Consider the following 47,195-nt stretch of genomic DNA (forward strand, 5'->3'; position numbering starts at 1 on the left):
CGAACAGCCCCGGCCAACCACCGCCGAGACCACACACCTCCGGCCCCACACCACGACAACGACCCGTCGCCGTACACATCACCGTCCCGTTCGGCGCGGTGGCCGGGCTGAGCGACGAACCCGGCGAGCTCGAGGGCTACGGGCCCATTCCCGCCCACGTCGCAAGAACGCTCGCCGCCGAGGGCGTCTGGACCTGGCTGCGCACCGACCCCGGCACCGGACAAACTCCTCGACCTCGGCCGCACGCGCTACCGGCCCACCAAGGCGCTGGCCGAGTTCATCATTGCCCGCGACCGGACCTGCCGGATGCCCGGCTGCCACCGACCGGCCCGCGCCGCCGACCTCGACCACATCGTTCCGTTCACCGCCGGCGGGTCGACGTCACCGGGCAACCTGCACGTCCTCTGCACCACCCACCACAAGCTCAAACACCACGCCCACTGGACCGTCCAACGACCACCCGACGGCACCACCCGCTGGACCAGCCCCACCGGGCATCGATATCTGAAACCACCCGATGGGGCCGGGCCGTGAGGGCGGCCGAGTTCATTCCGCCGCGAGCGCCAACACCGGAGACGTCCGGGCCGCACGCTGGCCGGGCGCGATCGACGCCAGCACACCGAGCAGGGTCGCGACCGCGCCGCTGAGCGCCAGCAGCCCCCACGGCACCACGAACTCCAGCTCATCGACGCTGACGACGGCGGCCCAGGCGAACAGCGCACCGGCTGCCGAGCCGACGACGGCCGCCACGGCGCCCATGAGCGCCGCCTCGACGCCGAGCATCAGCCGGGTCTGCCGGCGGGTCAGGCCGAGTGCCCGCAGCAGGCCGATCTCCCGGGTCCGCTCGTGCACCGACAGCGACAGCGTGTTGGCGATCCCGATGAACGCGATCACCAGCGCCAGTGCCAGGATCGCCAGCACCAGGTTGACCGCCTCGTTGAGGTCCTGCTCGAAGTCGGCCCGGCGCTGGGCGAAGCTCTGCACGGACAGCTCGGGGTGGTCGTCCGTCGCCGCGACGATGGCCGCGCGCGCGTCGTCGCCGTCGACGCCGTCGGCCGCGTTCACTGCGAGCAGGTCGTCGCCATCGACGACGACGGAGCCGATCTCCGGCAACTCCTCGATCGCCCGCGCCACGTCGTCCGGGATCGGCGCGGCCGCGGCCGTCCGGACGGCGAAGTCGGCCGGCACCCGCCCGTCGACGACGACGCGCACGCTCTCGCGGGCGGATTCGACGACGGTGAGGAAGCCGGCCACCGTCGTGACGCCGATCAGCAGCGCCGCCGTCGTGGCCGCCACCCGGCGCGGGTTGCGGACCGCGTTCGCTGTGGCCAGCTCCGCCGTCGACCGGGAAGCACCGGTCAGCCGGGCAGCCACCGCCCCGAGCACCCGGACCAGCGGCGGCACCACCTTCGGGCCCAGGATCAGCAGACCGAGGAAACAGACCGCCGCACCGAACACGACCAGGATCAACCCGGCCCCACCGCCCGACGTCCCGGCGGCCGCACCCCCGACCAGCACCAGCGCACCGGCCACCATCGCCAGCAGCCCGAGCACGATCCGCGCCCGCCCGGTGGTCCTGCTGTCCGCGCCGTCCGGCACTGCCTGCAGCGCGGCCAGTGGCGACACCTGGGTCGCCGCCCGCGCCGGCAGCAGCGCCGACCCGACGGTCATCAGCATGCCGATCACGACCGACCACGCCACCGTCGTCCCGGTCACCGTGAGCGCCAGTGACTCACCCAGCAACGAACCAGCCACCAGCGCCGTCACCGCGCCGATCCCGACGCCGGCAAGGCTGCCGGCCAACCCGATCGCGGCCGACTCCGCCAGCACACCGCGCAGCACCTGCCGGCGGGTGGCGCCGACGGTGCGCAGCAGCGCCAGCTCGCGCGTGCGCTGGGCGACCAGGATCCGGAACGTGTTGGCGATGACGAACGCCGCCACGATCAGCGACACCGCACCGAGCATCAGCAGCGGGATCCGCAACGCCTCCTGCTTCGACGACTGGCCGATCAGCCGCTGCGCCAGCTCCACCCCGGTGACCACCTCGTGGTCACCAGGGATCGCGGCCCGGACGGCGGCCGCGTCGGCCCCACCGGTCAGCCGTAGGTCCACCCGCGACGCGCCGAGCGGGTCGGCGAACTCGCGCATGACGTCCCAGCCGGCGGTGAGCTCCGGGTCGTCACCGGCCTCCGACGACGGATCGACCAGCCCGGCGATCGGCAGCGCGACCAGGACGTCCGCGTCCGCCGTCGCCACCGTGATCTCGTCGCCTGCCGCCAGCCCGAGCCGGTCGGCCGACCGCCGGTCCAGCAGCACGCCGTCGTCCGGCACCTCGGCGTCCAGCGGGGCCGCGAGCAGCCGGGCGAAGTCGAACGGGTCGATCCGGCCGTCGGGGTCGACGGTGTGGACGTCGAGCTCGCGCTGGGGCGCGGCCGCGGCGACTCCGTCGACGCCGGCGATCGCGGACACCTCGACCGGGGACAGCGTCCCGTCCGGCGCGGCGAGCACCGCGAGGTCGACTCCGTCGGCGTCGGCGGCCAACTCGCGCCGGCTACCCTCGTCCAGCGAGTCGGTGAGGATCAACGTCGCCGCGGTGAACCCCACCGACAGCACGACGACCAGGCCGGTCAGCACGAGCCGCAACAGGTGGGTGCGCAGCCCCGCCAGCACGATCGACCGCATCGCTCAGCCACCCAGCCGGCGCAGGCCGTCGATGACGGCGTCGGGTGTCGGGTCGGCGATCTCCCCGGCGACGTGGCCGTCGGCGAGCATGACGACACGGTCCGCCGACGACGCCGCGACGGGGTCGTGCGTCACCATGACGACGGTCCGGCCCAGTTCGCGCACACTGGTGCGCAGGATCGCCAGCACCTCCCCGCCGGAGCGCGAGTCCAGGTTGCCGGTCGGCTCGTCGGCGAAGATGACCTCGGGCCGGTTGATCAGCGCCCGGGCCACGGCGACCCGCTGCTGCTGCCCGCCGGACAGCTCACTCGGCCGGTGCCGCAGGCGGTCGCCGATGCCCAGCACGTCGACCACCTCGGCGAACCAGCGCCGGTCGACGCGGCGGCCCGCCAGCTTCAACGGCAGCAGCACGTTCGCCTCCGCATCCAGCGTCGGCAGCAGGTTGAACGCCTGGAAGACGAAGCCCAGCCGGTCGCGCCGCAGCAGCGTCAGCTCGGTGTCGTTCAGTGCGGTGAGGTCGGTGTCGCCCAGCAGCACGCGACCAGACGTCGCGGTGTCCAGCCCGGCCAGGCAGTGCACGAGCGTCGACTTACCGGACCCGGACGGGCCCATGATCGCCGTGAACCGCCCCGCCGCGAATCCGACGTCGACGGCGTCGAGAGCACGGACGGCGGTGTCACCGGTGCCGTGCAGCTTGGTCAGGCCGACGGCGCGGACCGCCGGCGCGAGAACGGCGCTCCTGGCGCCTGGAACGTCAGATGTCTGAAGGCTCACGGTCCCAGCGTCGCGAGAACGGCGCCGCGAATCGTCGGACCTGCGAGTGGACCCGGCGTACGACCAAGGTCGCACTCCCGCCCTGGGTATGGTCGCCTCGTGCCGATCCGCCCCGTCGAGACGCTGCCGAAGGTCCAGTCGCACCTGCATCTCACCGGAGCGATGCGCCCGGCCACGCTGGACGAGCTGGCGACGCGGCACGGAATCGCGGTACCGCCGCTGGCGGCGCTCACCGGCGGCCCGTACGAGTGGGCGGTCTTCCAGGGCCGCTACGACGCCGCCCGCGCCGCCATTCGCACGGCGGACGACGTTGCCCGGGTGGTCCGCGAGGCGGCCGAGGACGACGCCGCGGATGGTTGCGGCTGGTCCGAGCTGCAGATGGACCCGACGTCGTTCGCACCGGCGCTCGGCGGCCTGGAGGCGGCCCTCGAGGCGGTGCTGACGGCGGCCGCCGCGGCGACGCTGCCGATGGGCGTCGTCGTCGCGTCCAGCTGGGCGCGGTCTGGCGAGCACGCGACGACGCTGGCCCGGCTCGCCGCCCGGTACGCCGGCGACGGTGTGGTCGGGTTCGGCCTCTCCAACGACGAGCGGCTGGGCCGGGTCGAGGACTACGCGCCGGCGTTCCGCGTCGCCGCCGGCGCCGGCCTGCTGCGCACCCCGCACGGCGGCTTCTTCACCGGGCCGGCGCACGTGCGCGACTGCGTCGAGCTGCTCGGCGCCACCCGGGTCGGGCACGGCACCTCGGCAGCGGCCGACCCGGCGGTGCTGGCGCTGCTGGCCGAGCGCCGGGTGGCGCTGGAGCTGTGCCCGACGTCCTACCCGCCGTTCGGGGTGCATGCGCTGAACGAGCTACCGGTGCGGGCGCTGCTGGCGGCCGGCGTGCCCGTGGCGATCGGCAGCGACGACCCGCTGCTGTTCGCCGTCGGGCTGGCCGGTCAGTACGCGCTGTGCCGCGACGTGCTCGGGTTGTCCGACGCGGAGCTGGCGGCGTTGGCCTGCGGCTCGATCACCTCGTCGGCGGCGCCGGAGCCGCTCAAGCGGACGATGCTGGCCGGCGTCGACGCGTGGCTGGCCGGCTGAGCCGTCAGCGCGATGGCGGCGGCGCGGACGTCGTGCCGACCCGCAGCCGGACCGGCAGGTGCACGTTGGCCGGCCGCTGCCCGGCCAGCAGCTCGGTGACCATGCGCCCGGTCAGCCGGCCCTTCTCCGCGATCGGTTGCACGACCGTGGTGAGTAACCGCTCGCCCAGCCATGGGGTGTCGATGCCGTCGTAGCCGACGACGGTGAGGTCCTGCGGTACGCGCAGGCCCAGCGCCTCGGCGGCTCGGATGACGCCGACGGCGAGCAGGTCGCTCTGCGCGACGATGGCGGTCGGCCGGTCCGGCCCGGCGAGCAGCAGCCGCCCGGCCCGCTCGCCCTCTTCGACGACGTTACTGGGCGCCTCGGCGACCGGGACCGGCCCGAAGACGTCCTCGGTGGCGGCGAGCCGGGCCCGGCAGTCGGCGAACCCGACGATGGCCCGGCGGGCGTCGTCGACCCGCCCGCTGCGGCCGTCCAGGCGCAGCGGCAGCGCGGCGACAGCGACCCGGTGGTGACCCAGTGACGCGACGTGCCGGGCCAGCTCGGCCGCGCCGCCGTAGTCGTCGATGTCGACCACCGTGACATCGGGCCGGTCGGGTCCGTCGACGGCGACCACCGGCACGCCGCGGCGCAGGAACAGGTCGAGCAGCGGGTCGTCGTCGCGGCCGCAGGTGGCGAACACGGCCACGTCGACCGGCATCCGCGACACCTGCTCCGTCGTCGGGCTGCCGTGCTGGGCGTCGCCGGAGAGCAGCAGCAGGCCGGTGCCGGACGGGCTCAGCGCCTCGGCGATGCCGTCGAGCAGCGCGACCGCGACCGGGTCGCGGAACGCGTAGAGCAGCCGTTCACCGATGACGGCGCCGACGATGCCGGACCGGCCTCGGCGCAGCGACCGGGCCAGCGGATCGGGGCCGGCGTAGCCGAGGTCGCGGGCGGCGGCGAGCACGCGTTCGCGGGTGGCGTCGGCCACCGGGCCCGAACCGCTGAACGCCAGCGATGCGGTCGACGGCGACACTCCAGCGCGGGCAGCCACGGCCGCCAGTGTTGCCCGATGCTCGCCCACGTCACTCCCTCGCCGGAATTCCCGGTTGCATCCGATCCTCGTCCATAGCAGAATATCGAATCGATTCGATCGAATCGATTCGACCCGAGGAATCCACGTGAACCACACCGCCGCCATCCAGTCCCCCGACTTCGCCAGGGTCGTCCGGGCACGCAACGCCGTCGCCACGGTGTTCGCACTCAACGGCTTCGCGTACGCGTCGTGGATGGCGCGGATCCCCGAGGTCCGCGACCTGCTCGGCCTCACACCCGGCGAGATCGGCCGGCTGCTGCTGGCGATGGCCGCGGGCTCCATCCTGGCGCTGCCGACGTCCGGCGTGGTGGTCGGCCGCATCGGCGCGGCCCGCACCGTGGCCGGCGGGTCGCTGCTGGTCGCCCTCGGGCTGACACTGGCCGGGCTGGGCAGCGACACGCTCGCGTCAGCCGCGGTCGCCGCCGTCGGGCTGGTGTTCATCGGCTACGGCTCGGGCTCTTGGGACGTGGCGATGAACGTCGAGGGCGCGGCGGTCGAGCGGCTGCTCGGCCGGACGATCATGCCGCGGTTCCACGCCGCGTTCAGCCTCGGTACGGTGGCGGGCGCGGGCCTGGGCGCCGGCGCGACCGCCGTGGGCATCCCCGTCGTCGCCCATCTGAGCGTGATCAGCGTGAGCGTGGCGGTCGTCACCGTCGCGGCCGCGCGGAGCTTCCTGCCGCGCACGGCCGAGGTCGACGACGACGGCGAGCCGGTGCCGGGCATCTCGGTCTTGACCGCCTGGCGCGAGCCGCGCACTCTGCTCATCGGGCTCATGGTCCTGTGCGCCGCGCTGATCGAGGGCATCGCCAACGACTGGCTGGCGCTCGGCCTGGTCGACGGCTACGAGGTCAGCAACGCCGTCGGCGCGGTCGGCTTCGCGGTCTTCCTCGCGGCCATGACCGCCGGCCGGACCGTCGGCACCCAGCTGGTCGACCGGTTCGGCCGGCTGCCGGTGCTACGGATCAGCGCGGTCCTGGCCACCGTCGGCGTGCTCCTGGTGGTGTTCGGCGGGTCGCTCGCGGTCGCGCTGATCGGCACGGTCGTGTGGGGCCTCGGCGCCGCGCTGGGCTTCCCGCTCGGCATGAGCGCCGCCTCCGACGACCCGCGCCGGGCCGCCGCCCGGGTCAGCGTCGTCGCGTCGATCGGCTACACCGCGTTCCTCGCCGGCCCGCCGATCCTCGGCTGGCTGGGTGATCACGAGGGCGTGCTGAACGCCCTGCTCGTCGTCGCCGGCGCCGCCGTCGTGGCCGGGCTGGTCTCATCTGCCGCCCGCGAACAGCAGCCGGCCCGCGTTGAAGCCGCTGCCCAAGACTGACCGACCCTAGGACGCGCCCGGCCGCACCAGCCCGGTCTCGTAGGCCAGCACCACCAGTTGCACGCGGTCGCGCAGCCCGACCTTGGCCAGCACCCGGCCGATGTGCGTCTTGACCGTCGCCTCGGTGACGAAGAGGGTCTCGGCGATCTCGGCGTTGGACCGGCCGCGGACCACCTCGCGGACGATCTCGTGCTCGCGCTGCGTGAGCTCCGCCCAGACCGCGTCCGGCGGAGTGGCGTCCTCCGGCAGGTGGCCGGCGAACCGCTCCAGCAGCCGCTTCGTGGTGCTCGGCGCGACCACGGCGTCGCCGGAGTGCACCGCGCGGACGGCGTCGAGCAGCGTCGGCGGCGGCGCGTCCTTGAGCAGGAACCCGCTCGCGCCGGCCTTGATCGCGGCGAACGCGTACTCGTCCAGGTCGAACGTGGTCAGGACGATCACCTTCGGCGCGTCCTCGCGCGAGCGCAGCCGGCGGGTCGCCTCGACGCCGTCGAGGACGGGCATCCGGACGTCCATGAGCACGACGTCGGCCGCGGTCACCGAGAGCGCGTGCAGCGCGGCGTCACCGTCACCGGCCTCGCCGACCACCTCGAGATCCGGCTGCGAGTCGATGACCATCCGGAACCCGGCCCGGACCAGCTGCTGGTCGTCCACGAGGAAGACCTTGACCGGCTGCACGCTCACTTCCCTTCGCCGTACGGCAGGTCGAGGTCGACCCGCCAGCCACCGGCGGCCGCCGGTCCCGCCGTCACCGTGCCGCCGTACATCGTCATCCGTTCCCGCATGCCCGCCAGCCCCTGACCGAGCCCGTCGCTCGGCGCGGCCGCGCCCCGCCCGTCGTCGCTGACGCGGGCGGTCAGCCGGCCGGCGCCGAACTCCAGGGCCACCTTCGCCCGGGCGGCCGGGCCGGCGTGCTTGAGCGCGTTGGTCAGTGCCTCCTGGATCACCCGGTACACCGCCAGCGACGGCCCCGGCGGCAGCGGCCGCGGCGGGCCGGTGACGTCGAGTTCGACCGGCAGCCCGGCCTGCCGCACCGACGTGACCAGCTCCGGCAGACTACCGAGCCCGGGCTGCGGACGGACGGTGCCGCCGTCGCCGTCGTCGTCGGTGGAGCGCAGCACCCCGAGCAGCCGGCGCATCTCGGCGAGCGCGCCGCGACCGGTGTCGCCGATGGTCTTCAGCGCATCGAGGGCGGCCTGGGGGTCGTGGTCGCCGGCGTACCGGCCGCCGTCGGCCTGCACGACGATGACGGAGAGGTTGTGCGCGACGACGTCGTGCATCTCGCGGGCGATGCGGGACCGCTCCTCGGCTGCGGCGAGCTGGGCCCGCTGGTCGCGTTCGCGCTCGGCCTGGTGCGCCCGCTCGACCAGCTCGGCGACGTAGGCCTGGCGCACGCGGCGCACGTCACCCATGGCCCACGCCCCGACCACGACGGCCGACAGGGCGACGAAGCCGGCGACGAACGCCTCCTGGTCGCTGGGTGGGTAGTCGCGGATGGTCGCGAGCACGACGCCGAGGAAGCCGGCCGCGAGGCCGCCCCGGCTGGCCCACCGCGAGCCGTACGCGCTGACGGCGTACAGCCCGATCAGCAGGATCACGTCGGACGGGGCGAGCTGCAGGCCGGTCGCCCACTGCACGAACCCGCAGCCGACCAGCACGGCGAACGACTCGACCGGCCGCATCCGCCGGAACACGAGCGCCGCGCACATGACGGCGCCGAGCATCAGGTGCGCCCAGCCGGGGTCGTAGGCGGCGGCCGAGAACACCACGACGGTGAGGAACAGCCCGAGGGCGATGGCGGCGTCCGGCACGAGTGGGTGCCGGCGCACCCACGCGTAGAACCGGTCCCTGCGCCTCACGGGGAGCAGGTTATCCCCGTACGCTTCGCTGTCGGCGAACCAGCCGGCCGCCGGAACCCTTGCGGGGCCGTGCGTCGTAGGAACCGGTAGGCATCCGGGCGGCGAGAGGACGACGATCATGCGTGTAGCGGTACTCGGCACCGGCATGGTGGGCCAGGCCATCGCCGGCCGGTTCGACGAACTCGGCCACGACGTGCGCGTCGGCACCCGGGACCCGGCGGCCACGATGAGCCGTACAGAGCCCGACCAGCTCGGCAACCCGCCGTTCCCCGCCTGGCACGAGCGGCACGCCGGCATCCGGCTGGACACCTACGCCGACGCCGCCGCGGCCGCCGAGCTGGTGGTCAACGCCACGCCCGGCAGCGTGTCGCTGGACGTGCTCGAGGCGGCGGGCGCGGAGCACCTCGACGGCAAGGTGCTGATCGACATCTCCAACCCGCTGGTCTTCACGCCGGACGGCCCGCCGACGCTGTTCGTGGACAACACCGACTCGCTGGGCGAGGGTATCCAGCGGACGTTCCCGGGTGCGCGCGTGGTCAAGACGCTGAACACGGTCAACGCCGAGCTGATGGCGCACCCGGCGACGCTGGCGGACGGCGGCCACTCGATCTTCGTGTGCGGCAACGACGCGTCGGCGAAGGCGCAGGTCACCAACATCCTGACCAGCTTCGGTCACACCGACGTCATCGACCTCGGCGACATCACCAGCGCCCGCGGCGTCGAGATGTACCTGCCGGTGTGGCTGCGGCTGATGGGTGCGCTCGGCACGGCCCGGTTCAACGTCAAGGTGATTCGCTGACGCCCCGGTCGGCGGACCACGTGCGGCGCAGCCACAGCAGCCCGAGCACCGGCAGCACCAGCGGCACGAACCCGTAGCCGCGCCCGTACAGCGACCAGACGGTGTCATCCGGGAAGTCGCCCGGGTCGAACGCCGTGACGGTGCCGACCGTCAGCACGCCGAGCAGCTCGACGGTGACGGCGGCCAGCGCCACCCCGCGGGCCGCCGCGCCGGGGCGGGCGAACGCCACCGTCGCGACGATGTACACCAGGGCGGCGAACGCCGACAGCAGGTACGCCACCGGCGCCTCGTCGAACTTCGTCGCGATCTGCACGCCGGCACGCGCCGACGCCGCCAGCGCGAACACCGCGTAGACGGCGATGAGCAGCCGGCCCGGCCCGCTGGACCGCTGGGGCGTCCCGCTCACGCGGCGCCCGCGTCCCACAGCTGCTGCATGCGCACCACCAGCACCGGCACCACCAGCGCGGCCACCACCAGCACCGACGTCCCCCACCGGGACTTCTCCGCCAGCGCCCAGAACAGCCCCAGTGGGACGATGATCAGGTTCATCAGCAGGTAGCCGATGAACGTCGCGGTCTCCTCCGGCGTGCCGTCCGCGATCATCAGGACGACCGCCACCACGGCCTGGATCAGGATCAGCAGCTCGACCACCCCGGCGCCGACGACGTACGGCTCACGCGGCGGGCGGTTGCGCACCACGGCCACCAGCGCCCACGCGGCGTAGGCCAGCGAGGCGACGATGACGGCCCAGTCGACGACGGCAACCATGCGTCAGCCCGTCACGGGAGCCGGGCCAGCTCGTCGGTGAGGTCGTCCAGCCCGAGCGCGCCCATCGAGAGCGCGGCCATGTGCCACGCCTTGAGGTCGAAGTCCGCGCCCCGCACCGCCCGTGCGGCGTCGCGGCCGGCCAGCCACGCCCGCTCGCCGAGCTTGTAGCCGATCGCCTGCGCCGGCGCACCGAGGTACCGGACGATCTCGGAGTCGATGAAGGCCGGGTCGCGGCCGTTGAAGGCGCCGAAGAACTCGCGGGCGAGCTCCGGCGTCCACACCTCGCCGGGGTGGAAGGTCTCGCCGTTCGGGATGCGCAGCCGCAGGTGCATGCCGATGTCGATGATGACCCGGATCGCCCGCATGATCTGCGCGTCCAGGTAGCCGAGGCGGACGGCGGGGTCGGTGAGGTAGCCCAGCTCGTCCATGAGCCGCTCGGCGTAGAGGGCCCAGCCCTCCGTCATCGCGCTCACCGAGCCCAGGCTCACCTGGTAGCGCGACAGCTGGTCGGCGACGTACACCCACTGCGCCAGCTGCAGGTGGTGGCCCGGGACCCCCTCGTGGTACCAGGTGCTGACCAGGCCCCACACCGGGAACCGGGTCTCGCCCAGCGTCGGCAGCCAGGTACGGCCGGGCCGGCTGAAGTCCAGCGACGGACGGCTGTAGTACGGCGCGGCGGCGCTGCCGGGCGGCGCGATCATCGCCTCGACCTGCTTGATCGGCTCGGCGAGGTCGACGTGGGTGCCGTCGAGGTCGGCCATCGCGCGGTCCATCAGCCCCTGGAGCCAGGTCCGTACCTCCTCGACGCCCTCGATCGCCTCACCGTGCTCGTCGAGGTGCCGCATGACGGCCAGCGGCGTATGCCCGGGCAGGACGGCGTCGGCGGCCCGCTTCATCTCCTCGCTGATGCGGCGGAACTCCGCCCAGCCGTAGGCGTACGCCTCCTCGAGGTCCAGCTCCGAGCCGGTCCAGTAGCGGGCGGCGACGGCGTAGCGCTCGCGCCCGACCGCGTCGGGCGTACCCTCGGCGGCCGGCCGGTACGTGGTGACGAGGTAGTCGCGCAGGTCGGCCAGGCCGGTCCCGGCCTGCACGGCCGCGGCGGCCAGCTCGTCGCGCTGCGCGTCGGGCCCCTTGGCGACGAATGACGAGTACCAGTCGGCCTCGAGCCAGGTGTCGAGCTGCTCGATGACGGTGTCGACCTGACGCTGCGCCGCGTGCAGGCCGCGCCGGTCGCCCTCCTCCAGCGCGGCGCGGAAGCCACCGGCCGCGGCCGGGATGTTGCGCAGCCGCCGCCCGATGACCGCCCAGTCGTCGTCGGTCTCGGCCGGCATCATCAGGAAGACCGACCGCAGCGACTGCACCGGCGAGAACAGGTTGCTCAGCTCGCGCAGGCCCTCGCCGGCGTCGTGCACCGCCAGCGACGCGGTCAGCCGCTCGCGCAGCAGCCGCGCGGCCCGGCGTTCCTCCGCCGGCAGGCCGCCGTCGCCCGCCGCCCGCTCGACGGCGTCCAGCTCGGCCAGCGTGGCGCGGGCGGCGTCCGCCACCGCCTCGCGTCCGTCTGGCGAGTAGTCGGGCATGGCGTCGACGCCGGGCCGGATGCCGAGCGCCGTTCCGACGATCGGGTTCAGGTCGGCGATGGTCTCGACGTAACGGTCGGCGATCTTCCGGGGGGTGTCGGCATCGTCGTGAGGCACCGGCCCATCATCCCCGATCGCGTCGTTGCCCGGCGCGCCGGGCCGTCGCATCGGCGGACAGGGGCTTGCGAAGTGATCATGCTCGCTATACGGTCACTTTGCTCGATTTCGTGACAAAGTCGTCAACTTCGAGTTGAAAGGCGCGTCTCATGAACGGACCGTCTCGCATCAGCACAGCCGTCGCGGCGTCCCTCCTCTGCGTCGCACCGCTCGCCGGCCCGGCCGCCGCCCAACCGCCGGCCGCGGACTCGTGGACCGTGGCCGCGCCGCCCTCCGCGGGCGTCGACCCGTTGGCGGCGCAGGTGGCCCTGGACCAGAACGGCACCCCAACGTTGAGCGTCAGCGCCGGCGACCGGGTCGTGCTTCCGCCGTCTCCCATCGGGCTGGTCACCGACGGTGCCGACCTGTCCACCGGGCTGGAGCTCGTAAACCACGCCGAGCGCACCGTCGCCGAGAGCTACACCACGACGACCGGCAAGGAGACCGCACGGCACACCGTGATGCGGGAGGCCACGCTGACCTTCGCCAACGGCGACGGCTTCGAGCTGGGCCTCGTCGTGCGGGTCGCTCCCGACGGCGTCGCCTACCGATACGAGCTGGCCGACCGGCCCGGCACCACCATCGTCACCGGCGAGATCTCCAGCTGGCAGCTTCCGGCCGGCTCACCGGCGTGGCTGCTGCCGTACACGTCCTGGTACGAGGAGCCCCGGGTGGCGACAACGGTGGGCTCGGCCGCCTCCGGCGCGTACGGTCATCCGGCGCTGTTCGCGGTCGGCGACACCCATGTCCTGCTCACCGAGTCCGGGCTGATGCCGTCGTACCCGGGCGCCTTCCTGGAGCACGATGCCGGCACCGGCCGGTTCCACGTCGACCTGGTCGAGGCGCAGGTCGTCGCCGAGGGCGGGTTGACGACGCCGTGGCGGACCGCCGTCGTCGGAGACCTCGCCACCGTCACCGAGTCGACGCTGGTCGACGACCTGGCGCCGCCGGCGCGCATCGACGACACGTCCTGGATCCGCCCCGGCCGGGTCGCCTGGTCGTGGCTGCCCGAACACTCCAGCCCTCGAGACTTCGAGCGGCAGAAGGACTACGTCGACTACGCCGCCGAACACGGCTGGCCTTACACGCTGGTGGACGAGGGTTGGAGCGACGAGTGGGTGCCGGAGCTGGTCCGCTACGCCCGCGCCAAAGGCGTCGACATCCTGCTGTGGTACCGCTGGACCGACGTCGACACGCAGGCGGAGATGGACGCCGAGTTCTCCCGTATCGTCTCGTGGGGCGTGAAAGGCGTGAAGCTCGACTTCATGAACACCGGCGCGCCCACCCACGGCGAGAGCACCGCCCGGCACGCCTAGTACGAGCAGGTCCTGCGCGAGACCGCCGAGCATCGGTTGCTGGTCAACTTCCACGGCTCGACCATCCCGAAGGGGATGCAGCGGACCTGGCCGCACCTGATGTCCTACGAGGCCGTACGCGGCGCGGAGTACTACTCGTTCCCCGGCGACCCGCGGGTGACGCCTGCGTACAACACCATGCTGCCGTTCACCCGCAACGTCGTCGGTTCCATGGATTACACGCCGGTCACGTTCGGCCAGACCTCCCGGTCGACGTCGGACGGGCACGAGCTGGCGCTGTCGGTGGTGTTCGAGACCGGGCTGCTGCACCTGGCCGACATGCCCGAGGTCTTCGCCACCCGCCCGGAGGCCGAACGCTACCTCGACCAGGTGCCGACGGCCTGGGATGAGACTGCCCTGGTCGCCGGCGCTCCCGGCGAGGAGGCCGTCATCGCCCGGCGCTCGGGCGAGCGGTGGTTCGTCGGCGGCATCGTCGGAGGCGCGGCCCGCGAGCTCCAGGTGCCGCTTGACTTCGTCCGGGGCGGGCGCTGGCTGGTCGAGACCGTCACCGACGACGGCGTCGGTGGTCTGGTCCGCACGGCGACGACACTGGCGGCCGGCGAGACGTTCGAGGTCCCGGTGATCGACAACGGCGGGTTCGCGGCCGTGCTGTGCCGGGCCATGGATGCGCGGACCACCTGCGACGAGCCCGTGCACACCGTGCCCCCCAGCACGCTGATGATCGAGCCTGCAGACACGGTGGTGCAGCCGGGCGGGTCGGTCACGGTGTCCGCCACGTTCACGCTCGACGAGGGTGACCCGGTGCGCCGCGTGACGATGTCGGCGGTGCCGCCCGCCGGCTGGCAGGCCGACGGTTCCGTGGTGCGGCGGGCTCAGCTGGCCACGGGTGAGCGTTTGACCGGGACCTGGACGTTCATCGCGCCGGCCGACGTGGCGACCGGCTTCGTCGACCTGCCGGTTGTCGTCGAGTTCGATCCGGCGCCGCTCGCGACCCGGCAGCGCGTCCATGTCGAGCAGGCGGTTCGCGCGCTGGTCCCGCCGGCCGCACCCAGCGGTGACGTGGCGGTCAGCGGCCTGCAGTTCATTGCCGATGCGAACGGCTGGGGCCCAGTGGAGCGGGACGCTTCCAACGGCGAGGCCGGCGCGGGCGACGGCGCACCGCTGACAATCGGCGGTACACAGTACGCGACCGGCCTCGGCGTCCACGCCGTGTCCACCGTCACCGTTTACCTCGGCGGCGCCTGCGACCGGTTCACCGCGCAGGTCGGCGTCGACGACGAGGTGGGCAACCAGGGCTCGGTCACGTTCCACGTCCGCGGGGACGGCAGATCGCTGGCCGATACGGGCGTGGTCACGGGTAGTGCTGGCGCCACTGCACTCGACGTGGATGTCAGCGACGTCGAGCTGCTGACGCTGGACGTCGGCGACGGAGGCGACGGCATCAACTTCGACCACGCGGACTGGGCCGACGCCACGGTCAGCTGCCGATGACCGACGTCAGTGCGCGAGGACGTCGCCGCGTACCTGAGCGGGGTCGCCGGGCACCGGCTCTGCGGGGTCGGCGCCGGTCGCGACGATCCGGTTGGCGGCGTCGACGTGCACCACCCGCGGCTGGAACCGGCGCGCCTCGGCGTCGTCGACCAGGCCGTAGCTGATGAGGATGACGAGGTCGCCGGGCTGCACGAGCCGGGCGGCGGCGCCGTTGATGCCGATGACGCCGGACCCCCGCGGACCGGGAATGGCGTACGTGGTGAGCCGGGCGCCGTTGGTGATGTCGACGATGTCGACCTGTTCACCGGGCAGCAGGTCGGCGGCGTCGAGGAGGTCCTCGTCGACCGTGACCGATCCCACGTAGTGCAGGTCGGCCTGCGTCACGGTGGCGCGGTGGATCTTGCCCTTCATCATGGTGCGGAACACGCGTTCACTCCTGGTCTCGCTCGCTCGATGCGGCCGGGTGGCTGTCACCGTCGGCGTGGCCGTCGGGTCGGGGTGCCGACTGCTGCCGGTACCTCGCCATCCATTGTTCTGGAACATCGGTCTTGCGTGCCAGCCGAGCCCGTTCGGCCTGCTCTTCGGCGATGGCGCGGGCCTCGGCGGGCAGCCGGTGCGCGATGACCGCGTCGACCGGTCCGGGTGTGGTGTCGACGTGCACCGACGCCAGTCCGAGACGGCGCTGCAGCGGGCCCTGCACGATGCGCACACTCTGCGTCTTCGCGTGCGGCACGGTGGTGAGGTTGCGGTACAGCACGCCTTCGCGCACGACCACGACGTGGTCGTCGACGCCGTAGGCCAGCTTCTTCCAGCCGATCGGACGCAGCCAGCGGGCCGGCCGCGGTGCATGCGTCAGCGGCACCGACAGCGGGTCGGAACCCGGCAAGACTTGCCGCAACACCTCGGCCGCCTCCTCGTACGTCGCCACTGGGAGCAGCGTGGACGTCCGCTGACTGTCGTCGGACGACTCACCGCTGTAACCGGCGACGTCGACGTCCAGCCGCACCCAGCCCTTCCCCCTCCACAACAACGGCTGGCGCATGGCTACTCCCTGCACCCGGCCGGGCGGGACGGTCTGGTGCTGGGTGTCGAGCAGGCCCTTGCGGATGCGGTAGCCGTCGGGCGACTCGGCCAGGACGAACGCGAAGTTGCGGCCCAGCTGCGCCCAGAGCGCGGCACCGATGGCGATGACGCCCGGCAGCATCGACGACAGCAGGCCGACGGTCACCTCGCTGTCGCGAAAGAACAGGAGCGCCACGCCGATGCCGACGATGAACACCACACCGGTGACGAACGCGCCCGACAGCACCGTCGACCACACCAGCCGGTCCAGCGGGACCTCGTGCACCACCCGCTCCGGCGCCTCCGGCGTGTCGGCGTCGATGCCGGCGGCCCGGGCCAGCAGCTCGGCCCGCAGCCTTACCGCATCGTCGACGGCGAGGTACTGCAGTGGCGCCTCGGCCTTGCCGCCGCCGGCCACCTCCAGCCGCAGCTCGGAGACGCCGAGCAGCCGGCCCGCCAGCGGGCGGTTGATGTCGACGGCCTGCAGGCGGTCCAGCCGCACCCGGCGCGACCGGCGGTTCAGCATGCCGGAGTCGATCCGCAGCGCGTCGCCGTCGAAGCCATAGCGAGTGAACCACCACGACAGCAGCCCGGCGATCATGCCGACGACGGCGAACGCCAGCGCGGTGAGGCCGAACCGGCCCATCTCGCCGGAGCGCAGCGCGTCCTGCCCGCCGATGCCGATCGCGAGGGCGAGGAAGCCCCAGCCCCGAAGCAGCGGCGTCAGCGGATGCAGCCGGCGGAAGTGCTCCGGCGTCGGGTCGACCCGGCCGGGCTTGGCCCCGTCGGCCTCGCTGCCCGGCGTGGTGGTCACAGACCGGCCGCCTGGGCCTCGCCCAGTGCCGACAGCCGGTCGCGCAGGCGCGCGGCCTCGGCGGCCGGCAGGCCGGGGATCTTCGCGTCGGTGGCGGGCGAGGCAGTGTGTAGCTGGACCGTGGCAAGTCCGTACCGCCGCTCCAGCGGCCCGGACGCGACGTCGACGAACTGCATGCGACCGTACGGCACCACCGTCAGCCGCCGGTACATGACGCCGCGGGTGACAAGCAGGTCGTCCAGCCGCTCTGCGTACCCCCAGGCCCGCCAGTTGCGCGGGATCAGCCACAGGCCCCACCCCAGCGCGACCAGCCCGGCGCCGACGACGGCGACGACGGCCGGCAGCCCGACGATCAGCCCGAGCACGACCGCGACGACGGCTGTGCCGAGGATCACCGAGACCAGCAGCACCAGCCGGCGCAGATCGACGAGCTTGCGCGACACCTGCTGCCACGCCTCGCCGGGCGGCGAGAAGAGCTGGTCCTGGTCCACGGCGACGAGGCTACCTCGCTGGCTGCCGATGGGCGCCGCGGCTCAGCGTGTGACGGCGCCGGCCGGCGGGACCAGCTCGCCCGCCGCCACCTCGACACCCAGAGTGTTGCCGGGCGGCGCGAGCGGGCAGGTCCAGGCGGGGTCGTAGGCGCAGGACGGGTTGTAGGCGAAGTTGAGGTCGACCACGAGCCCGTCGTCGACAGAACCGCCGAGGTCGGCACCCTTGACGGTGTCGAGCAGGTAGCGCCCGCCGCCGTACGTCGCCCGGCCCGCCGCGGCGTCCTTGACCGGCACGAAGATCCCGCCGCCGTAGGAGTCGAGCCACCAGACGTCGAGGTCGCCGATCGGCAGGTGCAGCCGGCCGGCCAGTTCGAACGGCACGACGCCGTCGGTGGCGGTGGGCACCTCGAGCCGCTGCCGCTGGACGTCCGGGTCGACCGCCAGCACGAACCGCAGGCTCGGGTCGTACGGGACGTGCCGCAGCCCCGCGAAGCCGGCCCGCCGCTCGGGCGGGACCGGCGACGCGGGGTGCGTGCGGACCAGCTCGTCCCGGCCGGCGGCCCACAGCTCGTGGGCCCCCGCCGGGTCGGACTCGCTCTCGGCCCGCACCCGGGCGTAGAGCGCGTGGACCCGGCGCCGCCAGTCGAGGACGTCGAGCGCGCTGATCGCGGTCAGAGCAGCCCCTTGTCCTCGAGGTAGGCCCGCGCGACATCGGGCGCCTGCTGACGCTCGGCGTCGACCTGGGCGTTCAGCATGGCGAGGTCGTCGGTGGTGAGCACGCCGGCCAGCTGATTGAGCACGTCGGCGATGGCGGGGTCGCCGGCGGACTCGGTGTTCACCACCGGCACGAGGTTGTCGGCGGCCTGCAGGCCCTGGTCGTCCTCGAGCGCGATCAGGTCGAACTGATCGAGCGTGCCGTCGGTGGTGCCGACCAGACCGAGCTGCGCGTCGCCGCGCTGGACCGCCTGCTTGGTCTCGCTGGTGCTGAACCCGGTGGCCAGCGGCGGATCGACGATGTCGAGGCCGTACACCGACTCCAGGCCCGGCTCGCAGAACGGTCGTTCGGGGCACTCCTCGACCGCGGCCAGCGTAATGGGCTGACCGAGCGCCCCGAGGTCGGACAGCGTGGTGAGGTCGTTCTGCTCCGCGAACTCCGTGGTGACGGCGAACGCGTTCTGGCTGGCCGCCTCGGCGGGGTCGAGGATGGTCAGCCCGCGCTCCTCGGCCAGCGGCCGCGCGGCGTCGACGGTCTCTTGCGCGTCCGACGTGGCGATCGGCGAGTTCGTGGGTGCGTCAGGACCGTTGATCGCGCCGTTGAGGAACTCCGCGAACGTGGCGAGGTACTCCGGGACGACGTCGATCTCGCCGCTCTCCAGCGCCGGCTCGTAGATCTCGCGAGCGTCGACGGACTGGATGTCGACGGTGTACCCGGCGTCCTCCAGCAGCGCCGCGTACATCTCCTGCATGATCAGCATTTCGGTGAAGTTGGCTCCGCCGACGGTCAGCTCACCGCCGCCCTCTGTGGCTGTCGAGTCGCCATCGCCCTCGCCCTCCTCGAACGGGTCGTCGTCGCCTCCGCACGCTGCGAGCGACAGGGCCAGGCCGGCCGCCGTCGCTACTGTCGCCAGCCGTCTCCGCATGGTCGTGGACTTGAGATTCACCGGTGTCACCTTCTGTGTCCCGTGGCGGCCTCTCACCGCCACGCGTGTCCGGCGAGCACCCGAACAGCGCCCGCATGGCAAGTCAACTACGCGCCACTGACAACCTCGTCCGGCATGACAGGCATTCCCCTGTCGCGCTCGCGAGTCGGCGGCGCGCGCCGAGCTCGGCGCATCGGGTCCACAGCCCGCTGCAGCAGCGCCATCAGGCCCTCGACGACCAGTGCCAGCACGCCGACGATGATCGCACCACCCACGACCTGGGCGAGATCCTGCCGGCCGAAGCCGCTGGTGATGATGCGGCCCAGGCCGGGCCCGGAGATGACGGCTGCCAGCGTCGCGGTGGCCAGCACCTGCACCGTGGCGAGCCGGACTCCGCCCATCACCAACGGGACGGCCAGCGGCAGCTCGATGCCGCGCAGCAGCTGACCTCCGCTCATGCCCATGCCGCGGGCGGCCTCGACGGCGTCGGGATCGACCTCGCGCATGCCTACGTAGGCGTTGGTCAGGATGGGCGGTATCGCAAACAACACCAGCGCGATGATGGTGGTCCAGACCGACAGCCCGAGCGGCGTCATGTAGAGCAGCGCAAGGATGGCGAAGGTCGGCACCGCCCGGCCGACGTTGCTGATGTTGATGGCCAGCGTGCCGCCGCGGCCGAGGTGCCCGAGCCAGAGCCCGATCGGCAGCGCGATGGCGCAGGCGATGAGCATGGACAGGCCGGTGAGCCACAGGTGCTCCACCAGCCGGGTGCCGATCCCCGCCGGGCCGCCCCAGTTCGCTCCGTCGAAGAGCCAGCCGAGCCCATCCAGCAGCCCGTTCACGAGCTCACCGCCCGTCGCCAGGGCGTGAGCCAGCGTTGCAGGCCGAGCAGCAACGCGTCGGCGATCAGCGCCAGCACCACGCAGAGCACCGACGCCGTGAGCACTTCGGCGTGGAAGTTGCTGCTCTGGCCTCGGTTGATGAGATTTCCCAGTCCGCCGTGGTTGACGATCATGCCGACGGTCGTCAGCGCGATGGTCGACACTGTCGCCACCCGCAGCGAGGCGAAGATGGCCGGCATGGCCAGCGGCAGCTCGACATTGCGCAGCAGCCGGAAGCCGTCATAGCCCATCCCGACCGCCGACTCGCGGACGTCGGCCGGCACGGCGTCCAGCCCGGTCAGGATGCCGCGCACGAGGATGGTCAGCGAGTACAGCACCAGTCCGATGATCACAGTCGTCGCCGATATGCCGGTGAACGGGAACAGCAGCGAGAACAGCGCCAGCGACGGGATGGTGTAGAGCGCGGTCGACGTACCGAGGATCGTGCCGCGCAGCCACCCCCAGCGCCGGGCCGCCACGGCGAGGACCAACGCGACCGCGAAGCCGATGACTACAGAGATCGCGGTGATGGTGACGTGCTGGATCAGGGCTTCGACGATCTCGTCCTGCCGGGTTCTGATGTACTCGCCACACACCCAGTCGTTGCGAACGAGGCAGTTGTCGGTCAGGGTTGCGGTATGAACGGGCCCGGAAAGCGCCATTCCGTTGACGCTACCGAAGAACCGATGATTCGTCTCGACCGCGTGTCCAAGAGATACCCCGACGGCACCGTCGCGGTGCAGGAGCTGAGCCTCGAGGTGCGGCGCGGCGAACTGGTGGTGCTGGTCGGGCCGTCGGGCTGCGGCAAGACCACCACCATGAAGATGGTCAACCGTCTAGTCGAGCCGACCCGCGGCCGCATCGTCGTCGACGGCGTCGACGTCACCGACGCCGACCCCGTCGCCCTGCGCCGCGGCATCGGCTACGTCATCCAGAACGTCGGGCTGTTCCCGCACCGCACCATCGAGGAGAACATCGCCGTCGTCCCCGAACTGGTCGGCTGGCCGCGCAAGCGCCGGCACGAGCGGGCGCGCGAGCTGATGGAGCTCGTCGGCCTCGACCCCGCGGTGCACGGCCGGCGGTACCCGCACGAGCTCTCCGGCGGCCAGCGGCAGCGGGTCGGCGTGGCCCGCGCGCTCGCCGTCGACCCGCCCGTCCTGCTCATGGACGAGCCGTTCAGCGCCGTCGACCCCGTGGTCCGGTCGCAGCTGCAGGACGAGTTCCTGCGGCTGCAGGACGACGTCCGCAAGACCATCCTGTTCGTCACACACGACATCGAGGAGGCGGTCCGGCTGGGCGACCGTATCGCCGTGTTCAAGCAGGGCGGCCTGCTGGAGCAGTTCGACACGCCGGCGGCCATCCTCGGCGCACCGGCGACGGAGTTCGTGGCCGACTTCGTGGGCGCCGACCGCGGACTCAAGCGGCTCTCCGTCACCGCCATCACGCCGGCCGACCTCGAGCACCCTCCGGTGGTCCGCGTCGACGACGACCTCGCCGCGGCCGGTGCCGCGCTGGGCGACCAGCAGCGATGGGCCGTCGTGCTCGACGGCGACGGCGGCCTGGCCGGCTGGGTCGGCCGCGACATGCCCATCGGCGCCGGGAAGGTCCGCGACCACGCGCGGCGCATGGAGGCGTGGGTGCGGGTCGACGACACCCTCAAGGTGGCGTTCGCGGAGATGCTGCAGTGGAACGCGGGCTGGATCGCCGTCCTGGACGACGACGACCACTACCTGGGCGTGCTGACACCAGCGACGCTGCACACGGCGCTGCGGCGGTCGGTGGAGGCCGAGGCGAACGACGTTGCCCGGGCCGAGGTCGTGCTCGAGACGGTGCAGAACGCCTGACGCTCCGGGGTCACCGGGCAACTCATCATCTTGGGTCTAGGTCGCGTCCTGGGTCTGCGTCGCGCGAAACCGCCGAATCCGGTCCACCAACGTGACTCACTCCCAAGACGTGACTCAGGCAACGGCGGGATCAGGCGCTGCGCTCCTCGCGCTCCACCGGGGCGGCGTTCTTCTTGCGGTCGGCCTCGGGCAGCAGCTCGGTGTTCTTGTCCTCCCACTTGATGAGGTCGACCACCGTCGGGGCCTCGGAGAGATCGGGCCACAGGTCGTTCCACTCCGCGCCCTCGGCCAGCCGGGCCAGCTCGACGCTCGGGGTGGACGCACCCGGGCGGGCGCTGCGGGCGGCTGCGATCTCGGCCTCCAGCAGGTCCAGCCGCGACCGCATGACGTCGATGCGCTCGGACGCGACGTCGAGCAGGCCGACCATGTGGTCGGTGAACTCGCGGTGCTCCTCGGAGTAGCGGGCGTGCGCCTCGGAGTACTCGGCCGCCTGCTCGGCGCGGACCGTGGCCACCTCGATCCGCAGCCGGCGCTCGAGCCGGAGCACGAACGCCCCCAGGACCCCCGCCGCGACGGCGCCCACGGCGGCCGCGATGCGCGGCCACGGCCCGTCGAGGACGAGGGCGGCGACCGTCAGCGCGATCGCCGCCGCGGGCGCGGCGACGGCGAGCAGACGGACAGCAGTGAGACGACGGCGGTGACGGACGGAGGCCATGGGCGTCACCGTACCTTCTAGGAAGGCGCGAATCGGACTTCACACGCCGCGCCACACCGGGAACTTCCGCCCCGCGATCACCAGCGTTCCGGTCGCCACCTCCGGCCGGCGACGGACGGCGGCCCGGTGAGTTCCGGACGGATCGCGTGCCAGGTCGCGGGCCATCGCTGCGGCTTCCGCGCGAGGGTCCTGGACACGACGGCGGCGAGCTGCTGCGGCGTCCGGTCCTTCCACGGGAACCGGACGAACACCTGGTAGTCCTCGGCGATCCGGAACGCCACCCGGAACCAGCGCGGGTGGTCGTCGGCGGCCCACTGCGGCTCCATGCCGAGGGATCGCAGCCGGTCGAGGTCGCCGTCGAGGTCCCGCAGCACCAGCCGGCCGGCCGTACGCTCCGGCGTCTCCCAGCCGACATCGTTGCCGAGCCGCTCGACCTCGGCGTCGTAGTCGTCGGCAGGGAACGTGACGCCGTGCTCCATCGGCTTCTGCTTCAGCCACTCCCAGCGCACACGGTCGCCGTCGCGCACGATCAGCACATCCGTCTCGCCACAGCCGTACACGCCGCACGTGCAGCGGGCGATCGGGACCCGTCGCGGCTCGCCGGTCGCGACCAGCCGGTTGCGCGGCACGAGCAGGTCGTACGGATCCATGCCGAGCCCCGCGCCGAGCGCGGTGATCTCCACGTCGTCGACGAACACGAGCACCTGGAAGCCGCGCGGGTGGTCGGTCGTCAGCGCAGCCACCTCGAACCGGACCCGGTTCGGCTCGGGCGCACGGGCCCCACCGCTGGATGGCAGCTCCGGCTGGTCGCTCATACGGGGATGATCCGGGACGCGACGCCCGGGTGTCACGCGGGTTTCAGGCCGGGCTGGCGCCGTTCTCGTCGTCGGGCGGGGGCGGGACCTCGCCGGCGCGCTCGAGGCGGACGGCGGCGACCGTCAGAACCACCGCGGCCGCGACGACGATGGCGGAGAGGACGGCGCGATTGCGGCCCATCGGCGAGTCGAGCAGCCCGAGGGCCAACAGCCCGAGCCCGGCGTAGACGCCGACCAGCAAAGCGCCGAAGTACGCCGACGCCTTGGCGAGGGCGACCGAGCGGGCCACCCGGAGTGCGTCGATGCGGCGGTCGAAGCGCCGCTCGGTGATCCAGCCGCGCACCGCCCGGGCCCCGGCGAACATGCCGATGGCGAGGAAGAGCAGGAGCAACGGCAGCACCCACGGGATCGGCGGGAGTGCGCCCGACATGGCGTCGACCACCCGGCCGATCGACCAGCCGATCGGGACCGCCACCAGGGCGACCCAGATCAGCGAGCCGATCCTCGTCCGCTGCACGGCTGCCGTGACTCGGGCGTCAGGCCGGGATCTCGAGGGTCTCGTCCAGCCGGCGCACGCCGGTGGCGTCGACGGCGGAGCTGAGCTCGACCACGCGGCCCAGGCCAGGCACGGAGAAGTCGGGGTCGACGTCGGCCCACGGGATGAGCACGAACGCCCGCTCGGCCAGCCGCGGGTGCGGGACGCGGAGATCGTCGTCGTCGGAGGTGACGTCGCCGACGGCGAGCACGTCGATGTCGAGGGTGCGAGGGGCGTTCGGGACGTCGCGGGTGCGGCCGTACGCCGACTCGGTGGACTGGGCCCGCTCCATCAGCGAGCGCGGCGACAGCGTGGTGTCGACGACCAGGACGGCGTTGTAGAACTTCGGCGACCCCTCGGGGGCGTCCACCGGCTCGGACTCGTACACCGGCGACACCGCCACCGGCACGATCTCGGACGAGTCGGTGAGGGTGTCGACGGCCGCCTGCAGGAACTCGATGCGGTCGCCGAGGTTGCTGCCGAGCGCGAACGCCGTGCGCCGCAGCGGACGCAGGTCACCGGTCAGGGTGTCGGCGTCGACGACGTTGGGGTTGGGGACATTGGTCACGTTCGGGCCCTTCGAATCGTCACGGTCACGTCGTCGAATGGCACCGTCATCGGCGCCTCCGGCTTGTGCACGGTCACTTCCGCCGCCTCCACCCTGGGATCGTCCAGGCAGAGGTCTGCGATGCGCTGGGCGAGCGTCTCGACCAGTCGGACCGGCTCCCCCGAGACGAGGCCGACCACCCGCTCCGCAAGACTGCCATAGTCCACGGTGTCGGTCAGGTCGTCGCTCTCAGCCGCCGCACGGGTGTCGACGCTCAGCGCGACGTCGACGCGGAACAGCTGGCCGTTCTCCCGTTCGTGGGGGAACCAGCCGTGGCGTCCGCGCGCGGTCAGGCCGCGCAGCTCGATGCGGTCAGGCACCCCACGACCCTAGCCGCCCGCCCTCACCCCTGCGCCAGCCGGGCTGCCACCCGGACCGCGTCCAGCGTCGCGGGGACGGTGTGCACCCGGACGCACCAGGCGCCGGCCAGCGCACCGATCGCCGACAGCGTGTCTGTGGCGGCGTCGCGGCCGGCCGGCGGGCGTCGTTCGCCGGTCTCCGGGTCGGCCAGCAGCTCGCCCAGGAATGTCTTCCGTGACGCCGCGACGAGCAGCGGCAGCTCCAGGGCGTGCAGCTCGGCCAGCCGCGACAGCAGCGTCCAGTTGTGATCCCAGGTCTTGGCGAAACCGAGCCCCGGGTCGACGGCGATGTGCTCGGGCCGCACCCCGGCGGCCAGGGCGGCGTCGACCCGCGGCCGCAGCTCCGCGAGGACGTCGGCGACGACGTCGCCGTAGACCGCCTGCTCCTGCATGTGTTCGGAGTGCCCGCGCCAGTGCATCAGCACGACCGGCACGCCCGCGTCGGCGACGACCCGCAGCATGGCGGGGTCGGCCAGCCCGCCGGACACGTCGTTGACCAGCCGCGCGCCCGCATCCAGAGCGGGCGCGGCGACCTCGGCCCGCATGGTGTCGACGGAGACGACGGCGCCCGCGGCGGCCAGCTCGCGGATAACCGGCAGCACCCGGCGCCGTTCCTCGTCGGGGGACGGCCGCTGCGCGCCGGGGCGGGTGGACTCGCCGCCGACGTCGACGAGGTCGGCGCCCTGCTGCATCAGCTGCAGCCCGTGCTCGATCGCGTCGCCGGGCTCGAACCAGAAGCCGCCGTCGGAGAAGGAGTCGGGCGTCACGTTCACCACGCCCATGACCAGCGTGCGCGGCGGCTGCGGGAGCTCCGCCACGTAGCGCAACGGCCGGCCGGTGATCATCGGCGCTGCAGCGCGATGTCGGTGCGGTAGTGGCTGCCGTCGAGCGTGATGTGCCCGACCGCCTCGTACGCACGGGACCGCGCCTCGTCGATGTCCTCGCCGGCCGCGGTGACCGACAGCACCCGCCCGCCGCTGGACACGACGGTGCCCTCAGGGCTCAGCCGGGTGCCGGCGTGCAGCACCTCGACGCCCTTGACGGCAGCGGCTTCGGCCAGCCCGCCGATGGGGTCGCCGGTGCGCGGCGACGCCGGGTAGCCGTGCGCGGCGACGACCACGGTGACGGCGGCGCCGTCCTGCCACACCGGCTCCGGGTGCTGCGCGAGCGTGCCCGTCGCCGCGGCCCGCAGCAGCCCGCCGAGCCCGGACCGCAGCCGGGCCAGCACCGCCTGCGTCTCGGGATCGCCGAACCGTGCGTTGAACTCGACCACCCGCACGCCGCGGGAGGTCAGCGCGAGCCCGGCATACAGGAGCCCGGCGAACGGGATGCCACGGCGTAGCATCTCGTCGATGGTCGGCTGGACGACGCGGGCCATGACGTCGTCGACCAGGCCCGCGGGCGCCCACGGCAGCGGCGTGTAGGCGCCCATGCCGCCGGTGTTGGGGCCTTCGTCTCCGTCGTACGCGCGCTTGAAGTCCTGCGCCGGCGTGAGCGGAACCGCCACCCGGCCGTCCGTCACGCAGAACAGCGACACCTCCGGACCGTCGAGGTACTCCTCGATGACGACGCGCCCGCAGGCCTCCGCGTGGGCCAGGGCGGCCGCGCGGTCGTCGGTGACGACGACGCCCTTGCCGGCGGCCAGCCCGTCGTCCTTGACGACGTACGGCGCGCCGAAGCGGTCCAGCGCGTCCTCGGCCTGGGCGCGGCTCTCGCAGACCACGGCCATGGCCGTCGGAACCCCCGCCGCGGCCATGACGTCCTTGGCGAAGGCCTTCGACCCCTCCAGCTTGGCCGCCCGCCCGGACGGCCCGAAGCAGGCGATGCCGCGCGCCTTGACGGCGTCGGTGACCCCCGCGACCAGCGGACCCTCCGGACCGACCACGACGAGGTCGGCGCCGAGCCGGGCGGCCAGGTCGGCCACGGCCTCGGGCTGGTCGGCGACGACGGAGTGGACGGCGACGTCCGCGGCGATGCCGGCGTTGCCCGGCGCGGCGTGCACCTCGGAGACCTCGGGGTCGCGCAGCAGACAGCGCACCAGCGCGTGCTCGCGGGCGCCGGAACCGATGACGAGTACCTTCACGGATGCCGACCCTATCGGGACAGGGTCGCGACACCATCCACTACGGTGGACGGCGATGAGCGAACGATGGATCGACCTCGTCGGCGCGGTCAACGTCCGCGACCTCGGCGGGCTGCCCACCACCGACGGCGGCGTCACCCGGTTCGGCCAGGTGCTGCGCTCCGACAACCTGCAGGACCTCATCGACGACGACATCGACCGGCTGACCGGCGACCACGGCCTGCGCGACGTCGTCGACCTGCGCACGACCTTCGAGGTCACGTCCGAGGGCCCGGGTCCGCTGACCCGCGTCCCGGACGTCACCGTCCACCACCTGTCGCTCTATCCCGAGGTCGGCACCACCACCGACGTCGAAGCCGACAGCGTGCTGCCGTGGACCGGCAAGGACGGCGACGACGCCATCTGGGTGAACTCCGGCGTCTACTACACGAACTACCTGCGCCACCGGCCGGGCAACGTCGTGGCAGCGCTGCGAACCATGACGACGTCCGGCGGCGCGACGCTCGTCCACTGCGCCGCCGGCAAGGACCGCACCGGCGTGGTCTGCGCGCTGGCGCTGTCGGTCGTCGGCGTCGACCGCGAGGCCGTCGTCGACGACTACGTCCAGACCGGCGAGCGCATCGACGCCATCATGAGCCGACTCAAGGCGACGGCCACTTACGCCGCCGACCTCGACGGCCGGCCCAACGACGCCAACCTGCCGCGCGCGGAGTCGATGCACACGTTCCTCGACTTCATCGACGCCGAGTTCGGCGGCCCGGCCGGCTGGCTGCAGCTGCACGGCTGGATCGCCGACGACACCGACGCCCTGCGCGCCCGCCTCGTCGGCTGATCGCCTATCCCGCCGTTGATCGCTGCGTGGCGAGCGCGGCTTCGAGGCGGGCCCTCACCGCGGGCCACTCCTCGCGGAGGATCGAGTAGTAGACGGTGTCGCGCCAGGTGCCGTCCGGGCGGCGCATGTGGTGGCGCATCACGCCCTCGCGCACCGCGCCCAGCCGCTCTATGGCGCGCTGCGACCGGACGTTGAGGTGGTCGGTCTTCAACGCCACCCGCTCCAGCCCGAGCGTCTCGAACGCGTGCCCGATGACCAGCAGCTTCGTCGCGGTGTTGACCTCGGTGCGCCACCACGCCGGCCCGATCCAGGTGGACCCGACCTCGACGCGCCCGTTCGCCTCGTCGATGTCGAGGTAGGACGTCGACCCGACGACGTGGCCGTCGGCGCGGCGGCGGATCGCCCACGGCGCGACGTCACCGTGCGCGGCCGCCGCCAGCGTCCGCTCCAGCGGCTCGGCCAGCCCGGACGGACCCGGCCGCCAGGTGGCCACCCAGCGGAACAGCTCGTCCGGCTCGGAAACGGCGGCGGTCAGCTCGTCCAGATGACCCGGCGTCAGCGGCTCCAGCTCGATCCAGGGGTTGGCCAGCGGCACGGCGGCGATCACCAGCCCATCATCGCCGACCGCGTCACGCCTCGCTGAGCCCCACCCGTGAATGCAGCCTGCGCAGCAGCCGCGGCGCGTACCAGGCGTGCCGGCCGAGCAGCCGCATCGACGCCGGCACCAGGATGCCGCGGACCACCGTCGCGTCCAGCAGGATGGCCAGCCCGCAGCCCAGCCCGAACAGTTGCAGGAAGCTGACCTGGCCGGTGACGAACGCGAAGAACGACACCGCGAGCAGCGCGGCCGCCGTCGTCACGATGCGGCCGGTGCGGGCCAGCCCGGTGACGGTGGCGTCGTGGATGCTCGCGCCGTCCTCGACCCGCTCGCGGATCCGGCTCATCACGAACACCTCGTAGTCCATCGACAGCCCGAACACGATGCAGAACAGCAGCAGGATCATCGCCGTGTTCAGCGGCGCCGGGGTGAAGCCGAGCACGGACGACAGCGCGCCGTCCTGGAAGATCGTCACCAGCACGCCGAACGTCGCGGCCAGCACCAGCACGTTCGACAGCAGCGCCCGGACCGGCTGCACGACGCTGCCGGTGAAGAGGAACAGGATCACGAACGTCGTCACGACGATCAGCCCACCGGCCACCGGCAGCCCGGCGCCGATGGCGTCCAGCGAGTCGACCAGCTGCGCGCTCGCGCCGCCGACCAGCGCGTCCACCCCGTCCGGCGGGGGCACGGCACGGACCTCGCGGACCAGGTCGCGGGCCGTCCCCGACGTGGGGTCGGCGGCGGTGACGACGGCGAGCAGCTCGGGCCCGGACTCCGGCGGCCCGAGGCCGGTGTCGACCCGCTCCACGTGAGGCAGTTCGGCCAGCCGGTCCGCGTACGCCGTCAGTGCGGCGCCGTCGACCGGGCCGGTGGTCACCACGTCGAGCGCGTTGACCTCGCCGGCCGGGAAGTCGTCGCGGAGCGCGTCGCCCACCTGGCGGCTCTCCGCGGACGTCGGCAGCACACGGTCGTCGGGCATGCCGAACGTGACGCCCAGCACCGGCGCGGCCAGCACCAGCAGGACGCCCACCACGGGGAGCACCGCGAGGCCGGGCCGGCGCATGACCCCGGCCGCGAGCCGGCCCCAGAAGGGCGCCTCGGCGCTACGGGCGGCCCGGGTCCACGGCACCCGCCCGGCGTCGACCCGCCGGCCCAGCACCGCGAGCAGCGCGGGCAGCACCGTCAGGACGGCGACGACGGAGATCAGCACGACACCGATGCCCGCGTAGGCGAACGAGCGCAGGAAGTACATCGGGAACACCAGCAGCGCGGCCAGCGCCGCCGCGACCGCGAGCCCGCTGAAGACCACCGCCCGCCCCGCCGTGCGCACCGTCCGCACGACGGCGGCCTCGACGTCGCCGTCGTGCGCCAGCTCCTCGCGGAACCGGCCGACCACCAGCAGCGCGTAGTCGATCGCCAAGCCCAGGCCGAGCGCCGTCGTGAGGTTGATCGAGAACACCGAGACGTCGGTGTTGGCCGCCAGCACGGCCAGCTCGGCGAACGTGCCGACGATCGCTACCGCGCCGATGGCCAGTGGCAGCAGCGCCGCCACGACGCTGCCGAACGCGAACACCAGCAGCACCAGGATGAGCGGGACGGCGATCGCCTCGGCCACCAGCAGGTCGGCGGCGACCTGCTCGACGACCTCCTCCTGCGCCACAGCCGGGCCGCCCGCGACCACCGTCAGGCCGTCGTGCTCGCCGCTGTACTCGTCGACCAGCGGGGCGGCGTCGGCGTCCGGATCCTCCAGGGTCACCAGGACCAGCGCCTGCGTCCCGTCCTCGGACCGCAGCGACGGCATGCTGGTGGTCCAGTACGACCGCGCGCCGCCCACGCCCGGCTCGGCGGCGATCCGCTCGGTCAGGACGGCGCCGGCGGCCGCGGCGTCGTCGACGGTGCCCGACCCGACGGTGGCCAGCAGCACCAGGTCGGCCTGGCCGCCGGCCGCGTCGATCAGCTCGGCGGCGGCGACGGACTCCGCCTCGGGGTCGGTGAAGCCCTCGGACTGCAACTGCCCGAACGCGCCCGCGCCGACGACGCCGGCCGCCACGAGGACGACGGCGGCAACGGCGAGTACGGCCCGGGCACGGCGTACGACGAAGGCCGCGAGATGGTCGAGCATGAGTCCCTCACTAATGTGGACGGGCGTAAACTTGACAGGTGTCAACTTGCCAGCCGATGTGGGTGGGTGTCAACATCATCGGGATGCCTGAACCGACGACGCGGTCGACGTACCACCACGGCGACCTCCGCAACGCGCTGCTCGACGCCGGCGCGCGGCTGGCGGAACGGGGCGGGCCCGACGCCGTCGGGGTCCGGGCGGCGGCCCGCGAGGTCGGGGTCAGCCCGACCGCGGCCTACCGGCACTTCGAGAACGCCGACGACCTCCTGCTCGGCGTCAAGGAGCGAGCGTTCCAGGCATTGACCGACGCCATGCGCGCGCGGCTGGCCACCGTCCCCGACACCGGCGACGCCGGCGAGACCGCGACCCGCCGGCTGGAGGCGCTCGGCCGGGCCTACGTCGGCATCGCGCTGGCCGAACCCGGGCTGTTCCGGGTCGCGTTCTGCGAGAAGGGCGCGCTGCCGTTCGACGACCTGCCCAACGCCCTCGCCATGGTCGCGCAGGTGATGGACGACCTCGTCGCGGCCGGCCGGCTGCCCGCAGAGCGCCGCCCGCTGGCCGAGATCGCGGCGTGGGCGGCCGTGCACGGCGTCGCCCGGCTGGCGCTGGACGGCCCGCTGGCCAACGTCGCGCCCGAGCTGTTCGCCGCGTCCGTCGATCGCGTCATCGACATGACCCTGCGCGGCCTGACCGGAGAAGGGACGACCGCGTGATCATCCGGCCGTACGAGCCCGGCGACACCGACGCGCTCTACGACATCTGCCTGCGCACGGGCGACAACGGCGACGACGCCACCGGCCAGTTCGCCGACCCGCGGCTGCTCGGCGAGATCTTCGTCGGCCCCTATCTGCGGTACGAGCCGGAACTGGCGTTCGTCATCGACGACGGCGCGCCGGCCGGCTACGTGCTCGGCGCGCCGGCCGGCTACGTGCTCGGCGCGCGCGACACGGTGGAGTTCGAGAGGGTCTGTGAGCGGGAGTGGTGGCCGCCGCTGCGCGAGAAGTACCCGCCGGGCTCGTTCCCGGCAGGAACGCGCGACGCGCACTACGTCAGGCTGCTGCACGAGTCGCGCACAGTCGACCCCGCCGTCGTCGCGGAGTATCCCGCGCATCTGCACATCGACCTGCTCCCCCGCGCCCAGGGCCACGGCATGGGCCGGGCGCTGATGAAGCGGCTCCTGGCCGCCCTGCGCGAGGCCGGCGCGCCCGGCGTCCACCTGGGCGTAGGCGCGGCGAACACCCGCGCCATCGCGTTCTACGAGCGCATGGGGTTCCGGACGCTGCGCCAGTCGCCGGGCGGCCGGACCATGGGCCGCCCGACGACCAGAAACCTCAGCGCACCAGGTCCCTGATGGCGACGATCTGCTCGCGGCCCGGCCCGACGCCGACGGCGGAGATCGGCGCCTTGCACATGTCCTCGACGGCCTCGAGGTAGCGGCGGGCGGCCAGCGGCAGGTCGGCCAGCGTGCGGGCGCCGCTGATGTCGTCGTCCCAGCCCTCGAAGTACTCGAAGATCGGGATCGCGTGGTGGAACTCCGTCTGCGTCATCGGCATCTCGTCGTGCCGGACGCCGTCGATGTCGTAGGCGACGCAGACCGGCACCGGGTCGTACCCGGTGAGCACGTCGAGCTTCGTGACGACGAGGTCGCTGGTGCCGTTGATGCGGGTGGCGTACCGGCCGATGACGGTGTCCAGCCAGCCGCAGCGCCGCGGCCGTCCCGTCGTCGTGCCGAACTCGCCGCCGGCCTTGCGCAGCCGCTCGGCCTCGTCGCCGAAGAGCTCGGTCGGGAACGGGCCCTCGCCGACCCGGGTGGTGTAGGCCTTGAGCACCGCGATGACGCCGTCGATGCGCGTGGGCGGGATGCCTGAGCCGGTGCTGGCGCCGCCCGCGGTCGCGTTCGACGAGGTGACGAACGGATAGGTGCCGTGGTCGACGTCGAGCAGCGTCGCCTGGCCGGCCTCCATGATGACGACCTTGCCCTCGGTGAGCGCTTCGTCGAGCAGCAGCGCGGTGTCGCGGACCATCGGCCGCAGGCGGTCGGCGTAGCTCATCAGCTCGTCGACGACGTCGTCCACGCTGACCGCGCGGCGGTTGTAGACCTTCACGAGCAGCTGGTTCTTCTGCTCCAGCGCACCCTCGACCTTCTGCCGCAGGATCTTCTCGTCGAAGAGGTCCTGCACCCGCAGGCCGACCCGCGCCATCTTGTCCGCATAGGTGGGTCCGATGCCGCGGCCGGTGGTGCCGATGCGCCGCTTGCCGAGGAACCGCTCGGTCACCTTGTCCAGCGTCCGGTTGTACGACGGGATCAGGTGCGCGTTGGCGCTCACGACCAGCCTCGACGTGTCGATACCGCGGGCCTCGAGCGCATCGAGCTCCTCGAACAGGACGGCGAGATCGACGACGACGCCGTTGCCGATGACCGGCGTGACCCCCGGCGTCAGGATGCCCGACGGCAGCAGGTGCAGCGCGTAGGTCTCGCCGTCGATGACGACGGTGTGGCCGGCGTTGTTGCCGCCGTTGAACTTCACGACGTAGTCGACCTGGCCGCCGATGAGGTCGGTGGCCTTGCCTTTGCCTTCGTCGCCCCACTGGGCGCCGACGAGCACGATGGCGGGCATGGGCGCCCTACTCCGAGGCGCCGAGCGTGTCGGCGGCCTCTTTGCTGGAGTCCCGCAGGAACTGCGCGCAGCGGGTGGCCTCGTCGGTCTCGCCGATGGCCTCGGCGGCCCGGCCGAGCGCGTTCAGCGAGCGCAGGAACCCGCGGTTCGGCTCGTGCACCCACGGGATGGGGCCGTGCCCCTTCCAGCCGTGCCGGCGCAGCTGGTCCAGCCCGCGGTGGTAACCGGTGCGAGCGAACGCGTACGACGTGACGGGATCGCCGGCCGCGAACGCGTGGTCGGCGAGGTCGGCCCACGCCGCCGAGTACGCCGGGTGCGCCGCCGCCACCGTCGCGGCGTCGACGCCCGACTCCAGCGCCTCGCGGGCCGCGGGATCGTCGGGCAGCAACGTCTCTGGCGGGCCCGACAGCAGGTTCTCGCCCGACATCAGCGAATCTTCTGACCGGCCGACCGCAGCTGCTGGGTCGCCTCGACGACGCGCGCCGACAGGCCGGCCTCGGCCAGCTTACCCCAGGCCCGGGGGTCGTAGGCCTTCTTGTTGCCGACCTCGCCGTCGACCTTCAGCACACCGTCGTAGTTGGTGAACATGTGCCCCACGACGGGACGGGTGAACGCGTACTGGGTGTCGGTGTCGATGTTCATCTTGATGACGCCGTAGTCGACGGCCGCGCCGATCTCCTCCTCGGTGGAGCCGGAGCCGCCGTGGAACACCAGGTCGAACGGCTTGTCCTTGCCGTACCGGTCGCCGACCGCCTGCTGGATGTCGCGCAGGATCTCGGGGCGCAGCTTGACGTTGCCCGGCTTGTAGACGCCGTGCACGTTGCCGAACGTCAGCGCCACGATGTAGCGGCCGCGCTCGCCCAGGCCGAGCGCCTCGGCGGTGGCCAGGCCGTCCTCGACCGTGGTGTACAGCTTGTCGTTGATCTCGTGGGCGACGCCGTCCTCCTCGCCGCCGACGACGCCGACCTCGATCTCGAGGATGGTGTTCGCCTCGGCGGCCAGCGCAAGCAGCTCCTCGGCGACCTTGAGGTTCTGGTCCAGCGGCACCGCCGAGCCGTCCCACATGTGCGAGTTGAACAGCGGCGCGCCGCCGTTCCTCACCCGCTCGGTCGACAGCGCCAGCAGCGGCTTCACCCAGTGCTCGACGGCGTCGAGCGGGGCGTGGTCGGTGTGCAGCGCGATCTGCACGTCGTAGCTCTTCGCGACCTCGTAGGCGAACGCGGAGAACGCGATGGCGCCGCGAACGCGATCCTTGACGGTCGGGCCGGAGATGTACTCGGCACCCCCGGTGGAGATCTGGATGATGCCGTCGCTCTCGGCGTCGGCGAACCCGCGGATCGCCGCGTTCAGCGTCTGCGACGACGTCACGTTGATGGCGGGATAGGCGAACGAGCCGGCCTTGGCCCGGTCGATCATCTCGGCATAGACCTCGGGAGTGGCGATGGGCATAGATGCTCCGTTCCGGTCGGACGGCAGCTACCCAGCCGTCCGGGCTCACGCCCCACGACGACGGGGGGCACGCATGTCAGGCCCAGTATTCACCGTAACGGGCCGGTAACGCGAAACCGCCCGTACCGGCGCAGCGAACGAGCGTGCTCGTCACACCGGCCGTTAGGCTTGAGCCCGCACAACACACCACCTCAGCAGAGGAGACGCCGTGCCCGAGCGCACCGCAGTCGTCGCAAGCAAGGCCGGGCTGCACGCCCGGCCCGCCGCGGTCTTCGTCAAGGCCGCCGCGGAACAGCCCACCAAGGTGTCGATCCGCAAGCCCGACGGCGAGCCGGTCGACGCGTCCAGCATCCTGTCGATCATGACGCTCGGGGTCGAGCAAGGTGACCAGGTGATCCTGTCCGCCGACGGCGACAAGGCCGATCAGGCCCTCGATGCCCTCGTGACGCTGCTCGAACGCGATCTCGACGAATAGCCCGAACGGCTCGCACGACGCTGCAGGTGGCCCGTTCACCTGCAGCGTCGCTGTCTATCGGGTGGGTCCAGCAGCGCTTGTGGTCTCGGACATTACTCGGTTATCCTACAAATCATTGCCATGCCGGGAGGAGTTCACGTGGCTCAGGGGGACCCACTCACGCGACTGACGGCGCTGCCGCGGCCGCCGAGTCTGCACGAGTCCGTGCAGACGGCGCTGCGCGACTACATCCTCGCCAACGGCCTGCGCGCCGGCGACGGCCTACCGGCCGAGGGCGCGCTGGCCCAGCAGCTCGGCGTCAGCCGCAACTCCGTCCGCGAGGCGGTCAAGGGGCTGGTGTCCCTCGGCATCCTCGAGACCCGGCGCGGCAGTGGCGTGTTCGTCAAGGACTTCTCGCTGTCCCTGCTCATCGACAACCTCCCGTTCAACCTGCTGTTCGACTTCAGCGAGCTGGCCGACCTGCTCGAGGTGCGCCGCGCCGTCGAGAACGACCTCATCGAGCGGGCGGTGCGGAACATGACCGACCGCACCCGGTCCGAGCTCGAGCAGATCCTCAGCGAGATGAAGGAGAAGTCCGAGCGGGGCGCCGACGTCCTCGACGAGGACCGCCGGTTCCACCGCACGTTGTTCGCCGACGCCGGCAACGCGGTCGCACTCAAACTGCTCGACGCGTTCTGGCTGACCATGAGCCGCGCGGTGGCGCAGCGCGCGGAGATCGCCGACGACCGCCCCGCCGACACCTACCGGCAGCACGACGCCATCTACCGGGCGGTGCTCGGTGGCGACGTCGCAGCCGTGCACGACGCCCTGTCCGACCACTATGACCCCATCCTGAGCCGGCTGGACCGCACCGGGCCGCTCTAGCCGTTCGATCCGCACCACCGTTCGCGCGGGACCCCCATGGGTCCGGGCCCTGCTTCGCCCTGCTCTCTTCCGTTCGCATCGTTGCCTTCGAGGAGCTGCCATGTCCGTGTCGCCGTTGACCCGACGTTCGTTGCTGGGCGCCGCCGGAGCCGGAGCGGTGGGCGTCGCCGCCGCGGCGCCCTCGTCGGCCGCGGATCCGGCCGGCAGCGAGGCGCTGTCCGTGCCGTCGCGTGCGGCCGCCGAGCAGATGATCGTCAACGGACGGGTGCGGGCGCTGCGCACGTTCGGCTACGCTGCGGCCGGCGACGGCGGCGGCGCGCTGTACCGCCGTCTCGACGCCGCGCCGGCCGAGCCCGACCGATGGCACCTGCGCACGCGCGACGGCGCCTGGTGGGAGCTGGCCGACGACGTCGTCTCCGTGAAGGCACTCGGCGCTGCCGGCGACTACGACTTCGAGACCGGCACCGGAACTGACGACACCGACGCGCTGCAGGCCGCGGCCCGCCGGGGCGGCACGGTGTACGTGCCCGGCACCGACGGCGCGTACCTGACGACTGACTCGATCAGCCTGCTGGTCGACGGCACGCACTGGTTCGGCGACGGGCTGCGCTCGCGGATCACCCTGGTGTCGGGGCCGGGCGGGGCGGGCGAACTGCTGGGCATCCACGGCGCGGCGCCGTCCACGCCGGCCGGGCCACCACAGCGCTACGTGCAGGGCGTCCGGGTGAGCGGGCTGCACCTCGACACCAGCAACGGGTCGAACGACAACGGCCTCGGCGGCTCGTTCTGCCGCGACGTGCAGATCGACAATCTCTACTTCTCCCGTATCGGACGCAAGGCGCTGACCTTCCAGTACCACTGCGCGAACGTCCGCTGCCGCGACGTGACGGTGTACGAGGCGGCCACCGAGCCGCGGTCGACGTTCGCCGTCATCAGCATCGAGGGCCAGACCGCCGGCGTGGACCTCAGCTACTACCCCGGCGGCACGACGAGTACCGAGGACCTCGGCGGCACCGACGTCCACGACATCACGTTCAGCGACATCACCTGCCACTCGACCGGCTACAACTACGTGGTCGTCTCCAACGCACACCGGGTCCGGTTCGAGGGTCTCGCACTCGGCGACACCTCCGGCGCCGGGTCGTTCGTCATCTTCACCCGCAAGGTCTGGGACAGCCACGTCCGCGGCGTGCGCGGCGGGAACACGGCGCGCCGCTTCTTCGAGATCGGCGAGCAGGCGCACTCCTGCACGTTCGAGGACTTCCGGTTCGGCGCCACCACCGGCACCGGCGCCGACGGCCGGGCGATCCGGATCGGCGGCACCCGCATCCGCGTCGCCGACGGCTCGTTCCGGCACGCTAACGCCGTTGCGCTGGAGGCCGTGCTCGTGGCCGGCGCCGACGCCACCATCACCGGCCTGCACGTCACCGAGTGTGCGTCGCAGTACGTGCTCAACGCGCCGCCGGCCGGCGTGCGGCTCAAGCTCACCGACTGCACGTTCGTGTCCTCGACCGGCGCGGCGTTCCGGATCAAGGGCGACCACGCACAGCTGTCCGGCAACCACTTCCGCACCCCGGCCGGGCCGTTCGCCGGACGGTTCGAGGGTCCCGGCAACGTGTTCACCGGCAACGACGTGGCCGGCACTGCGCCCGGCCGGCTGGTGGTCACCGCCGACGCCTCCGTCGTGGCGACGTTGAACACCTTCGAGGCCGGCGCGACGATGACGTTCGACGGCGGCAGCCTCTACGCCAGCGCCGCGTTCGGCAACACCGGGCTTGGCGAGGGCGGGGCGAACCTGGTCCCGCTGGGCGGCGGTGCACTGCACGCCGACGGCGCCGGCGTGCTGCGTATCAAAGGGTCCCGGTTCGCCTCCGACACCGACGGCGTCGTGGTGGGTGGGCAGGGCTAGCGGCGGTCGGTGACGATGCGCGGGCGGGCCGGCTCTCCTCGGCGTTCGGCGATTGTCCCCGGTCGCGTCGCTCGCGCGTGCTAGCCTGCCGCGCGTTCTGCCGCCTCTTGCTGGGACGTCACTCATGTCGTTCTCTTTCGCCCGCCGCGCCGCCGCGCTGTCCGCCGGTGTGGCCCTCGCCCTCGCCGCGTCCGGCTGCGGATCCTCCGACGACGAGGACCCGTCGGCGGGTGGGACGGACACGCCGGCCGCGACCTCGTCGGAGTCGGAGCCGTCGGAGGAGCCGACGCAGACGCCCAGCCCTGCCCCGTCGGAGACCCCCACGTCGACGCCCACCGCCACCGAGACGCCGTCGGCGCCGCCGAACGGCGCCGGGTCGCCGGAGACCACAGAGGCCGCGATCGCGCGGTTCGAGGCCTTCCTGCACGCGCTGGGCGCCAAGGACGTCGCGACCATGTGCGAGATCGCCGGGCCCGCCGCGGCGCAGGCCGAAGCCGATGGCTTCGGGCCGTGCGAGTCCACCATGGCGATGATGGCCGGCATGCCGTCGGCCGAGCAGTCAGAGGCGCTGCTGTCCGCCACCATCGACCCCGAACTGGTCGACGACAGCACGCCCGGCCAGGTGATCGTCCCGGTCGAGGCCGTGGTCGCCAACGCCAGCTTCACCGCCGACGAGCTCGGCGACACCACCCTCGCCTACCAGGACGGCAACTGGTTCGTCGTCGACTGACGACGCGACCTGAGTTCACCGCACCATCCGGTGTCAGAAAGGTGGATCGTCGGGCCCCGGCGGATCATGGACGGGCCCGACTCTCGCCGGACCGACGATGGTGGTGTTGCCGGTAGGGCTGGTCCAGCGGAGGGTGCCTGGCTCGGGCTGGTCGACCATGAACGGGCCGTGGTGCTTGATGAGGTGATGTTTGCGGCACAGCGGGGTCAGATTCCCGGCGCAGGTCGCACCGCCAGAGGCGTAGGCACGGACGTGATCGAGGTCGCAGCGCGTCGCCGGTAGAGCGCAGCCGGGTGCCTTGCAGGTTCGGTCACGCAGCAGCACGTGCTCGATGAGATCGTGAGTCGGCGTGTAGCGGGTGCGCCCATGGCTGAGAACGGCGCCGTTCACCGGGTCAGTGCCCAGCCACTGCCAGACTCCCGCGGCGGCCAGCTCACACGCGACGCGTGCCGGGATGGGACCGTATCCGGCCAACTCGCCAGGTTCTTCGCTCAGCCCCGCCAACGTGGTGAGCGGCACCGTGACCTGGACCGCGACCAGCCGCCCGTGCTCGGTACCCAGCCAGAGCCCGTCGCCCACCTCACCAGTGGCCAGGGCGGCCCGAACGAGCTGTGCCAGAACGTCGGCGCGACGCTGGTCGCAGGTGCGCGCCCGCGCGTCACCGGCGTCGGCGTCGCGCCGCTTCAGAGCCTTTCGCGCCGGCGTCGAGCACGGCCTCGAGGGCGGCGGCGTCCTCGGCCCGCATCAGCGCTTCGACCCAGGCCATCCCGTCCTCGGCCGGGCACACCCTCACGCGGCGGTCGGCCTCGGCGCGGGCGCGCCGCTCCTCGGCCTGCTGCGGCGCGAGCCGATGGACCAAGACCTTGATGCGGCGCCGCAGCTGCCGCGCGTTCAGCTCTCCGGCCCGCTGGCCGATGATCGCGGCCTCCACCGCCTCCGCAACGTCGCGGTCCTGCCTGCCCAGCTCGGCCAGGATCACCCGGGCGCGGCGCTCGTCGATCTCGTCCTGGGCCAGCGCGGCATGGGTGGCCGGGAAGTCCCGCACCAGCTGTACGGACTCAGCCACGAGATACTCCGCCTGCCCGGACGTCAGCGCGAGTGGCGCGGTCAGTTCCAAGGCCGCACATGACTCCGAGGTCACCGACCGGTAGTCCGCCGAGGACGGGGCCGGCGCCAGCTCCGGACGGGACACCAGCTCCTCGACCAATCCGGCCTGCAGCGCCCGCGCCTGCGACATCAGCCGTTGACATGACGCGATCTGTCCACTCAGCTGGTCGATGGCCAGCCCGGCCGCGCCGTGTTCATCGACCACCGAGAGTTGGGCCAGTTCCGCCCTGATGGCCGCCACCACCGACACCCGGGCAGCGGGCACCGCCTCGCTGACCGCCACGAACTCGTCGTCCACGAGCCAGCGCGACACCTCGGGTCCGGGTTCGCACTCGTCGAACACCGCTGCCCCGGCGGGTAGGGCGGCCTCCGTGCTCGTGTCCAGAATGACGACCATAGGTAGCATTCTATCGCACACGCGTTCCATTCACCAGCTCAGCCTGGGCGGCCCTAGATCGGTTTGCGGGCCAGGAAATAGGCGACCGACCGGCCGGTTCCCCCGCTCGGGTGGGGTTCGTCGAGCCGCGCGACGATCGTCAGGCCCGCGTCGGCGATCAGCGCGGCGATGCGCTCGCCGGGCAGTAGGAACCACTCGTACGAGACCGGGTGGCCGCCGTACGCCTCGGCCGGCCGCAGGTGCTCGTCCTGGCCGAGGTGGGTGCCCAGCAGCAGATGGCCGCCCGGGGCGAGCGTCCGGTGGAACTCGGCGAACACGGCGGGCAGGTGCTCGGGCGGCGTGTGGTGGGTGGAGAAGTGCGCCAGCGCGCCGCCGAGCTGCCCGTCGGGCAGGTCGAGCGCCGTGATGGAGCCGACGCTGAACGGGAGCTCCGGATGCGCCGCGCGGGCCAGCTCGATCATGCGCGGCGAGACGTCGATGCCGGAGACCTCCAGACCATGATCGGCCAGCACCGCCGTCACCGCACCCGGACCGCACCCGAGGTCGGCGACCGGGCCCTTGCTATCGGCCAGCACGAACTCGGCGAACGCCCGCAGCATGGCATGGCCCAGCGGGCCGAGCCGGGACGCCGGGAAGCGCTCGGCATAGGTGTCGGCGACGGTGTCGTAGGACGTGCTGACGGCGGCGAGGAAGGCGGGTTCGGTCACGCGGCCGACGCTAGCCGCCGTCACCGACAGCCTCACTCACCTTGGCCGGCGATGGAGAGGTCTCCAGCGCGAAGACGGGGGTTGGCCGCCGGGTGGACGGGGGACAGCAGGAGTGCTCGCCGCACCTCCCCCGCCAGACGATGGGCACATGAACCCGACCCCCTCTCGCCGCAACCTCATCGCCGGCGGCCTCGCCGCCGGCCTGCTGGGCGTCGTCGCGCCGCGGGCCGCCGCGACCCCGTCCGCCACCACCGCATCAGGCGGCACGGGCGCGCCCTCCCGAGGGGCCGCCTTCACGCACGCCACCGTCATCGACGTCGAGCGGGGGCGGCGGCTGCCGGACACCACCGTCGTCGTGCGCGGGGACCGGATCGCGCAGGTCGGACCGTCCGCCCAGGTGCCGGTCCCGCCGGGCGTCCGCGCCGTCGACCTGCGCGGCGCGTACCTGATCCCGGGCCTGGCCGACCTGCACGTCCACAGCTCGTTCCCCACCATCGAGCCGGCGCTCTACATCGCGAACGGCGTGACCACGGTCCGCGAGATGTCCGGACGGGCGGAGCTGCACGACTGGCGCGACCGGGCCGACGCGGGCGAGCTGCTCGGACCGCGCTGGGTCATCGCCAGCCGGATCGTCGACGGCGCGCCGTCGCTCTGGGATCCGAACCTGCTGCCCGTCGTCGAGGTCGCGACGGAGGCCGAGGGGCGCGCGGCGGTCCGCGACGCCGTCGCTGAGGGCGCGGACGCCGTCAAGGTGTACTCGCGCATCGCGCCCGCGGTCTACCGCGCGATGGCCGCGGAGGCGCGCCGCCGCGGCATCCCGCTGATCGGGCACTGCCCTGACGCGCTCCACATCGCCGAGGCGTCCGACCTCGGCCAGGCGAGCATCGAGCACCTGTTCTCCGTCTTCGTCGCCGCCTCGCGTGACGAGCGCCGGCTGCGGGCCGAGCTCGCCCGGATCCGGCTCGACCGCGGCGACTACAACGGCTGGTTCAACGCGCTGCACCCGATCGACGTCCAGGCGATGCGCACGTACGACCGCGATCAGGCGGCCCGGCTGTTCGACCGCTTCGCCCGCAACGGCACCCACCAGGTGCCGACGATGGTCATGCACCAGGCGCTCGACAACGCCCGCACGCTGGACCCGTCCGACCCACGGCGCCGCTACCTGCCGCGGCCCCTGCTCGACGTCCTCGACATGGTGCTGCGCGACTGGTACCTGAAGGGGCGCACGCCGCGGCTCGACGCGGAGTGGGCGGCGAAGTCCGAGCACCAGCTCGCGCTGATCGGCGCCATGCACGCCGCCGGCGTCCCGCTGCTGGCAGGCACCGACTACGGCACCTGCGGCCTGTTCCCCGGCTTCAGCCTGCACGATGAGCTGCGGCAGCTGGTCCAGGCGGGACTCTCGGCAGCGGACGCGCTGCGCGCCGCGACGGTCGAGCCGGCTCGCTTCCTCGGCAAGCACCGGGCCGGCCGGATCGCCCCCGGAGCCCCGGCCGACCTCGTCGTCCTGGCCGCGGACCCGCTCGCCGATATCGCCAACACGCAGCGCATCGACGGCGTCGTGACTCGCGGCCGATACCTCGACGCCGCCGAACGGCAGGCGGTCCTCGACCGCGTCGCCGACGAGGCCGCCGCGATGTCGCCGGACGCCGTCGTCGCCGGCTGCGCCTGTCACGGCCCGGCGAGCCGCACACTGTCTGCGTGATCGGCAAGCGCTTGCCGACGGGCGGTTCGTCTGTTTGACTCCGCTCTGTCAGGTCTAGACCTCTGCGAGGAGGCCCCGTGGAGCTCAGTCGCCGCCGAGTGCTGTCGATCCTGTCCGCCGCGGGCCTGGCCGCGGTCGTCACCCCGCCGAGAGCCGCCGCGAACCCCGTCACGCCAGGCAGCGCCGGCGCCGGCGGCCCGACAACGGCCGCCTCGGGCACCGACCGGCTGCTTGCCAACACCGTCGCGATCTTCGCCGGCACGCCGGAGGTCAACACGCACCCGGCGGTCGCCGCCAAGCTCGCCGCCATCGACCGCACCGCCACGACCTGGCTCACGGCCCTGCAGAACGCCGGCGACGGCGAGCTGTTCGCCGGCCTGCCGCTCGGCATCAGCGACCCCAACCTCAACGCGTCCTACCAGCATCTCTACGAGATCGCCCTGGCCACGGCCACCCCTGGCTGCGGCCTCCACGGCGATCAAGCAACCAGGCAGCAGGTCCAAGACGGCCTCGTCTGGCTGCACGACCACTACTACGGCGACCAGTCCGCCGGGTACTACGGCAACTGGTTCACGTGGGAGATCGGCATCTCGACGCACACCGGGAAGACGCTGGCGCTCCTCGGCGACGCCGCCCCGGCCGACCTCGTGACCACCTATGTCGCCTCGATGGACGCCTACCTGCGCAACGGCATCGACGGCGACGTGAACCTGGACTCGCGGTTCCACACCGGCGCCAACCTCGCCGACATCACGACCAACCGGATGATCCAGGGCGCGCTGCTCGGCGACGAGGCGCGCATCCGCAAGGCGATCGAGGACCAGCTCACCGTCTTCGCGACGATCGACCCGTACGCCCTGCGGCACGGCAACACCGACGGCTACTACACGGACGGCTCGTTCATCCAGCACCACTCGGTCGCCTACACCGGCGCCTACGGGCGGGCGCTGCTGACCCGCGTGGTGCAGACGCTGAAGATCCTGGACGGGACCGGGTTCGCCGACGGCGCCGCGCTGGTGCCCGTCGTGCAGCGATGGGTGACCGACGGGTTCGCGCCACTGATCTTCGAGGGCTGGATGATGGAGATCGTCAAAGGCCGGTCGGTCTCGCGCACGTCGACGGGGTACACCGACGTCGCGCAGGTGGTCGAGGCCGTCGTCGACCTCGCGGAGCACGCGGCGGACCCGGCTCCGCTCCGTGGCTACGTGAAGTTCATCCGGTCGACGTCCCGGGCGGCGCTGGACCCGGCGACGTTCGTCTCGCCGGTCAGCGCCGCGCGCTACGCCGACCTGATCGCCGACGACACCGTCGCGCCGGCCGACCTCAACCCGCCGGCCCGCTGCGTCGCGTTCAACGCGATGGACAAGACCGTGCACCGCCGCCTCGGCTACGCGTTCGCGCTGGCCCGCAGCTCGGACCGGATCAGCAAGTACGAGTACATGAGCGGCGAGAACCTCATGCCGTGGTTCCAGGGCGACGGCGCGCACTACCTGTACCTGTCCGGCCAGGACCAGAGCCAGGCGTTCGGCGTCGACTACTTCACGACGGTGTCGCCCTACAGCCTGGCCGGGGTCACCGCGCCGGTCGAGGAGCGGCGGACGATCCCGCAGCTCTACGGCACGCCGTACTACGACAACCCCGGCCACCCACTGCACTTCACGTCGTCGTCGCAGTCGCAGAACACCTACGTCTACTTCCCGCGTGGCACCAGCGCCCACTCCGGCGGCGCGACGCTGGACGAGTACGGGACCGCCGCGATGGTGCTCTCCGACGACGTCGCCTGGCGCGACGCCCAGGCCGGGATCCTGCCGGACGACTTCGTCGTCTACCGCAACGCGACGGCGACGAAGTCGTGGTTCCTGTTCGACGACGAGATCGTCGTGCTCGCCGCGGGGGTCGGTGACAACGCCGGCCGCGCGGTGACGACGTCCGTCGACGCCCGCATCGCGGCGGCGACCGACCCGGTGACGGCGACCGGCGTGCTGCGGTCCGGCGACGCGTGGACCGGGCCCGGCACGGCCGACCTCGCCTGGCTGCGCTACGCGAACCCGGCACAGGACGCCGCCGTGGGGTACGTCTTCCTTTCGGCGCAGCCGGTGCGCGTCGCGCTGGACACCGTCACCCGCAGCCGCCGGGTCGTCCGTACCGCGAACCCGGACACCGCCGTGACGAAGCGCGTCCTCGGCGTGACGATCGACCACCCGGCCGGCGCCGCACCGGCCGCGCTGGCCTACGCGATGGTCCCGCATGCGACGGAGGCGGCCCTGACGGCGTACGCGGGCGGCCCGCTGGAGGTGCTCGCGAACACGACCGACGTCCAGGCCGTGCGCCACACCGGACTACGGCTGACCGGCGTCAACACGTTCACCTCCGGCCGCCACGACGCCGGCGGACTGAGCGTGGACGGGCCGGCGTCGGTCTTGGCGCGGAAGCGGGCCGGCCGGCTCACCACCATCGCCGTGTCCGACCCGACGATGGACCGCGACGTGGTCGAGGTGCTGGTGAGGGGCCGGACGCTGACCCGGGTGGCCGGCGACCGCGCTGTCTCCGTCAGCCCAGCCCCGGGCGGCACCCTGCTCCGCGTCGACACCCACCACGCGTACGGCCACTCGTTCGCAGTGACACTGCGCGGCTGACCGTCGGCGCCCCGGACCGAAGTGGCGGGTCAGCGCTTCTTCGGGGGCGGGACGATCTCGATCTTGGACTTCGCGTCTGCCTTGGCGGCCTTGTCGGCGCGCTTCTCCTTGAGCGACTTGCCCGCCTTCTTGGACAGGTGTTGTCGCGGCGACTTGTCGGCCATGGTTGCTCCCTGATCGGGGAGCCTGGTCAGCCCCTTGTGGTTGCCACAGTACGCCTCATTCGCCGTTGTCAGGACTGGGCCACCTTGGCGGCGACGGCGAGCTCGTCGACGAGGTCGTTCATGGGGTGGCCGGAGTGGCCCTTGACCCAGTGGAAGACGACGTCGCCGCGCTCCTCGACCAGGTCGACCAGCGGCTCCCAGAGGTCGCGGTTGGCCACCGGCGACTTGGTGGACGTGACCCAGCCGCGCGCCCGCCAGTTGCGCCACCAGCCGTCGCGGAAGCAGTTGACGACGTACGCGGAGTCGCTGACGACGACCAGCGGCCCGGACAGCGCGCGGACCGCCTCGAGCGCCGCGGTGATCTCCATGCGCTGATTGGTGGTGCTCGGCGCGGACCCGGAGGCGAACCGGTCGCGCGAGACGGCCCATGCCCAGCCGCCCGGGCCGGGCGTGCCGGAGCAGGCGCCGTCGGTGTAGACCTCGATGGCACCCTCGGGCGCCACCATGGCCGGCGGCCGCGGCCGCCGGGCGCGAGCCGGCTTCGCCGCGGCAGCGGAGCCGGCGGTGCCGGCGGGGACGAGCGCCGGCTCGGCGTCGGCGCCGGCCGGCACCGGGATCAGCGTGGGAGCAGCGGCACAGGCCGCGTGCGTCCATACCCGGTTGCGGCCGCTACCCGAGCTCTCGATCTCGTCACCGGGCCGGATGTCTCCACCGCACGCACCACACCGGCCGGCGAACTTCGCGAGCACAGGCACCCTCTCCCTTCGAAGAACGACTTCCGGAACACTACCCGCGGACGCCGACAGACCGGGGCGGCACGCGCCGTTAGGCCCGGTGGCGCAGCAGGACCGTCGCGAGCGCGACGTCGGCGGCGTCCGGCGCCGGCACCGCGACCAGCCGGACCAGCAGCTCGCCCGGGACGGTCATGACGGTGTCGTCGTCAGCCACGGACGTCAGCGGCCGGGCGGCGTCGAGCCGCTCCAGCAGCATGGCGCCCGTGCCGGTGTCGTGGTCGAGCAGCCGGACGACGCCGTCGCCGTCCCACGTGCGCAGTCCGAGCACGGCGACAGTGGTCTCCTCGCCGACCGGCTGCAGCCGCAGCACCGCGGGCGTGCCGTCGGCCCGGGGTGACCGGCTGGACCAGCGCCGCCATCCCGTTGCCGGGCGGACCGTCCGGACGCAGTCCCCACTGCTCGAGCGTCTCGCCGAGCAGCCGGGGCAGCCCGGCCAGCCAGGCTCGGCCTGCGTCATCGCGCCCGTACGACGCGACGAGCGCGGCGGGTACGTCGGTGATCACCCCGGCATCGTAGGAACCGCCCCTCAGCCGGAGAGGTAGCGAACCAGGTACGCGCCGGTGTGCGTGGATCCGTCGGTGGTCAGGGCGGCGGGGGTGCCCTCGAACACCACCCGGCCGCCGTCGTGGCCGGCGCCGGGCCCGAGGTCGACGACCCAGTCGGCCGCCGCGACCACGTCGAGGTTGTGCTCGATGACGACCAGCGTGTTGCCGTCGTCGACCAGCCGGTGCAGCAGCGCGATGAGGTGCTCGACGTCGGCGAGGTGCAGGCCGGTGGTGGGTTCGTCGAGCACGTAGAACCTGCCGCCGACCGCCAGCTCGCTGGCCAGCTTCAGCTGCTGCCGTTCGCCGCCGGACAGGGTGGTGAGGGTCTGGCCGAGCGTGAGGTAGTCGAGGCCGACGTCGCTCAGGCGCCGCAGCACCGTGCGGATCGCCTTCTCGGTGAAGAACTCCAGGGCCTCGGCCACACTCATCTCGAACACGTCGGCGATCGACCGGCCGTGGACGAGGTACTGCTGCGCCTCGTCCTTGAACCGCCGCCCGCGGCAGACCTCGCACATCGTCGTGACGCCGTCCATGAACGCGAGGTCGGTGAAGATGACCCCGGCGCCCTGGCACGCCGGGCACGCGCCGCTGGAGTTGGGGCTGAACAGCGCCGCCGGCGCGCCCGTCGTGCGGGCGAACAGCGTCCGGATCGGGTCGAGCATGCCGGTGAACGTGGCCGGGCTGGACCGCCGCGACCCGCGGACCGGGCTCTGGTCGAGCATGACGACGTCGGGCCGGACCGCCGGCAGGTGGCCGCGGATCAGGCTGCTCTTCCCCGACCCTGCCACCCCCTGTCTCTTATAAA

At 72.7% G+C, this 47,195-nt stretch carries 49 protein-coding genes and 1 pseudogene; 16 read left to right on the plus strand and 34 right to left on the minus strand.

The genetic code is table 11. The features are described 5' to 3' along the window. Positions 1-306 precede the first annotated feature (306 nt). Entirely contained in the window at positions 307-534 is a 228-nt protein-coding gene (locus E1262_RS24525; protein ID WP_132106583.1) for an HNH endonuclease signature motif containing protein, read from the plus strand. Between the two features lie 12 nt (positions 535-546). Here E1262_RS24525 and E1262_RS24530 read toward each other — a convergent pair whose 3' ends face one another. Further along, positions 547-2,682 carry an FtsX-like permease family protein gene (locus E1262_RS24530; RefSeq protein ID WP_132106585.1) on the minus strand — a complete coding sequence of 712 codons (2,136 nt, stop codon included), beginning with the start codon at positions 2,680-2,682 and terminating at the stop codon, positions 547-549. 3 nt (positions 2,683-2,685) lie between these two features. Continuing rightward, positions 2,686-3,456 (minus strand): ABC transporter ATP-binding protein, encoded by a 771-nt coding sequence (locus E1262_RS24535; RefSeq protein WP_238993043.1) that lies wholly within the window; start codon positions 3,454-3,456, stop codon positions 2,686-2,688. A gap of 99 nt (positions 3,457-3,555) precedes the next feature. Here E1262_RS24535 and add point away from each other — a divergent pair, with 99 nt between their 5' ends. After that, on the plus strand, positions 3,556-4,536 hold the full coding sequence (add, locus tag E1262_RS24540; RefSeq protein ID WP_203454361.1) for an adenosine deaminase: 981 nt from the start codon (positions 3,556-3,558) through the stop codon (positions 4,534-4,536). 4 nt (positions 4,537-4,540) lie between these two features. Here add and E1262_RS24545 read toward each other — a convergent pair whose 3' ends face one another. After that, positions 4,541-5,569 carry a LacI family DNA-binding transcriptional regulator gene (locus tag E1262_RS24545; protein ID WP_203454388.1) on the minus strand — a complete coding sequence of 343 codons (1,029 nt, stop codon included), beginning with the start codon at positions 5,567-5,569 and terminating at the stop codon, positions 4,541-4,543. A 127-nt stretch (positions 5,570-5,696) separates the two neighbouring features. On the opposite strand from E1262_RS24545, the gene E1262_RS24550 reads away from it, so the two are divergent. Further along, the gene (locus E1262_RS24550) at positions 5,697-6,926 is read left to right on the plus strand and encodes an MFS transporter (protein WP_203454363.1); all 1,230 of its coding nucleotides are present in this window, start codon (positions 5,697-5,699) and stop codon (positions 6,924-6,926) included. A 6-nt stretch (positions 6,927-6,932) separates the two neighbouring features. Here the strand turns inward: E1262_RS24550 and E1262_RS24555 are convergent, their stop codons facing one another. Continuing rightward, positions 6,933-7,607, minus strand: a complete 675-nt coding sequence (locus E1262_RS24555; protein WP_203454365.1) for a response regulator transcription factor — start codon at positions 7,605-7,607, stop codon at positions 6,933-6,935. Beyond that, a complete protein-coding gene (locus E1262_RS24560) occupies positions 7,604-8,782 on the minus strand; it encodes a sensor histidine kinase (protein WP_203454367.1) in 1,179 nt (392 codons plus the stop codon). Before E1262_RS24560 ends, E1262_RS24555 begins: the two co-directional genes overlap by 4 nt. A gap of 118 nt (positions 8,783-8,900) precedes the next feature. On the opposite strand from E1262_RS24560, the gene E1262_RS24565 reads away from it, so the two are divergent. Then, complete coding sequence (locus E1262_RS24565; protein WP_132106593.1) at positions 8,901-9,581, plus strand: NADPH-dependent F420 reductase; 681 nt, start codon at positions 8,901-8,903, stop codon at positions 9,579-9,581. Here E1262_RS24565 and E1262_RS24570 read toward each other — a convergent pair. The 3 genes from E1262_RS24570 to E1262_RS24580 are packed head-to-tail and all read right to left on the minus strand — an operon-like array spanning position 9,565 to position 12,094. Further along, the gene (locus E1262_RS24570) at positions 9,565-9,987 is read right to left on the minus strand and encodes a hypothetical protein (protein ID WP_132106595.1); all 423 of its coding nucleotides are present in this window, start codon (positions 9,985-9,987) and stop codon (positions 9,565-9,567) included. The two genes, E1262_RS24565 and E1262_RS24570, sit on opposite strands and share 17 nt — an antisense overlap. Then, positions 9,984-10,349, minus strand: a complete 366-nt coding sequence (locus E1262_RS24575) for a hypothetical protein (protein ID WP_132106597.1) — start codon at positions 10,347-10,349, stop codon at positions 9,984-9,986. Before E1262_RS24575 ends, E1262_RS24570 begins: the two co-directional genes overlap by 4 nt. Positions 10,350-10,360: 11 nt before the next feature. Continuing rightward, on the minus strand, positions 10,361-12,094 hold the full coding sequence (locus E1262_RS24580) for a DUF885 domain-containing protein (protein ID WP_132106599.1): 1,734 nt from the start codon (positions 12,092-12,094) through the stop codon (positions 10,361-10,363). A 98-nt stretch (positions 12,095-12,192) separates the two neighbouring features. On the opposite strand from E1262_RS24580, the pseudogene E1262_RS31040 reads away from it, so the two are divergent. Both E1262_RS31040 and E1262_RS31500 read left to right on the plus strand, forming a co-directional pair. Continuing rightward, positions 12,193-14,037, plus strand: a pseudogene (locus E1262_RS31040) (glycoside hydrolase family 97 protein); the annotation flags it as partial. Positions 14,038-14,115: 78 nt separating this feature from the next. Then, a complete protein-coding gene (locus E1262_RS31500) occupies positions 14,116-14,889 on the plus strand; it encodes an NPCBM/NEW2 domain-containing protein (RefSeq protein ID WP_238993048.1) in 774 nt (257 codons plus the stop codon). A gap of 6 nt (positions 14,890-14,895) precedes the next feature. On the opposite strand, the gene panD is transcribed toward E1262_RS31500, so the two are convergent. The 7 genes from panD to E1262_RS24620 form a co-directional block, all read right to left on the minus strand. Next, positions 14,896-15,315, minus strand: coding sequence for an aspartate 1-decarboxylase (gene panD, locus E1262_RS24590; protein ID WP_132106601.1), 420 nt, complete (start codon positions 15,313-15,315; stop codon positions 14,896-14,898). A 4-nt stretch (positions 15,316-15,319) separates the two neighbouring features. Beyond that, on the minus strand, positions 15,320-16,765 hold the full coding sequence (locus tag E1262_RS24595; protein WP_132106603.1) for a PH domain-containing protein: 1,446 nt from the start codon (positions 16,763-16,765) through the stop codon (positions 15,320-15,322). After that, complete coding sequence (locus E1262_RS24600) at positions 16,762-17,256, minus strand: PH domain-containing protein (RefSeq protein WP_238993044.1); 495 nt, start codon at positions 17,254-17,256, stop codon at positions 16,762-16,764. Before E1262_RS24600 ends, E1262_RS24595 begins: the two co-directional genes overlap by 4 nt. Positions 17,257-17,298: 42 nt before the next feature. Then, positions 17,299-17,865: a DUF1684 domain-containing protein gene (locus E1262_RS24605; RefSeq protein WP_203454382.1), complete on the minus strand. Its 567-nt coding sequence runs from the start codon at positions 17,863-17,865 to the stop codon at positions 17,299-17,301. 62 nt (positions 17,866-17,927) lie between these two features. Beyond that, on the minus strand, positions 17,928-18,917 hold the full coding sequence (locus E1262_RS24610) for an ABC transporter substrate-binding protein (RefSeq protein ID WP_238993045.1): 990 nt from the start codon (positions 18,915-18,917) through the stop codon (positions 17,928-17,930). 86 nt (positions 18,918-19,003) lie between these two features. Then, positions 19,004-19,738, minus strand: a complete 735-nt coding sequence (locus E1262_RS24615; protein ID WP_203454383.1) for an ABC transporter permease — start codon at positions 19,736-19,738, stop codon at positions 19,004-19,006. Continuing rightward, positions 19,735-20,439 (minus strand): ABC transporter permease, encoded by a 705-nt coding sequence (locus tag E1262_RS24620; protein ID WP_132106605.1) that lies wholly within the window; start codon positions 20,437-20,439, stop codon positions 19,735-19,737. The genes E1262_RS24615 and E1262_RS24620 overlap by 4 nt, the downstream gene beginning before the upstream one ends. A 24-nt stretch (positions 20,440-20,463) precedes the next feature. On the opposite strand from E1262_RS24620, the gene E1262_RS24625 reads away from it, so the two are divergent. Further along, positions 20,464-21,621 carry an ABC transporter ATP-binding protein gene (locus E1262_RS24625; protein WP_132106607.1) on the plus strand — a complete coding sequence of 386 codons (1,158 nt, stop codon included), beginning with the start codon at positions 20,464-20,466 and terminating at the stop codon, positions 21,619-21,621. Positions 21,622-21,751: 130 nt separating this feature from the next. Here E1262_RS24625 and E1262_RS24630 read toward each other — a convergent pair whose 3' ends face one another. The 7 genes from E1262_RS24630 to purD form a co-directional block, all read right to left on the minus strand. After that, complete coding sequence (locus E1262_RS24630) at positions 21,752-22,336, minus strand: hypothetical protein (RefSeq protein ID WP_132106609.1); 585 nt, start codon at positions 22,334-22,336, stop codon at positions 21,752-21,754. A 77-nt stretch (positions 22,337-22,413) separates the two neighbouring features. Next, positions 22,414-23,151, minus strand: coding sequence for a hypothetical protein (locus E1262_RS24635; RefSeq protein ID WP_132106612.1), 738 nt, complete (start codon positions 23,149-23,151; stop codon positions 22,414-22,416). 43 nt (positions 23,152-23,194) lie between these two features. Next, positions 23,195-23,668, minus strand: coding sequence for a DUF3180 domain-containing protein (locus E1262_RS24640; RefSeq protein ID WP_162606060.1), 474 nt, complete (start codon positions 23,666-23,668; stop codon positions 23,195-23,197). Positions 23,669-23,687: 19 nt separating this feature from the next. Further along, positions 23,688-24,254 carry a 2-amino-4-hydroxy-6-hydroxymethyldihydropteridine diphosphokinase gene (folK, locus tag E1262_RS24645; protein WP_132106617.1) on the minus strand — a complete coding sequence of 189 codons (567 nt, stop codon included), beginning with the start codon at positions 24,252-24,254 and terminating at the stop codon, positions 23,688-23,690. Then, positions 24,251-24,613 (minus strand): dihydroneopterin aldolase, encoded by a 363-nt coding sequence (gene folB, locus E1262_RS24650; protein WP_132106619.1) that lies wholly within the window; start codon positions 24,611-24,613, stop codon positions 24,251-24,253. The genes folK and folB overlap by 4 nt, the downstream gene beginning before the upstream one ends. A gap of 23 nt (positions 24,614-24,636) precedes the next feature. Continuing rightward, on the minus strand, positions 24,637-25,497 hold the full coding sequence (folP, locus tag E1262_RS24655) for a dihydropteroate synthase (RefSeq protein ID WP_203454384.1): 861 nt from the start codon (positions 25,495-25,497) through the stop codon (positions 24,637-24,639). Continuing rightward, complete coding sequence (gene purD / locus E1262_RS24660; RefSeq protein ID WP_132106621.1) at positions 25,494-26,735, minus strand: phosphoribosylamine--glycine ligase; 1,242 nt, start codon at positions 26,733-26,735, stop codon at positions 25,494-25,496. Before purD ends, folP begins: the two co-directional genes overlap by 4 nt. A gap of 55 nt (positions 26,736-26,790) precedes the next feature. On the opposite strand from purD, the gene E1262_RS24665 reads away from it, so the two are divergent. After that, the gene (locus E1262_RS24665; RefSeq protein ID WP_132106623.1) at positions 26,791-27,567 is read left to right on the plus strand and encodes a tyrosine-protein phosphatase; all 777 of its coding nucleotides are present in this window, start codon (positions 26,791-26,793) and stop codon (positions 27,565-27,567) included. Between the two features lie 4 nt (positions 27,568-27,571). On the opposite strand, the gene E1262_RS24670 is transcribed toward E1262_RS24665, so the two are convergent. Both E1262_RS24670 and E1262_RS24675 read right to left on the minus strand, forming a co-directional pair. Then, on the minus strand, positions 27,572-28,174 hold the full coding sequence (locus tag E1262_RS24670) for a GNAT family N-acetyltransferase (protein WP_238993047.1): 603 nt from the start codon (positions 28,172-28,174) through the stop codon (positions 27,572-27,574). Positions 28,175-28,196: 22 nt separating this feature from the next. Next, complete coding sequence (locus tag E1262_RS24675) at positions 28,197-30,290, minus strand: MMPL family transporter (RefSeq protein WP_132106627.1); 2,094 nt, start codon at positions 30,288-30,290, stop codon at positions 28,197-28,199. Positions 30,291-30,373: 83 nt separating this feature from the next. On the opposite strand from E1262_RS24675, the gene E1262_RS24680 reads away from it, so the two are divergent. Both E1262_RS24680 and E1262_RS24685 read left to right on the plus strand, forming a co-directional pair. Continuing rightward, the gene (locus tag E1262_RS24680) at positions 30,374-31,003 is read left to right on the plus strand and encodes a TetR/AcrR family transcriptional regulator (RefSeq protein WP_132106629.1); all 630 of its coding nucleotides are present in this window, start codon (positions 30,374-30,376) and stop codon (positions 31,001-31,003) included. Continuing rightward, positions 31,000-31,641, plus strand: a complete 642-nt coding sequence (locus E1262_RS24685; protein WP_132106631.1) for a GNAT family N-acetyltransferase — start codon at positions 31,000-31,002, stop codon at positions 31,639-31,641. Before E1262_RS24680 ends, E1262_RS24685 begins: the two co-directional genes overlap by 4 nt. Here the strand turns inward: E1262_RS24685 and E1262_RS24690 are convergent. The 3 genes from E1262_RS24690 to fbaA are packed head-to-tail and all read right to left on the minus strand — an operon-like array spanning position 31,622 to position 34,357. Continuing rightward, positions 31,622-32,908: an adenylosuccinate synthase gene (locus E1262_RS24690; RefSeq protein WP_132106633.1), complete on the minus strand. Its 1,287-nt coding sequence runs from the start codon at positions 32,906-32,908 to the stop codon at positions 31,622-31,624. The genes E1262_RS24685 and E1262_RS24690 overlap by 20 nt on opposite strands. A 7-nt stretch (positions 32,909-32,915) precedes the next feature. Then, complete coding sequence (locus E1262_RS24695) at positions 32,916-33,335, minus strand: DUF3151 domain-containing protein (protein WP_203454385.1); 420 nt, start codon at positions 33,333-33,335, stop codon at positions 32,916-32,918. Then, positions 33,335-34,357, minus strand: a complete 1,023-nt coding sequence (fbaA, locus tag E1262_RS24700; RefSeq protein ID WP_132106637.1) for a class II fructose-bisphosphate aldolase — start codon at positions 34,355-34,357, stop codon at positions 33,335-33,337. The genes E1262_RS24695 and fbaA overlap by 1 nt, the downstream gene beginning before the upstream one ends. 208 nt (positions 34,358-34,565) lie before the next feature. On the opposite strand from fbaA, the gene E1262_RS24705 reads away from it, so the two are divergent. The 4 genes from E1262_RS24705 to E1262_RS24720 all read left to right on the plus strand — a co-directional run bounded on the left by E1262_RS24705 (position 34,566) and on the right by E1262_RS24720 (position 38,335). Then, positions 34,566-34,832, plus strand: coding sequence for an HPr family phosphocarrier protein (locus tag E1262_RS24705; protein ID WP_132106639.1), 267 nt, complete (start codon positions 34,566-34,568; stop codon positions 34,830-34,832). Between the two features lie 138 nt (positions 34,833-34,970). Then, on the plus strand, positions 34,971-35,696 hold the full coding sequence (locus E1262_RS24710) for a FadR/GntR family transcriptional regulator (RefSeq protein ID WP_162606061.1): 726 nt from the start codon (positions 34,971-34,973) through the stop codon (positions 35,694-35,696). A 100-nt stretch (positions 35,697-35,796) separates the two neighbouring features. After that, positions 35,797-37,605 (plus strand): pectate lyase family protein, encoded by a 1,809-nt coding sequence (locus tag E1262_RS30530; protein ID WP_162606062.1) that lies wholly within the window; start codon positions 35,797-35,799, stop codon positions 37,603-37,605. Between the two features lie 124 nt (positions 37,606-37,729). Beyond that, a complete protein-coding gene (locus E1262_RS24720; RefSeq protein ID WP_132106643.1) occupies positions 37,730-38,335 on the plus strand; it encodes a hypothetical protein in 606 nt (201 codons plus the stop codon). 33 nt (positions 38,336-38,368) lie between these two features. Here E1262_RS24720 and E1262_RS31840 read toward each other — a convergent pair whose 3' ends face one another. Genes E1262_RS31840 through E1262_RS24735 form a run of 3 tightly spaced genes read right to left on the minus strand, consistent with a single transcriptional unit; the run spans position 38,369 to position 40,546 of the window. After that, positions 38,369-39,022, minus strand: a complete 654-nt coding sequence (locus E1262_RS31840; protein WP_132106645.1) for an HNH endonuclease signature motif containing protein — start codon at positions 39,020-39,022, stop codon at positions 38,369-38,371. After that, positions 38,994-39,839 carry a DUF222 domain-containing protein gene (locus tag E1262_RS31845; protein WP_162606063.1) on the minus strand — a complete coding sequence of 282 codons (846 nt, stop codon included), beginning with the start codon at positions 39,837-39,839 and terminating at the stop codon, positions 38,994-38,996. Before E1262_RS31845 ends, E1262_RS31840 begins: the two co-directional genes overlap by 29 nt. Positions 39,840-39,892: 53 nt before the next feature. Then, positions 39,893-40,546, minus strand: coding sequence for a class I SAM-dependent methyltransferase (locus E1262_RS24735; RefSeq protein WP_132106647.1), 654 nt, complete (start codon positions 40,544-40,546; stop codon positions 39,893-39,895). A gap of 148 nt (positions 40,547-40,694) precedes the next feature. Between E1262_RS24735 and E1262_RS24740 the strand changes: the two genes are divergently transcribed. Continuing rightward, positions 40,695-42,251: an amidohydrolase family protein gene (locus E1262_RS24740; RefSeq protein WP_132106649.1), complete on the plus strand. Its 1,557-nt coding sequence runs from the start codon at positions 40,695-40,697 to the stop codon at positions 42,249-42,251. Positions 42,252-42,328: 77 nt separating this feature from the next. Further along, positions 42,329-44,887, plus strand: coding sequence for a polysaccharide lyase family 8 super-sandwich domain-containing protein (locus E1262_RS24745; RefSeq protein ID WP_132106651.1), 2,559 nt, complete (start codon positions 42,329-42,331; stop codon positions 44,885-44,887). 29 nt (positions 44,888-44,916) lie between these two features. Here E1262_RS24745 and E1262_RS31850 read toward each other — a convergent pair whose 3' ends face one another. The 4 genes from E1262_RS31850 to E1262_RS24760 form a co-directional block, all read right to left on the minus strand. Beyond that, positions 44,917-45,051, minus strand: a complete 135-nt coding sequence (locus tag E1262_RS31850; protein WP_275261811.1) for a hypothetical protein — start codon at positions 45,049-45,051, stop codon at positions 44,917-44,919. A gap of 68 nt (positions 45,052-45,119) precedes the next feature. Beyond that, positions 45,120-45,806, minus strand: coding sequence for a ribonuclease H family protein (locus E1262_RS31055; RefSeq protein WP_203454386.1), 687 nt, complete (start codon positions 45,804-45,806; stop codon positions 45,120-45,122). Positions 45,807-45,876: 70 nt separating this feature from the next. Further along, positions 45,877-46,302 carry an aminoglycoside phosphotransferase family protein gene (locus E1262_RS24755; RefSeq protein ID WP_203454387.1) on the minus strand — a complete coding sequence of 142 codons (426 nt, stop codon included), beginning with the start codon at positions 46,300-46,302 and terminating at the stop codon, positions 45,877-45,879. Between the two features lie 69 nt (positions 46,303-46,371). Then, positions 46,372-47,195 (minus strand): ATP-binding cassette domain-containing protein (locus E1262_RS24760; protein ID WP_132106653.1); only part of this gene is annotated, 824 nt, incomplete at its 5' end.

It is taken from the genome of Jiangella aurantiaca, assembly GCF_004349105.1.
Lineage (GTDB): Bacteria > Actinomycetota > Actinomycetes > Jiangellales > Jiangellaceae > Jiangella > Jiangella aurantiaca.

Bases quoted from the DNA above. Each gene is read 5' to 3' on its own strand.
- E1262_RS24635 (WP_132106612.1), bottom strand. From the start codon at position 23,151: ATGAGCGACCAGCCGGAGCTGCCATCCAGCGGTGGGGCCCGTGCGCCC.
- E1262_RS24580 (WP_132106599.1), bottom strand. From the start codon at position 12,094: ATGCGACGGCCCGGCGCGCCGGGCAACGACGCGATCGGGGATGATGGG.
- E1262_RS31850 (WP_275261811.1), bottom strand. From the start codon at position 45,051: ATGGCCGACAAGTCGCCGCGACAACACCTGTCCAAGAAGGCGGGCAAG.
- E1262_RS24630 (WP_132106609.1), bottom strand. From the start codon at position 22,336: ATGGCCTCCGTCCGTCACCGCCGTCGTCTCACTGCTGTCCGTCTGCTC.
- E1262_RS31845 (WP_162606063.1), bottom strand. From the start codon at position 39,839: ATGGTCGTCATTCTGGACACGAGCACGGAGGCCGCCCTACCCGCCGGG.
- E1262_RS24565 (WP_132106593.1), top strand. From the start codon at position 8,901: ATGCGTGTAGCGGTACTCGGCACCGGCATGGTGGGCCAGGCCATCGCC.
- E1262_RS24665 (WP_132106623.1), top strand. From the start codon at position 26,791: ATGAGCGAACGATGGATCGACCTCGTCGGCGCGGTCAACGTCCGCGAC.
- E1262_RS24680 (WP_132106629.1), top strand. From the start codon at position 30,374: ATGCCTGAACCGACGACGCGGTCGACGTACCACCACGGCGACCTCCGC.
- E1262_RS24755 (WP_203454387.1), bottom strand. From the start codon at position 46,302: ATGACGCAGGCCGAGCCTGGCTGGCCGGGCTGCCCCGGCTGCTCGGCG.
- E1262_RS24740 (WP_132106649.1), top strand. From the start codon at position 40,695: ATGAACCCGACCCCCTCTCGCCGCAACCTCATCGCCGGCGGCCTCGCC.
- E1262_RS24530 (WP_132106585.1), bottom strand. From the start codon at position 2,682: ATGCGGTCGATCGTGCTGGCGGGGCTGCGCACCCACCTGTTGCGGCTC.
- E1262_RS31500 (WP_238993048.1), top strand. From the start codon at position 14,116: ATGATCGAGCCTGCAGACACGGTGGTGCAGCCGGGCGGGTCGGTCACG.
- folP (WP_203454384.1), bottom strand. From the start codon at position 25,497: ATGATCACCGGCCGGCCGTTGCGCTACGTGGCGGAGCTCCCGCAGCCG.
- E1262_RS24675 (WP_132106627.1), bottom strand. From the start codon at position 30,290: ATGCTCGACCATCTCGCGGCCTTCGTCGTACGCCGTGCCCGGGCCGTA.
- E1262_RS24525 (WP_132106583.1), top strand. From the start codon at position 307: ATGCCCGGCTGCCACCGACCGGCCCGCGCCGCCGACCTCGACCACATC.
- fbaA (WP_132106637.1), bottom strand. From the start codon at position 34,357: ATGCCCATCGCCACTCCCGAGGTCTATGCCGAGATGATCGACCGGGCC.
- E1262_RS24695 (WP_203454385.1), bottom strand. From the start codon at position 33,335: ATGTCGGGCGAGAACCTGCTGTCGGGCCCGCCAGAGACGTTGCTGCCC.
- E1262_RS30530 (WP_162606062.1), top strand. From the start codon at position 35,797: ATGTCCGTGTCGCCGTTGACCCGACGTTCGTTGCTGGGCGCCGCCGGA.
- E1262_RS24620 (WP_132106605.1), bottom strand. From the start codon at position 20,439: ATGGCGCTTTCCGGGCCCGTTCATACCGCAACCCTGACCGACAACTGC.
- E1262_RS24720 (WP_132106643.1), top strand. From the start codon at position 37,730: ATGTCGTTCTCTTTCGCCCGCCGCGCCGCCGCGCTGTCCGCCGGTGTG.
- E1262_RS24575 (WP_132106597.1), bottom strand. From the start codon at position 10,349: ATGGTTGCCGTCGTCGACTGGGCCGTCATCGTCGCCTCGCTGGCCTAC.
- E1262_RS24690 (WP_132106633.1), bottom strand. From the start codon at position 32,908: ATGCCCGCCATCGTGCTCGTCGGCGCCCAGTGGGGCGACGAAGGCAAA.
- E1262_RS24625 (WP_132106607.1), top strand. From the start codon at position 20,464: ATGATTCGTCTCGACCGCGTGTCCAAGAGATACCCCGACGGCACCGTC.